Here is a 54,514-nt window from a genome sequence, read left to right as displayed (position 1 = left end):
GAGATCATCGCCGCTCAAAGCGGCCATTATCCCTTCGTCGAGGTGTATCAATTCCTCAGTGCCGACGGTGTATCAATTTACAGGTGCCGATGACACAAAGACGGCGGTGATGCCTGGAATGATCAATTGAATGAGTTGATTGGGCGTTATCTGAACGGACATTTAGCTCGTTCTCCGCTGCAGGCTACGACACCGACGTGCCTACGAGTTCGCGTTGCGAGTGTCGGATAGTATCAAGACTGCGGCATGGCAGGCACCGGGCGGCATCCCCTCTGGCGTCGATTTGCGCAACGTCTTACGAGCACAGAAGCGCGAAGCGACGCGGCAGAGCGCGGCGCTCGTTAAGCAGGCTGCTGCAGCGCATTTGCTGGACGAACAGGCGATCAGACTGAAAGATGCAGCCTCCGTGTTAAGGGTTACCTGTCCGGGGCCCGCAGTCGCAAGGGCGACGACGCGCGTAGAGGTCGAATTCTAAAGGCGCCGCAACCGTCGGGAGACATGCAAATGCGAAGGCAACCGTTCTATTCGTCGCCCCGCGGAGGGGCATAGCGGGGAATATCCGTCGATGCGGTCGACGGGACATGCACGATGCATCGATTGGTACCGGTTACGGTGAACGAAGGATGTTCTTCGCCATCCCGGGTCCCGGAGGAAACGCTCCGCTCGGATCTTAACTGTCCGCCGATGCAGCGACGCGGGAAGTGCATTTTCCCCGTACTTCGGGACAATCTCATAGAAGATTGATGACTCTTTCTGCGATGCAACTGCTGACCGATCAGCTTCCGCAGAGTGCAAAGCGCTGTGACGGCCTGAACGGGGGGTACACGACGACTACGCAGAACGTCGGCAGCGCGCTCACCACGGGCGGCAGCCTCACTACCGTTTCCGGGCATGACACAACGCTCGTCGATGCGACGGTGAAGGCGGGCGGAAATGTGACGATGCCGAGCGTGAACAACCTGCTGAGGAACGAGGGAGTCAGGCGGCGGCGAAGGTTACCTCTTTGCCGAATATGTCGCCGCAATTTCTTCCAGCCGATGTGACAGTTTCGTGAGCCACTCGCGTCGCTCTCTGTCGTAGTTATGCCGGTTATAGATACCGATGATTCCAGACTGGACATGGCCAAGCACGGCCTCGGCGATTTCGTTCGGACAACCAAGTGTAGCAAGGAGTGTGCGCGTAGTGCGTCGAAGATCGTGGGCTGACCAATGCGTCACAGGCAATCGCGGGCGATCATGGTTGGGTGCGATTTTGCAGTACGGCTGATGATAGTAGACGCCGTGCTGAACCACGGTCTGCTCCATCGCCTTCCCACGCGACGAAGGAAACAAGACAGTTCCCTTGGCCTGGTCGAGTCGTCGCCGCACAACCACTTCGGCGCGGCCCACGAGCGGCACACGCAGATCCGTTGCTCTTTCGTTATGAAGCCCCTTTGTCTTCTGTTTGGGAATCGTCCACCAAAGACCATCGCTTTCGTCCGCGATCTCGTTGCTCTCCATAGCGACAATCTCGCCCCCTCTCGTGCCAGTCCAGAGGTAGAGCGTCAATGCGTCAGCGACGGTCAGGCTGAAGTTCGGAAGCCATCGAATCAATGTGCCGAGTTCCTCTACCGAGAGCACCCTTTTCTGGGTTCCAGTATATTGGCCGTCGACCTTGCGCCCTTTGCTCTTCAATCGCCCTCTTAGAACTACCTTCCACCAGTTAGCGGTGTTTTCAGGAAGACGACCGGCATCGAGCGCGTAGTGCCAGGCACAGCCCAATTCCATGCGAAGGCGGGCTGCGAGCACTGGAGTGGACCGATATGATTCGAGCAGATCGAAAGCCTCGGCGCGCGTAATGGTAGTCGCAGCCCTATCCGCGATAGGCCCTAACATCGCTTTGAATATACGTGCGACCTCGACTGCACCTTTGGTCTTCCGGTTGACTTCTACATACCCTTCCAGATAGTCGCGGCACAACTGTCTGACGGTGTAATTGTCCGGTGATGGACGAGTAGCCTCTGCCTGCGTCATTCGGCGCAGTGCCGCAAGCTCGGCGCCCGAATCTCTCTCGACGCGGCTCTTCTCCCACGCAGCGATGGCTCCGGCAAACGACATTGCTGGCCATTCACCGAGCTTGACTTGCCGCATGCGGCTATCGACCGGTGACTTGTAGCGGTACGTCCACGATTTCCGGCTCGTAGACGCCTGCAGGCGTAGTCCGGGAAATCCATCGAAGGTCATGTGATCGCCGCTCGGCAGTCTGGCCGCGGCGCGTGCATCGAAGCGCATTCTTCCCTCGGCGTAGGTTTTTCTGAAGGAAGAATATCCGGCGTAGGTTTTCCTGGCAACGCCGAAAAAACCTACGCCAGCGTCGCAAGTGTAGACATGCGGAGACAAGTGCAGGTGACCCGACTAGAGTCCTCGATGCGGATAATTTTTATTTATTTTCAATCAGTTATGGACTACTTTGGCTCACCTTGGCCGACTGCGGACAGATATCAAATTGTCGCTATTCGTTCTCGTCGAAGTAATGCCCAAACTTCAACTGCTTCGTGCGGATATAGCGCTCGTTTTCCTCGCGCATCGGAATCGCGAGCGCGACGCGTTCGCACACCGGAATGCCGTGCTTGGACAGCGTGTCGAACTTCTCGGGATTGTTGCTCATCAGCCGGACCGAGGTGACTTTCAGCGTGCGTAAAATGCCCGCCGCCGAATCGTATTCGCGTGAGTCGTCCGGTAGGCCAAGATCGAGATTGGCCTCGACCGTGTCGCGCCCCTGCTCCTGCAGCGCATAAGCGCGAATCTTGTTCGAGAGGCCAATGCCGCGGCCTTCGTGGCCGCGCAGATAAAGCAGCACGCCGCAGCCTTCGGCGGCGATATAGCGCAGCGCGAGATCGAGTTGCTCGCCGCAATCGCAGCGATATGAGCCGAGCACGTCGCCCGTCAGGCATTCGGAGTGCAAACGGGTCAGCACCGACGACCTGTTCGCGACGTCGCCCATCACGAGCGCAAGATGTTCGGCGCCGCTGTCGACCACGCGAAACACATAAGAGGTGAACGTGCCGTAGCGCGTGGGAAGCGTGGCGGTGGCGTCGAGAACGACGCATTCGCCGTTGATTGCGCCGTCTGCCGCAGGCGACGGATCGTGAGACGTGAGCATGGCGTTAGACAGTGGTGCTGGACATGAACCCGATGAAACCGGGGATAAGGTACGGACAGGAGTTTACCGCTAATCGGCGCACCGCACCCGGATGCCCATGCATGGCGCACGGTTCTTGCACCACCAGAGCGCAAGCGCGAGACGCAACGCGCAATACGCTTCACGCGATCGCAAAGCGCGCGCAAAAGCGCGCGGCCGCCGCGCGCTACATGAATTGCGTGCGTTGCGCGCTCCAGGTATTCCCGGACACACTCGCTGGCGCGTCGCGCCTATACTGGAATCGCCTGTCACCGACAGCCCGCCGCGCCGGCGTGCTGCACTGCTGCACTGCGAAAGGGAGCCGCTCCATGACAACCGTTGCACAGCTGCTAAAAACCAAACCAAACACGACCGTTTATACGATCGGAGCCGACGACTCCGTCTATGAAGCGATCAGGCTGATGGCTGACAAAGGCATCGGCGCACTGGTCGTGACGGACGGCGACAGCATCGCGGGAATCATCACCGAACGCGACTATGCGCGCAAGGTCGTGCTGATGGACAGGTCGTCGAAGGCCACGCCGGTACGCGAGATCATGAGCAAGGCGGTGCGCTTCGTGCGCCCGGATCAAACCACCGACGACTGCATGGCGCTCATGACCGAGCGGCGCATGCGCCACTTGCCGGTGATCGAGAACGACAGGCTCATCGGCATGGTGTCGATTGGCGACCTCGTGAAGAACATCATCGCCGAGCAGCAGTTCACTATCCAGCAGCTCGAGTTCTACATCCACGGCGAGCGTCCCTGACGGGCCACGCTTCTCGCCTACCCGCCGGTTTTAGCCGCAAAAAAAGCCCAATCGCTGGACGGTTGGGCGAAGCTACCTTGCGGCAGCGGAGGTTCTCGCATTCTGGTCAGCCCATTTGAACAAGGGGCTATAGGGATCGTGTGTCTAGCGCCTGCTTCTGCAAGCGCCAAAGTACGCTCACGTATGCGCGCTGGGCGAACTGAGATCCGCATCGCTAGCTGCGGCGCGCCGCTTTTATCGCGGCGCGCTCGCTGCTATCGCAGATGACATTTCTACTGCCACCAGCGCAAACCAGCTACGAACTCAACTTCCGAAACTTAGTGGCCGAAACTTAGTTGCCGAAATACACCGACTTCGCGCCGGTCATCGACTCACGCACGCCGCCCGATTGCGACGAGCCGCTCGTCGTGCCGCCATAGCCGCTCGTGTCCGCGACCGGCAACTGCGTTTGCGCGACTGCCGGGTTTTGCTCCTGCACGCGGCGTTCCGCGGCCTGAATGTCGGCCGGATAGTACGGGTCGTTGCTGACCGACGGGTTGTAACCCGCGCGCTCCAACTGAATCAGTTCGTTGCGCACTTCGGCGCGCGTGACCGGTTGCTGGCTCGACTGCGCGAACGACGCGACCGGAGCGGCGAGAACGGCTGCAATGGCGACTGCCTTGATAAGCGATTTCATGATTATTACCTCCAGACCTGGTTTTATTTGCCGCGCTTGCCACACCATGTGGAAGCGAGTGATTCCAGTCTAGTCATCGATTCACCAAGGGAAAACACCTATTTGTGAGATACATAATTGTCGTCACTGAAAAAGTGCGGCGAAGTTTCCGGCGATAGCAATGCGCCGCGCATCGACCGCGTAATAATTGGGCAGCGCGTAGCCGCGTGTAGCCTTCGCTTTGGAACAAGCGCGCCGACGTGCAGACCTTGCCGCAACGGCTTTGCACGCGGTCAGATTTGCGGACCGTCGCCGAGGTCCGCGTGTGGCGCAACCAGCAGCTTGCGCGGTCCGCTCACGAACGCGCTGCCGGGCTCGAAAAAGCGCAACGGCCGATGCATCTCGCGCGACAGGCCAATGCGCGTCGTCACGCCGACCGGCACGTCGCCTGTCTCGATGACGCCGATCCACAAATCGCGGCCGGTGCACAAATCGCGGCCGTCGAACGACTGACCGATGCCGAGCGCCACAGTCAGCCGGCCGGGCCCGCGCGCGAGATCGCGCAGCGGCACGCCGGGACGGCGCGCTTCCATCAGCGGCAGACCTTCGAGCGGCTCGATCGCGCGGATCAGAATGCCGGCGCCTACGTCCTCCGCTTCGGCGGACATGTTGAGCATGTACGAGAGACCATAGGTGAGCCGGACGTACGCATAGCCGGGCGCGAGGAACATCGAGCCGTTGTGCGGACGCCGTCCGATAAACGCATGGCTCGTCGAATCGCCCACCGGATACGCCTCCGTCTCGACGATGCGGCCGCTCATGCGCCCTTCCGGCACGTCGTGAACGAGATACTTGCCGATCATGAAGCGCGCGAGTTGCGTCGCGCCGACGGGCAAATCGTCACGCGACAAGGGGATGATGGGAAGCGACGGTTTGCGCATGCATTGGGCCTTTGTCTTTGCGTCGGTTTTGGCGTCGAGTTTTACGTCGGAGGGTGCATCGGTGGGTGCGTTCATTTATGCCCCGATTCGCGCATCTTGCGCAAGCACCGGGCAGCAAGCTGCCATCTCAGAGCGCCAGACCGTGCAGTCACACATCGCGGCTCATCGTCGCGAGCGTTGTAGCGACGCCTCACTTCCAGGCAGCGGCAGCCTCATTCTGGAACCAATTGGAGTATCGTGTCCTTCGGCCCGCAGTGCGCCTCGCCGGCCGCGCGCTTCGGCCGCATCCGCAGCATCCAGCAGTCTCTGTCAACCTGAAGCATCCGCAAGACCCGCAGCAACGTCCTTTCCGTTCCATTGCGCTTTACCGTAGTCCAGCACACGTTCCCGCAAGGGGACGAATTATTCACGACAAGGAGAAATTCGCATGAAAGCATCCACGGCAATGAAGTTGGTCGGCGGCGCGCTGATCGTACTGGCATCGCTCAACGCATCCGCGCAAAGCAGCGACGCGGCGGCCGCACCGGCAGCGGCGGCATCATCGTCGGCGACAACCGGCAAGCAGGCCAAGGCCGCCAACCGCGCGCTCGGGCGCAAGGTGCGCAGCGCGCTCGCCAAGACCAAGGGCGTCAGCGTCGCGAACATCAACGTCCGTGCACGCGGCGGCGCTGTGACGCTGGCCGGCACGGTGCCGGACCAGTCGCAAGTCGACCTCGCCACGCAAGCGGCGCAAGGCGTGGCAGGCGTGACGTCGGTCAAGAACGCACTGACGGTTCGGCCGGTCGGGCAGTAAGGCTCGGGCCGGCGCGTGATCGCGCCGGCAGTCGCATGGTCGGATGCCCACGTCCGGTTGCAAGGACGTTGGCATCCGCCAGACCTGAAGCCTCGATTGCATCGCCCGCGTTTTTAGAATCGCATGCTGTTCCGCGGGCCGGGAACACTCACAGAAGTCACAGAAATCACCGAAGTCACAGACCAACCAGCCGATGACCATGTCCGCAACCGTCTTGCCCCGCTGGACTCTGGCCGTGCCGTTCGTCGCGTGGATCGTGCTCGGCGCGTCCTACGCGTTGCCGGGCAACGGGCTGCTGCTCGCGCTGGTGGGCATCGCGCTGTGCGCGGCGGTATTCGCGGCCGTGCATCACGCGGAAGTGGTCGCGCATCAGGTCGGCGAACCCTTCGGCACGCTGGTGCTCGCGATCGCGGTGACCGTGATCGAGGTCGCGCTGATCGTGTCGGTCATGCTGACAGCCGGTCCCGAGAAAGCGGGCCTCGCGCGCGATACGGTGTTCGCCGCCGTCATGATCGTATGCAACGGAATCGTCGGGATGTGCCTGCTGGTGGGCGGCATTCGCCATCGCGAGCAGGATTTTCAGATTCGCGGCGCGGCTGCGGCGCTCGCGGTGCTCGCGTCGTTATCGGTGCTGACGCTCGTCATGCCCAACTACACGACGACCAACGTCGGCCCCATGCTGTCGTCGTCGCAACTGGCGTTCGCGGGCGTGTCGTCGCTGGTGTTGTACGGCGTGTTCGTGTTCGTGCAGACGGTCCGGCATCGCGACTATTTTCTCGCCGACGTGTCCGACGAAGACGTGCATGCCGCGCCGCCTGGCGCACGGCTCGCGCTGACGAGCGGCGGCTTGCTGCTGGTGTGCCTCGTCGCCGTCGTGCTGCTCGCCAAAGTGCTGTCGCCGGTTGTCGAGACGGCCGTTGAAAACGCGGGCGCACCGGCGGCGGTGGTCGGCATCGTGATCGCCGCGCTGGTGCTGCTGCCCGAAGGTCTCGCCGCGGTGCGCGCGGCGCGCGCCGACCGCTTGCAGAACAGCCTGAATCTCGCGCTCGGCTCGGCGCTCGCCAGCATCGGCTTGACGATTCCGACGGTGGCCGCCGTGTTTCTGACGACGGGGCAACCGCTCGTGCTCGGCATCAACGGCAAGGAAACGGTATTGTTGGTGCTCACGCTGCTGGTCAGCACGCTGACGATCAGCACCGGCCGCACGACGATCCTGCAAGGCGCCGTGCATCTGTCGCTGTTCGCCGCCTACCTGTTTTTATCGTTCGCGCCCTGACACACGCCGTCGCGCGACGGCGCCCTCGCCTACTCTTCCCAATGCGCCGCGATCCAGTCGCGAAACAGACTCAGCTTGTGCTGATGCGCGACTGAATCCGGATAGACGAAGTAGTAGCGCCAGCCGGTCTTCAGCACCGTATCGAACGGCCGCACGAGACGCCGCGCGGCCACGTCCTCGTCGATCAGCGCGAGGTCACTGATCGCCACGCCGAAGCCTTGCAACGCCGCGTTGGTCGCCATGTCGAGCGTGTCGAAGCTCGGGCCGTGCTCGGCGTCGATCGCGCGCGCGTCGGCCGGGTCAGCTTCGGCGACCCGCGCAAGCCACATCTTCCAGTCGCGATGATCGCGCGTCGGATGCAGCAGCGTATGGCGCGCGAGATCCGCGACCGATGCCAGCGGCTTGTCCTTCAGCAGATCGGGCGCGCACACCGGCGTTAGACGCTCCTCGAAGAGCGGCACGGATTGCACGTCCGCACCCGGCGACGATCCGTAAATGATCGCCGCGTCGAACGGTTCGAGCTGGAAGTCGACGTCGTGCTGCCACGTCGTGGTGATCTGCACATGCAGGTCGGGATACTCGGTCTGAAAGCGCATGATCTTCGGCAGCATCCAGCGCATCACGCAGGTCGGCACCTTCAGCGCGAGGTCGGTGCGCTGCCGCGTGAGCCGCAGCGAAATCTCTTCGATACGCGCAAAGCTTTCCTTGACCGCGGGCAGCAGCAACTCGCCTTCGGCGGTGAGCGTGAGGCCCTTCGCGTGACGCTTGAACAGCGGAAACTTGTAGTAGTCCTCGAGCGCGATGATCTGCCGGCTCACCGCGCCCTGCGTGAGACACAGATGATCGGCCGCGCGCGTGAAGCTGCGATGGCGCGCGACGGTTTCGAAAATTTGCAGCGCGTTGAGCGGCGGAAGACGTCGCATCGACATATCGGGATCAGAAAAAGTCATTGAGGCGGCGCGGCGAACTGCTGTCGGGACACGCCTTCCAACCCCACAGGATACGCGATCGCGCGTCGCGCCACGAGTTGCGGCGGACCCTGGCTGCATGCACTGCGCTCATACGTCCAACGATTCATCGCGCCGCGCGCGTCGCCGCGCAACAGCCGGCGGGCGATGCGGCAAGCATGAGCTTACGTCATGGCCTCCATGCGCATATTTCGTTTGTTGAGGGATTTTGGCAAACCTAGAGTCCACTTCATCCTTCCACCTCATCCATCTCACTCCAATAAGCGTTTTTCGACAGAGGACACACCATGAACCAGCACCAGCCCGTTCAATCGACCGCCCGCCGCGTGTTCGCTACACTTGCCGCGGCTCTCGCGTTCACCGCCGCGGGCGCGCTCAGCGCGTTCTCGCCCGCCGCGCATGCCGATGCGCTCGACAACATCGCGAAGACAGGCACGGTGCGCATCGGCGTGTTCATGGACTATCCGCCGTTCGGCTCGATCGGTCCGGACATGAAGCCGATGGGGTACGACATCGACGTCGCCAATCTGATCGGCCGGGCGCTTAACGCCAAGGTCGAACTCGTGCAGGTGACGGGCGACAACCGCATGGCCTATCTCGCGGACCACAAGACCGACATGCTGCTGTCGGTCGGCCAGACGCCGGAACGCGAGAAGGTGATCGACTTCTCGAAGCCCTACGCGCCGTACTACCTGGCCGTGTTCGGCCCGAAAGCGCTGCCCGTGAAGAACGCCGCCGACCTCGCCGGCAAGTCGATTTCGGTCGCGCGCGGCACGCTGGAAGACCTGAGCGTGACGAAAATCGCGCCGCCCAGCGCGAACATCAAACGTTTCGACGATCCCAACGGAGCAATTTCGGCGTTTATTTCTGGTCAGGTACAGTTGATGGTGGTCGGCAACGACGTCGGCGCCACGATTCTCGCGCGTCATCCCGCGAACGATCCCGAGCAGAAGTTTTCGTTGTTCAGCTCGCCGGATCACGTCGGTTTGAACAAGAACGAGCCGCGTCTGAAGCAGAAAGTCGACGAAACCATCGCCAAGGCTCGCAGCGACGGCACCATGAACGCGATCTCGCAGAAATGGCTGCGCACGCCGCTGCCCGCCGATCTCTGAATTTACCGCCCGGAGTTTGACCTCACGATGAGCGCCACGCCATGACCTATGCGTTCGATTTCAGCGGCTTCGGCCTTTATGCGGGCATGCTCGCGCGCGGCGTCGCGGTCACCCTGGGGCTGACCGCGATCTCGACGTTGCTCGGCGCGCTCGTCGGCATCGCCGGCGCGAGCGTCGCGGTGGCCGGGCCGAAGTGGGCGCGCTGGGTCGTAGCGAGCTACGTCGAACTGATTCGCAACACACCGTTCATCGTGCAACTGTTTTTTGTGTTCTTCGGCCTGCCGACGCTCGGCATTCATATCGACGAAATGCAGGCCGCGATTCTGGCGATGACAGTGAACCTCGGCGCCTATGCGATCGAGATCGTGCGCGCGGGCATCGATTCGATCTCGCGCGGCCAGGTACAGGCGGCGCAGGCGCTCGGCCTGCATGGACGCCAGGTGTTTCGCTATATCGTGCTGCCGCAGGCGCTCGCCAATGTGTTCCCCGCGCTGCTGAGCCAGGTGCTGATCGTGATGCTCGGCTCGGCGGTCGTGTCGCAAATCTCCGTGCCGGACCTCACGTACGCGGCCAACTTTGTCCAGTCGCGCAACTTCCGCTCGTTCGAGAGCTACCTGATCATCACGGCGACGTATCTGCTGCTGTCAATCGTGCTGCGGCAAATCCTCAACCGGTTCGGACGCGGTCTGTTCGCGGGGCGCGCGGCGCGCGGCTCGGACAGCGCGCCTCGCGCCTGGCGCAGCCGCCTGATGTGGCGCGCCGCCCGCACTGTGCCGACGGAGCGCTGATCATGGTCGAATTCACGCTGTGGGACATCGCCCGTAATCTGCTGCTCGCCGCGCGCTGGACCGTGCTGCTCTCGCTGATCGCTTTCGTCGGCGGCGGCGTCTTCGGATTGATCCTGCTCGCGATGCGCGTGTCGCCGATCGCCTGGCTGCGCCGCATCGTCGTGCTGTATGTGGAAGTGTTCCAGGGCACGCCGCTGCTGATGCAACTGTTTCTCGCGTTCTTCGGCTTGCCGCTGGTGGGCGTGGACGTGTCGCCGTGGGTCGCGGCGACCGTCACGTTGACGCTGTACACGAGCGCGTATCTGGTCGACATCTGGCGTGGCTGCGTGGAAGCGGTGCCGCGCGGTCAATGGGCCGCGGGCGCGAGTCTCGGCATGACGTTCGCGCAGCAATTGCGCTATATCGTCTGGCCGCAAGCGCTCAAAATCGCAGTCGCGCCGACGGTCGGTTTTCTCGTGCAGGTGGTCAAGAGCACGGCGCTCGCGTCGATCATCGGCTTCACGGAATTGACGAAGACCGGCACGATGATCACGAACGCGGCGTTCCGACCGTTCCCAATCTACGGCATGGTGGCCATGATCTACTTCGCGATGTGTTTTCCGTTGACGTGGTATGCGCGTGTGCTCGAAAAGCGCAACAAGGTTGGTCAACACCGTTAGCCGCGTCTTTGCAAGCGACACAACAAAAAGCGTCAACCGCCGAAAGACGGTTGACGCTTTTTTCATGCTCGGCCGGTTTGAGTAACTACTGCTAGCGGGCCGCTTGAGTCGACTTGCGCAGCTTCGTGACATCGGCTGCGGTCACGGCCGGCGCGCCGTTGTTCCAGCCGGCGCGCACGAACGTCAACACGTCGGCGATCTGCTGGTCGGTCAGCACCGGTGCGTACTTCGGCATCGGATACGGCGCGGGAATGCCGCCGATCACGAGGTCTTCGGTGCCGTTCAGCGTCACGTTAATGAGCGACGACGCGTCCTTCTCCAGCACGTTCGGATTGCCGGCCAGCGGCGCGAGCATCGGCGCGAAACCGCGTCCGTCGACGCCGTGGCAATGCATGCAATACGCGGTGTAGACGCGCGCACCGGCGTCGTTCGCGGGACGGTTCAGCGACACCTTCGTCGCCTGCGGATCGTACGTGTAAGGCGGCGCGCCGTTGCCGCCCGCCGGCGGCAGCGATTTCAGATACGTCGTCATGGCCGCGATGTCGGTATCGTTCAACGCCTGCGTGCTGTTGTTGATCACGCTCGTCATCGAGCCGAACGCCGTAGCGTGACGATTCGCGCCGGTCTTCAGGAACGCCTGCAAGTCCTGATCGTTCCAGCGTCCCAGGCCGACGTTATGCTCGCCGGTCAGGTTGGTCGCGAACCAGCCGTCGAGCAGGCTGCCGGTGAGAAACGCGCTGCCGCTTTCGTCGAGCGCCTTCTCCTGGAACGCGATGCCGCGCGGCGTGTGACACGAGCCGCAGTGGCCGAGGCCCTGGATCAGATACGCGCCGCGATTCCATGCGACGTCCTTGCCCGGCTTGTTCTGATACACGCCTTTCTCGAGGAACACCATGTTCCAGAGCTTCAACGGCCAGCGCATGTTCATCGGCCATGCGATGTCGGCCTCGCGATTCGCCTGCTGCACTGGCGCAACACCGCTCATGAAGTACGCGTACAGCGCCTTCATGTCGTCGTCGTTGACCTTGGCATACGACGGATACGGCATCGCCGGATACAGGTTGTGCCCGTCTTTCGCGACGCCTTCGCGCATCGCCCGCGCAAAGTCCTGTTCCGTATAGCCGCCGATGCCGGTTTGCGAGTCCGGCGTGATGTTGGTCGTGTAGATCTGACCCATCGGCGTGTTCATCGGCAGGCCGCCCGCGAACGGCTTGCCCTTCGGCGCCGTGTGGCAGGCGGCGCAGTCGCCGGCCTTCGCGAGATAAGCGCCGCGCTGCACGAGCGCGGGATCGAAAGCGGATGATGTTGCCGCTGCTGCCGCCGATGCCTGCATCAGCAACGGCAGCGCCACGCTCAGTGCCGCGCCGAAACCCTTGAGTATGCTTTTCATGTCGGGCTCCCGTTAAGCGGTTTGCAACTGGCTGCCGACCGGCAAATGCCGCAACCGCTTGCCGGTGGCCGCGAAGATCGCGTTGGTCAGCGCCGGCGCGAGCGCCGCCGTGCCAGGCTCGCCGATGCCGCCGGGCGCCTCGCTGCTCTTCACGATATGCACGTCGATAGGCGGCGTCTGGTCGATCCGCAGCATCCGGTAGTCGGTGAAGTTGTTCTGCTGCACGCGGCCGTCCTTGATCGTGATCTCGCTGTAGAGCGCGCCCGTAATGCCGAAAATGATGCCGCCCTGCACCTGCGCCTCCACCGTGTTCGGATTGACGACCATGCCGCAATCGACCGCGCAAACCACGCGCTTGACCGCCACCTCGCCCTGCTCCACGGCGACATCGACGATGATCGCGAAGTAGCTGCCGAACGCATGCATGACCGACACGCCGCGCCCTTGCCCCTTCGGCACCGCGCTGCCCCAGTCGGCCGCCTGCGCCGCGACGTTGAGCACGTTCAGCGCGCGCGGCGTCTTGCCGAGCAGATCGCGCCGGTATTTGACGGGATCGACCTTCGCCTCGGCCGCGAGTTCGTCGATGAAACTCTCCACCACGAACGTGCTGCGGGTGGGACCGACGCCGCGCCAGAACGCGGTGGGAATAGCGTGCGGTTCCTGGCGCACGTAGTCGACGAGCTGGTTCGGCAAGTCGTACGGCAGGTCCGACGCGACCTCGACCGCGTCGGGGTCTAGCCCGTTCTTGAACGCGGGCGGCGCGAAACGCGCGAGGATCGACGAGCCGACGATCCGGTGCTGCCACGCGAGCGGCTTGCCGTTCGCGTCGAGACCGGCGGAGATCTTGTCGTAGTAATACGGGCGGTACATGTCGTGCTGAATGTCTTCTTCGCGCGTCCACAGCACCTTCACGGGTGTCGACACCTGCTTCGCGATCTTCACTGCCTGCGTGACCATGTCGAATTCGAGCCGCCGCCCGAAGCCGCCGCCGATCAGATGGTTATGCACGATGATCTTGTCGGCGGGCAAGCCGGTGACGGCCATCGCCGCGTCGCGCACGCGCGTCGGCACCTGCGAGCCAAGCCAGACTTCGCAACTGTCCGCGCGCACATGGACCGTGCAATTGATCGGCTCCATCGTCGCGTGCGCGAGAAACGGCTGCTGGTAGATCGCATCGACACGCGTCTTCGCGTTCGAAAACGCGTGCACCACGTCGCCGTCCTTGCGCGCGACCGCGCCATTGCGTTGCGACGCGTTGGCCAGATCGTCGACGATCTGCTTCATCGACAACTTCGCGTCCGCGCCTTCGTTCCACTTGATGTCGAGCGCCTGCAACCCGCGTTTGGCGGCCCACGTGTGATCGCCGATCACGGCCACCGCGTTGTCGATCTTCACCACCTGACGCACGCCGGGAATCTTCTTCGCGTTGGTATCGTCGACGCTTGCGAGCGTGCCGCCGAACACGGGACAGTTCGCGATGGCCGCGTAGACCATGTCGGGCACACGCACGTCGAGGCCGAACATCGCCGTGCCGTCCACTTTCTCCGGCGAATCGAGCCGCTTGACTGCCGTGCCGATGATCTTGAAGTCTTTCGGGTTCTTCAGCGGCACGTTCTGCGGCGCGGGCAGTTTGGCAGCCGCCTCGACCAGTTGACCATAGCCGATGCTGCGATTGCTCGCCGCGTGGATGACCTGGCCGGCCTGCGCATGACAGCTCGCGGCGTCGACCTGCCATTGCTGCGCGGCCGCGCTCACGAGCAGCGTGCGCGCGGTCGCGCCGGCGCGGCGCATCGGCTCCCATGCATAGCGGATCGACGTCGAACCGCCGGTGAGCTGGCCGCCGAGCAGCGGGTCCGTGAAAAGCTTTTCGTCCGGCGGCGCGTGGTCGAGCGTGACCGTGTCGAGCGGCACTTCGAGTTCTTCTGCGATCAGCATCGGAATCGACGTGTACACGCCCTGGCCCATCTCGACCTTTGGAATCACCAGCGTGACCTTGCCTGCCGTGTCGATCTGGATGAACGCGTTCGGTGCGAACACGCCGTTCTGCGGCGCTTCGTTTGCGTCGCCGCCGATCACCGACTTACCGGCCTTCTGATCCTGACTGACGGCCGGCAGACTGAAGCCGAGCAGCAGACCGCCGCCCGCCGCCGCGCCGACGCTCACGCCGAACTTGAGGAACGTGCGGCGCGACACGCCGCGCGCTTCATCGGCTTCGGCTTGCGGGCGCTTCGCGCCTTTGTATGCATCGAGCAATCCCTGGGACATGTCAGACTCCCTTCGCCGCGTGCTTGATCGCCGCGCGAATGCGGTTGTAGGTGCCGCAGCGGCAGATGTTGCCGGCCATCGCGGCGTCGATGTCCGCATCGCTCGGATTGGGATTGCTTGCGATCAGCGAGGCCGCCGACATCACCTGTCCCGACTGGCAATAACCGCATTGCACGACGTCCAGTTGACGCCATGCCTGCTGCACTTTCTGGCCGGCCGGCGTGTTGCCGACCGCTTCGATCGTCGTGATCTTCTTGTCGCCGACAGCCGCCGCGGGCAACACGCACGAACGCACCGCCACGCCGTCGAGATGAACCGTGCACGCGCCGCATTGAGCGATGCCGCAGCCGAACTTCGTCCCGGTCAGGCCGACGAGATCGCGCAGGACCCACAACAGAGGCATGTCAGGCGGCGCATCGACGGTATGCGTTTCGCCGTTGATATTGAACGTTGTCATGAGCGGTTCCTTGTCGAGTTATGTTTTATCAGCCTGTTTAGAACGGGACGCCGATCAAAACGCAACGACTTGCCGCGTTTATTCGAGAGCCCGGACTAATGCGCAATGCCGATGCGCGGCTTCGCCAATGCGTCGCCGCACGACTTCGGACCAGGCATTGCGCGAGTGTGCTGTGAGGGTCCGGCGATTGTAGCCGTGCATTAAGAAATTCGCCTGCACCCCGGCATGCGCCGTTGCGAAGGCGCCGAAGGCGGTTCGTCGCCCGCAATTTTGCTAGCATGACGCGACTGCACTGACTATCTGACTATCCGAAGGAGACGCATCATGAACGACCCGCAATGCACCCAATTCCTCTCGGACATCCGCAAGCCGCTGCTCGCGCTGCATAAGGCGATACTCGATCACGAACGCGCGGCCTATGAAAAAGAATTCGGCCCGGTCACGCCGGCGGCTTTTCTGCAGGTGCTGATCAACGGTTCCGGGTTTCGCTGGCTGACGCCGCTGTCCACCATCATTGCGAACGTGGACGAGATACTCGACGACAAGGAAGCCGATGCCGCCGACCGCCTCGCCGCGGTCGAAGCCGTCACCGGTCTCTTTTCCGCCGATCAGCCGAACAACAGTTTTCTGCCGCGTTATCTGCCGCTGCTGCAGGCCGATCCGGGCATCCTCCATCTGCATGGTCAGGTCTCGCAGGTGTTGCGCGGGGCGCAGACGAAGTAGGTCTGAGTCGAGCGCGCTGCGTTTGGGCTCCCGGATTTCCTCACCGTTAAATGTGGGTGAGTCTGCGGAATTTGCGGCGATGAGGCGTCGCGGTTTAGGCGCGACCTTGATTGCTGTATAGAGGATTACCAGGCTTTCTTCAATGTGCACGTGGAAAATCGCTGTATTTGAAGGTGATTCGTGCGCGATTCGTAAGGATCATCGACGCTGCGTGTTCGTATGAGCATGCGGCGTGAGCGCGTCGAAGCATGGCATCGGCTGAATTGCCTGGTTTTGCTGAACAAATCAATGGTGAGCTTTTGCGGGAGGTGACTGGGCGTTCCATTGTCCTTGGTGCGTCCTGCAGCCAATCACAAGCCCTGTTAAGGTAAGCGGACCTCGTCACCACCGATCACCGCCATGACCGACTGGCCGCTTCCCGAGACCTACACGTTCCGCGATCAAACCGTGCGCTTCAATGTGACGGGCACCGGGCCACCGCTCGTACTCGTGCACGGCACGCCGTTCTCATCGTACGTGTGGCATCGCATCGCGCCGCATCTGGCGCAGATTCGCACGGTGCACTATTACGATCTGCTCGGCTACGGTCAGTCGGAGATGCGTGACGGCCAGGACGTGTCGCTTGGCGTCCAGAACGCCTTGCTCGCCGCGTTGCTCGCGCATTGGCAATTGAAGAGCCCGGATGTGATCGCGCATGACTTCGGCGGAGCGACTTCGTTGCGCGCGCATCTTATCGACGGTTGCGACTATCGCAGCCTGACGCTGATCGATCCGGTCGCGCTGGCGCCGTGGGGCTCGCCGTTCGTGCAGCATGTGCGCCGTCACGGCGATGCGTTCGCCGGTTTGCCGCCGTATATTCACGAAGCCGTAGTGAACGCCTATGTGCGCGGCGCGATTGCACGCGACATCACGGATGAAGAACTCGCGCCGTACGTCACGCCGTGGCTCGGCGCGACGGGACAAGCCGCGTTCTACCGGCAGATCGCGCAAATGGATCAGCGCTATACCGATGAAGTCGAATCGCGCTATCCGCAAATGCGTTGTCCGACGCAGATTCTGTGGGGCGAAGAGGACCAGTGGATTCCGCTCGAGCGCGGCCGGCGTCTGGCCGCGCTGATTCCTCACGCGCGCTTTCAGGCGGTGCCGCGCGCGGGCCATTTGATGCAGGAAGACGCGCCCGAGGCGATCGTCGCGGCGGCGCTGCGGTGGCTCGACTGAGGCCACCCACAGCACAGCCGCGCGCTGCGTTTAGCCGCGTCCTTGCGGCAGATACGGCATCGGATCGACCGGTTTGCCGTCGCGGCGCAACTCGAAACCGACCGACACGCGCGAGTTGTTTTCGTCGCCCATCTCGGCGATCTGCTGGCCCTGTCGAACGATCTCGCCGGTTTTGACCAGCAGTTTGCGGTTATGCGAGTACGCGGTCAGGAAGTCCTTGTTGTGCTGCACGATGATAAGACTGCCGTAGCTGTTCAGGCCCGTGCCGGCATACATGACCTTGCCGTCGGCGGCCGCGCGAACCGGATCGCCCGCCTTGCCGCCAATCTCGATGCCGCGCGTCTCGCCCGGCTGGAAGGCTTCGACCACGCGGCCGCCCGCGGGCCATGCCAACGACAAGCCGTTTGCATGACGCATGCTTTGTTGCGCGACTTCGCGGGCTTCGGCGGCGCTGGGACCGGGCGAAGGCTGCGCGATAGCTGCCGATGGCGCCGACGCCTGCGCGCCAGACGCACTCGACGCCGCCGCAGCTTTTGCCGCAGCCGCATTAGCCGCATTAACCGCCTGCACGGTTTCCGGCGATGCAACGCGCAGCACCTGACCATTCTTCAATCGCGACGACGCCTTCAGGCCGTTCCATGCCTGCAACTGCTTGACGCTGCAATGATGGCTCTGCGCGATGCGCGCGAGCGTGTCGCCGCGCTTCACCCGATAAACGAGCGGCGGCGCCTTTTTGAGGGGCGCAGCCAGAGGCGTGTCGCCCGAAGCGGCCGCACTCGCCGACGCGGACATCCCCGCCGTGCCTTGCAGATTCGCCGCGCCTGCCGCGGACACACCCGAAGCGGCTGCTGCGCCGGTCTGCGCGCCCGGCTGCCCGACGCCGGCGCAACCGCTCATCGCGAGCGCGAGCCAGGCGCCGGCGATGCCTGCCATCACTGCCCTGTCGAAACCCTTTCCCATCATGTTCGGCTCCTGCTTGTTCTGTAGGCGGGCCGGACGCCGCCTTGCCGCCTGCACGCGCGCGTCGCGCTGACGCGCCGCCGTTCGCATCGCGGCCTGGCGAGCGTGCTGGCACCCTCACCGTTGTATTGCCGGCTGGCCTTGTTCGTTGCATCGCTCCGTACGTCGAATCTTCGCGCGGGCGACGGCGGATTCAGGCGCTTACACAGCCACTTTTCCGCGGACGGCCAGACTACGATTAAATTTCCAGCCGGATTGTAAAGTGCGATTAACAGAAAACGCGTGCGCCACACAGTCTGATACAAACGTTACCAACAGCGTCTGCGTGTCTCGTTGTGCGCACAACCACGCGGCAAAACCGGGCCGCATGGGCAGCGCCATCGACGCCATCTGCTTAACGGCACGCTGGCGCGAGAACTTGAATTGCCGGTTCGAAAAACGCGATGGTGCTCGCGCGGAACGCGCGGCGAGCCGCTAGCTGTAGTAATGCCCCGCGTATGACACGTAGCCCACGGGGTGATGAGTGAAGTGGAGCACGGGCAGTACAGGGTTGGAGTTGTCGTCGGTGGGATAGGCGCTTGCCTCGGGGATGTATTCGCCCTGCGCCTCGATGGGCTGCCCGGCTTGGAGTCCGGGGATTTCCTCGGCGAGCCCTTCGTTATCGCCGAAGCGCACCGCAATGAACACCTCGGTGCCGACGAGATTCTGCGTGCCGCCTTCAAACTTCAACACCTTGTCGATCTTCACGATCAGGTGCTGATGATTTGCGCCGTGGTGGTTGTCCGGGCTCGCGAACACCTTCGTGATCGTGCCTTGCACGCAGGCAAGCGGCGCACCGAGCGAATGAACATAGCGATGATGAGGAAGGATCTGCGTCGCGCGATTGCTCATGAAATCTCCGTGGAAGAAGCCAGGCTGAGACGGCGGAAGAACAGGCGCATGCGGGGCTGCTGCGCGATCGGTTTGAGCGGCTCGACGGGCGGGAGTTCAGGGCGCGTGCCGAAGCGATTGCAGCGGCCAACCTCTACGCGCGCACAACCGTCAGGCCCAGCGCTTCGAAAGGCGCGGTAAGCGTCTCGGCCGTGCCGCGTTCCACCACGATCGTGTTCGCCGCCGATACGTCCGCGATCCGGTACGCCGACGCCGCATTGAGCTTTTCCGCCGATGCGAGCACCACCGTCTCCGCCGCGTGCTCCGCGAGCGCGCGCTTCACGTGCGCTTCCTCGATGTCGCCGGTGCTGAGGCCGGCTTGCGGATGTACCCCGGTCACGCCCATGAAATACAGATCGGCGCGGATGTGGCTGAGCGCTTCGATGGCGGCCGCGCCGACATTGACCATTGAATGCCGGAAAAGCCGGCCTCCGATCATCACCACTTCCAGTTGCGCATGCCCGGCGAGTTCGACGGCGATGCTCGGGCTATGCGTGACGATCGTCGCACGCAAGTCACGCGGAAGGTGTCGCGCGAGTTGGACAGCAGTCGTGCCGCCGTCGACGAACGCGATTTGCCCCGGCGCGATCATGCCCGCCGCGGCGCGCCCGATGGCCGCCTTCGACGCCGATTCGATCCGCTCGCGCCCGGCGAGATCCACCGCTGCCGGCGACGCCGGCAAAGCGCCGCCGTGCACGCGCTGGAGCTGCCCTTCCGCCGCGAGTTCGCGCAGATCGCGGCGAATGGTGTCCTCGGACACGTCGAAATCCGCGCTAAGCGTCTTGGCGACGACCTGCCCGTCGCGCCTGAGCGCCTCGAGGATCAACTGTTTTCTCTGCGATGTAAGCACGCTCGTCTCCGGCAGACGGGTCGCGCGATCCGTCCATTGCACGAAATTTCTTGTTTTTGCACGATACTGCACGATACCATGATTCGCGTGTCGGCCTAACCACTACCAACCAATCAAAGGTACGAGCCATGAATGAAACCGCGGAACGAGTACGAATCGTGGACGTGAAAGTGCTCTCCGACGACTGGTATGTGCTGAAAAAGACCACCTTCGACTATCGCCGCGCCGACGGTTCCTGGCAGCGCCAAAGCCGCGAAACCTACGACCGCGGCAACGGCGCGACGCTGCTTCTGTACGAACCGCGCCGGCGCATGGTCGTGCTGACGCGGCAGTTCCGCTTGCCCGCGTTCGTCAACGGTCATCACGGGATGCTGATCGAGACACCTGCGGGTCTGCTGGAGTCCGCTTCACCGGAAGAGCGGATTCGGGCCGAAGTCGAGGAAGAAACCGGTTATCGCGTCCATGAAGTGCGCAAAGTGTTCGAAGCCTTCATGAGCCCCGGTTCGGTCACGGAGAAACTGCATTTTTTCGTCGCCGAATACGATGCGCTCGCGCGGGTCGGCGCAGGCGGCGGTCTCGAACACGAAGGCGAGGACATCGAGGTCTTGGAATTGCCAATCCGACAAGCGCTTGCGATGGTCGAGCGCGGCGAGATCGTCGACGGCAAGACGATCATGCTGTTGCAGTACGCACAGCTGAACCTGTTCGACGCTTGATCGCGTCGGGTCACGTCGCGCCACACTCGCTTTAGGAATTTTCCCAAGCCCGATTAGGAAACGGACGATAGGTTGAGGAACGCAAAAAAAATATTCTTACGTTGCTTTGACGTTGACCGGCGGCGCGCCACGCTCCCGCCGGAAAACTCAAACGGAACCCTTCCCTTCAGAATATTTTTGCTTCGTCAACCTGCATTCCGGGCGATGAAGAAGTCGAGGCTCAACGTGGATTCTCTTACATCGGCCAACCGTTTCATGGGCGGTTTTTTCTTTGGCGCTGTCGTCGCTACCGCGATCATGGTCGTGCTCTGCGTCAGCGGCGAATTTGTGCCTCTCATGGCGAAGCTGCATGCAATCCAGCAAGTGATTGCAACAGCGGTCATTTCAGTGCTCGTCGCCGGCACCAAGCCGCTTCTGTATAAAACCGTCTGGCGCGAGCGCCGCTGCAGTTTCATTCTCGACGAAGACCTGAGCGCGACGCTTCGCGGCAGAAGCTTTGGTATTCCCGCCGGCGTGATGGTCGGCATTCTGGTTCAAAACGTTTTGATGAATTGAACGCAGTTCAGGCACCCGGCATGAAACTCTAGAATTTATGCCGGATCGCAGCGCGCACCACAACCTGTTTCGACGTCGATGACGGCGCTTGCGCGCCTGGTATAAACGCCTCATCGAGTATCGAATACGTCGAGTCGCCAGTCACTTGCTGGTATTCACCCTGAATATAGACGTCGGTCCGCTTGGACAGGTTGTAATCCGCCATCAGTCCAAATGAGTGGATTTTCGGTTTGACGCCGCCACTCGACGCATCGAAGTTTTCAATCGTATAGACGTATTGCGCGCCGACAAACAGCATCGGCGAGATCTGATACTTGCCGTTCAATTCAAAGTTCTGATATTTCAACGAGTTCAGCAATACGCCGGGCGGCACGAGTGGCGTAATGCCGAGATAGCCATTGCCGGTCGGATTCAAATAGCTCGATTTGCTATACGCGAAACCCGCCGTGGCCGGACCGAAGTTATAAGTAATGCCGCCGCCGAACACGCGCATGCGAGCCGCGATAAAGCTTGCGTCGTTAGCCGTAATCGCACCATTCGCACCATTGCCCGGATTATTGGCCTGCAAATACGCGGCGCTCACCAGCAAGCCGCCATACGCATACTGCCCGCCCACGCTATAGGCGCGGTTATTGCCGAAATTCGTGTCGTTGCTAAAGCTGTACGTGCCGCCGAATTGAAAGCCGCTAATCGACGGGCTTGTGTATTTGACGGTGTTGTCGAGGCGAAACGAGTTATCGGTATTGTCGTTATCGTAGGGATGCGAGAAAAGCGAGCCGGCCCAATTGCCATTCGCGGTAGTTTGCGCCAGATAATCGACCACTGAATCGTATTGCCGCCCGAACGTCAATACGCCATAGCGCTCCGCGCTCAAGCCCACAAAAGCCTGTCGCCCGAACATCCGGCCGCCCTGATTCAGGCGCCCCGAACTGACGTCGAAACCGTTTTCGAGCTGGAAAATGGCTTTGAGGCCGCCGCCCAGTTCTTCCGCGCCCTTCAAGCCCCAGCGGCTGCCTTGCGCGTAGCCGCTTGCCAGCTCGTACACATGTCCTCGGCCCGCGTTATTCGTGTAGTTGATGCCTTCGTCGAGTACGCCGTACAGCGTGACGCTCGTCTGCGCCGAAGCCGGCGTGCTGAAGGCGGCGGACACAGCCGTGGAAACGGCCAGCGCGAACACTTGCTTGTTCATGACGATCCCCCTGCACTCGAGTAATCGGCCTAACTCGATCTGACGCGTTCTTCTTGACCCTACGACAACGCGCTTCTTCAAGTCCGACGCGCTTACGGGAAATCCTCACACGCCGGAACGCGTCCGTCCATTGGGTGTCGCCTGGATGTGTCGAAACGTTGCGAAATCTCCACTGTCTTTAAACGTCCATTCCGCCGAGGCTCCGCCAGCACTGCGTTTGCAATGTGCGCTGCCAAGCAGACTTGTCACAGAAAGAAATATAATTGGCGACTTTCGCGGCACCGAGGCGGAACTCCGCCGTGCTGTCAGGGTCATTTTTACTGCTTCATGCAAGCGCGTGCGCGCGCCGGCTTTGAGGCCGGTCCGTTACGGCGGCAACGCGCGGTTCAGCGCAGCAACGCCGCTGCAGCAACAGCATCAACCCACTATTCCAAAGCCTTGTGAGACGCCCGACGCGCTAAAGAGCGCGCCGTCGCACGGGGCTGCTTTGGGCATAAAAACAATGCAAGCTTCGCAATCGCGTTTAATCGAGCTCGACTTTTTCCGAGGACTCGTTCTGCTGATCATCGTGGTGGACCACATCGGCGGAAGCATCTTGTCGCGCGTCACGCTGCATGCGTACGCGCTGTGCGACGCCGCGGAGGTGTTCGTGTTTCTCGGCGGCTTCGCAACCGCGACGGCCTACGCGGCGCTCGCGGAGCGGCGTAGCGAATCGATCGCGCGCAACCGCTTCCTGCGGCGCTCGCTGGAAATCTACCGCGCCTTTCTCGTGACCGCCGGCCTCATGCTGCTCGTGAGCGCGGTCCTGAACGCGTTCAACGTCGAGGCGCCGAATCTCGCGATCACCGATCTCGACGACCTGATGGACACGCCCGTCGCCGCGTTGCGCGATATCCTGCTGTTCCGCCGTCAGCCTTATCTCGCGTCCGTGCTGCCGATGTACGCCTTCTTCGCGCTGCTCGTGCCGATGATCCTGCCGCTCGCGCGCAGCAAACCGTGGCTGCTGCTCACGGGCAGCGTCGCGCTGTGGGCCGGCGCGCCGGCCATCAACGCGTATCTGCCTGCCGCGCCGGACATGCACTGGGACTTCAACCCATTCGCCTGGCAGTTGCTGTTCGTGCTCGGCGCGCTCGTGCGTTGCCAGCCGGTCTATCAGCGCGTGAGTCAGCACCGTCTCGGCTGGCTGGTGACGCTCGCGGCCTGCTGTGTGGCGGCGGTCGCGGCGTACTACAAGCTCTTTGTCGAAGTCGAGCCGCTCGATCCGAGTTTCAAACAGAATCTGTCCTACTCGCGCGCGGTCAATTTCCTCGCGATCGCGTGGCTCGTGGCCAAGCTGATCGAGGCGGGCTGGGCAAGAAAGCTCGCGCAGTCTCTGCCGCTGATTGGGCTCATCGGGCGCAAGGGTCTGCTGTGCTTTATCGCCGGCGCGGTGATCTCGCTCGTGGTGGACTCGGTGCTGTATGCCGCCACCGACGGTTACCTGAACTATCCGCTAGGCTTGCTCGCCGACGCGTGCGCGATCACGGCGCTCGTTGCCGTCGCGTGTGGGACGGAGCCGCTCAAGCGGCTCGTGATGCGCATGGTAGGCACGCGGCTTCGGACGTCGCCGTAACATGTGTGGGTCAGCTCTGAGCTTTGAGCTATGACTCAGCGTTGGCCGCCGTCCGCCGTGACTGTTTCCACCTCGACATGCGCCTATTCCTACACCTTGCGCTGACTGTTCTGTGCGCCGCGTGCGGCACTTCGTCGTTCGCCAGCACGGTGACGACCCGCAGCTTCCATTCGTCCGCGCTCGGACGCGATTGGTCCTACACGCTTTATTTGCCGACCGGTTATCGCCCCGACGCCGCGCGCATTCCGGTGATCTATCTTCTGCACGGCAACAACGGCGATGCCAACGACTGGATCAGCCGCGGCCATCTGCAAAGCACCGTCGACGCGCTCATCGAACATCGCGATATTCCGCCGCTCGCCGTCGTGATGCCGCAAGGCGGCACTGACTGGTACGTGGACCGCAAGGAAAAAATGGAGACGGCGTTCTTCGACGATCTGCTGCCCGAAATCGAAACGCACTACGCGGTGTCGACGCAGCGCGCGGGGCGCATGATCGGCGGCGTGTCGATGGGCGGCTTCGGCGCACTGCGCTACGTGATGACGCAGCCCGAGCGCTTTTGCGGCGCGCTGCTGCTGAGCCCGGCCATCTACGCCGACGAACCGCCGCGCGGTTCGGCCGCGCGCCGCGTCGGCGTGTTCGGCGAACGTCAGTTCGATCCGCGGATCTGGCACGAGCTGAACTACCCGGCGCAGTGGGAGCGGTATATGAGCCGGCCGTATCGCGTGCCGGTCTTCATCGCTGCCGGCGACGACGACCTCGCGATCCAGGCCGATGCATCACTGCTTTATACGCAGCTTCGCCTGGCGGGCAATCCGGCGGCGCTGCGCATTATCGACGGCGGCCATACGTGGGACGTGTGGAGCGCCCTGCTGCCCGGCGCGCTGAAATACACGCTCGGTTGCACGAGGCTGCCGGCGCAGGAACATCCGTCGAACCAGCGGCCTTGAATCAGTAAAGCACTCGCGAAAATCGCGAATCGGACGACACCCGGCCGGGCTATTGCACGAGGTCGGTCCACAGCACCATCAAGACCGTCATCAGCGCGGGGCCGATGAAGAGGCCGAGCAGCCCGAAGGTCTCCGCGCCGCCCAGAATGCCGAACAGCACGAGCAGAAACGGCAGGCGCGTGGAATTGCCGATCAACACCGGCCGCACGAAATGCTCGGCGACGAAGACCACGATCGACCCGAACACCAGAAGACCGATCGCGCTCGCGACCGATCCCTGCGAGAACAGCCACAACGCGGCGAGGCTGAAGGTTATCGGCGCGCAGAAGGGCAACATCGCGGCAATCGCGGTGATCAGCGCAAGCAGCGCGACGTGCGGCAAGCCCGTCACGAAATAGGCGACGCCGAGCAACGCGCCCTCGCCGAGTCCGACCACGACCAGCCCCGACACGGTGCCCCGCACAGCCGTTGCCATCCGCTGGACGAGTTGCGCGCCGTCTTCGCCGAAACCGCGTTGCAGACCTCTCGCCAATGCGCCCGACAGACGCGGCCCCGCCTGGAAGATCACGAACAGCGTCACGAGCATGAACGCGAAGACGGTGACCGCATGCACGGCACGCGCCCCGAAATGGCGGCCAAGCGTGACGACCGTGGTGCTGTGCAAGCCCTTCATCGCCGCGGAGTCGCGCAACGGCGGCGTCAGATAGGCTTGCCACCACGCCTCGGCCTGGTGCGCGCCGAACGGCAAACGGTGGATGAAGTCCGGCATCGCGATGCCGTTCTCCTGCGCGGCCTTGAACCAGTCGGTGAGGTCATGCGCTTCGCGCAACGCCTGCGCGATGCCCACGCCCACCGGCAACACCACCAGCAACGCGATCGCCAGCGTCAGCACGGCAGCAATCAGCGTGGTGCGCCCGGTCAGCCAGCGGCTGCCTTCGACCTTGCGCAGAAGCGGCCATAGCGCGATCGCCAGCACGCCGGCCCAGCCGACCACCGGAAGAAAGTCGCGCACGACCCACAACGCGAGCAGCACGAGCCCGATGTACAGCGCGAGCGAAGCAGCCCTCTGTTTTTTGACGCGCTCGGGCGTCAACAGCGACTGAGTCGGATGCGACGAGCGCGGCGGGTGCGTCGATCTGGACGGGCCGACGGGGGGACGTGAATTCATGTGGTTCGTGTGTGGATGCCGGTATGCGCGCGAGCCGACCCGAAAAAAGCAAACCCGCTAAACTGCGGGACGCGCTCGCCCAATAAACAACGACATCTTAATGGAAGCGCGCAAGGCCCTTGCGGCCCGCTTTGGCTGTCTCGCCAGCTACAACACTGCGTTGCAAAAAGCGCTCTTATCTCATTTTTGGGCGACACGCCCTTCGCCAAGCCCCGCCAATTCGAGTGCCGTCGAAAGTCAAGTCGGATTGTTGCTAATTGGGGAACAGTGTTTCAACGTAGACACAATGGCTCTGCAGCCGTTGGGGGACTAAATTCGGGCACACCACAAATTCGGAGCCGACGATGATGACCCTGGAGTCCATCCCCCTTGACGGTACTAACGGCATACGCATCGAGATCCTCGAGCGCTCCGACACCACGCTGGTGATCCGCTGGGTCGAGCCCGGACGATGTCATTACGGCGAGCAGCGGTGGCGTCGCAGGTCGGCGCATACGTCGGGAACCTGCGCGGTATCGCGCCGCAAGATTCGCCGCGGCGATGCCGTCTTTAAACCGGCCGAGCGCCCGGCGCCGTCGAATGCCTCCGCGATGATCTGCGCGGAAATTCTCGGCGCGCTGCCCGCCGAAGCCTGATTTCGCCATCAATCCTGCCCACGCGCGCCGTCGCGCGTGCCGTCACGCGTGCCCTGCACCTGCCCGCTCGCGCTGACTCCGCCGTCGAGTCCCTAACGCCGCCGCGCGCATGAAAACCGCCCCGATTGCGGCCCTTCGTCGCGTGCGTTAAGGTGGACCTGCTTGCGTCAAATCACCCTGCCGGCCCGACGCCCGGCGGTAAAGTGACGCGCATCTCCACCCATCGCGCCGTGCGCGGCACGGCGCCGTTTGAGGGCACACCATGGCAGAAGACACGCCGCACACGTCGACCCGGCCGGAGACTCGCGCAGCCAGCGCGCCCCCTGCTCCGCTCATCGCTCCCCAGCAGTTTTCCACCGACGTCCTGCTCGAGAAATACGCCAAAGGCGACGAGCAATCCGCCGACGACGTCTTCAAGCGCGTCGCCCGCGGCGTCGCCGAGGCGGAACCGGAAGCGCTGCGCGAATCGGTCGAGGCGCTCTTCGTCGACAATCTGCGGCACGGTGCGCTCGGCGCGGGCCGCATCATGAGCGCAGCGGGCACCGGCATTGCCGCCACGCTGATCAACTGTTTCGTGCAGCCGGTCGGCGACGCGATTCAGGGCGTCGACGAACAAGGGCTGCCGGGCATCTACGTCGCGCTGCTGCAAGCCGCGGAAACCATGCGGCGCGGCGGCGGCGTCGGCTACAACTTCTCGGCGATCCGGCCGAAGGGCGCGCGGGTTCACACCACGAGTTCGTCGGCGTCCGGTCCGTGCAGTTATATGGATGTGTTCGACGCGTCGTGCCGCACGGTCGAAAGCGCCGGCTCGCGGCGCGGCGCGCAAATGGCCGTGCTCGACTGCAATCATCCCGACCTGCTCGAATTCATCGAGGCCAAACATTCGAAGGGACGCTGGAACAACTTCAACGTGTCCGTCGGCGTGACCGACGAATTCATGCGCGCCGTCGAAGAAGACCAGCCGTGGCAACTCGTGCATCGCGCGGAACCGTCGCCGGCGCTACGCGCGGCCGGCGACGTGCGGCAGCGCGACGACGGCCTGTGGGTCTACAGCGAGCGGCCGGCGCGCGAGATCTGGGATCGCATCATGCGCTCCACGTACGACGTCGCGGAACCGGGCATCGTGTTCATCTCGCGCATGAACGAGGACAACAACCTGCGTGCCGTCGAAACGATTCGCGCGACCAATCCGTGCGGCGAACAGCCGTTGCCGGCTTACGGCTGCTGCAATCTCGGGCCGCTCAATCTGACGCGTTTCGTGATCGACCCGTTCGCGCAACTCAAAGGCCGCGAGCCTTCGTTCGATTGGGACGGCCTCGCTCGACGCACGCGCACGCAAGTGCGCTTTCTCGACAACGTACTCGACGTCACGCTGTGGCCGCTGCCGCAGCAATACGACGAATCGCGCGCGAAGCGCCGCATCGGCGTGGGCTTTACGGGTCTCGGCGATACGCTCGTGATGCTCGGGCTGCGCTACAACTCGCAGGAAGGCCGCGACTTCGCGGTGCGCATTGCGCGGCTGATGCGCGACGAGGCGTATCGCGCGTCGGTGGAACTCGCGAAGGAGCGCGGCGCGTTTGCGCTTTTCGATGCCGCGCGCTACCTCGAAGCCGGCACCTTCGCGTCGCGGCTGCCCGAGGACATCAAGGAAGCGATTCGCCGCGACGGCATCCGCAACAGCCATCTTCTGTCGATCGCGCCGACCGGCACCGTGAGCCTCGCGTTCGCGGACAACGCGTCGAACGGCATCGAGCCGGCCTTCTCGTGGACCTACACGCGCATGAAGGTGATGGCCGACGGCGGCCGCGAATCGTTCGATGTCGAAGACTACGCGTACCGGCTTTATCGCGAGCTCGGCGGCGACGTGACCAGGCTGCCCGACTACTTCGTCAGCGCGCTGGAGATGTCCGCGCGCGATCATCTGGACATGATGGCGGCCGTGCAGCCTTACGTGGACACGTCGATCTCGAAGACCGTCAACGTACCCGCCGACTATCCGTTCGAAGCCTTCGAAAGCCTCTATTTCGATGCATGGAAAAGCGGCCTGAAAGGTCTCGCGACTTATCGCCCGAACGAAACGCTCGGCGCCGTGCTGAGCGTGAGTCCGGCGCAAGCCGACGACACGCTCGCCGAAAGCGATCTCGATCCATTGCGAATCGCAATCGATCATCGGCCGAAAGGCGAATTGCCGGCGATCATCGAAAAGGTCGAGTACCTGACGCAAGCCGGCAAAAAATCACTGTACGTGGCGGTGTCGTTCATTGAAGTGACCGGACGTCTCGGCGGTGAAGACGTGACGATCGAGCGGCCCATCGAGTTCTTCATTCCGACCGGTCAGCGCGACGAATCGCAGCAATGGATCACGGCGACCATGCGTTCGCTGTCGCTCGCCGCGCGTGGCGGTTTCGTCGCGCGTAATCTGCAGGACATGCGCAAGGTCTCGTGGGATCGCGGGCAAGTGCGGCTTGGTGAAGTGCAGCGTCTGGACGGTCATCGCACGCCGCGCTGGCACGATTCGGAAGTGGCCGCGCTCGCGTTTGCGATCCAGCAGATTCTGCATCGCCGCGGTTTTCTCGACGCCGAGGGCAATCAGGTTCCATCGCGTCTGCTCGCACGTTTGCCGCGCGGACAGATGAAAGCGGAAACGGCGCTGTCCGCGGACTTCGGCATCCGTCCCGCTCCCGGCGACGCGCACACAGCGGAATTGACGCAGCCCGGCGTGATGCCGGGATTGCATACGATGCTCGGTCGCAAATGCGGATCGTGCGGCGCGAACGCCGTGATCCGCAAGGACGGATGCGACTTCTGCACGGCCTGCGGCGAAGTGGGAGCGTGCGGGTGAATTAGCGTTAGCGGGTCTCTCGCCCCGCTATTGCACCTGTCGAAAGTGCTGACACTGGAAAGCTGGTTGTTTTTTAGACCGATGCGCAACCAGCCGTAGAATAGCCGCACTTTCCGCGACGAGACTCTCATGCTGGATATTTCGCCAGGCGTTACCAAGCCCGCTAACGACGATTCGAAAATGTTCGATCTCGCGCCCGTCTCGCTGTGGGTCGAGGACTTTAGCGGCGTGCGCGATCTGTTCGATACCTGGCGCGCCGAGGGCGTGAGCGATCTGCGCGCGTACTTCGCCAAAGCGCCCGAACAGGTCGCCGAATGCGCGCGCAGCATTCGCGTGGTGAAGGTCAATCAGAAGACGCTGACGCAGTTCGAGGCCGCGGACTTCGACACGCTCAACGGCAACCTCGCCGCTGTGTTCCGCGACGACATGCTCAAGACGCATCTCGAGGAACTCTGCCAGTTGTGGGCCGGGCAATCGCATTTCACGAGCCAGACGGTCAACTACACGCTCGCTGGACGGCGACTCGATGTGCTGCTCAAAGGCTCTATTCTGCCGGGCCACGAAGAACGCTGGGACCGCGTGCTGGTGTCGGTGGAAGACATCACCGAACTGGAAAGCGCGCGGCATCGTATGACGCTCGCCGAGGAATACGCGCGCGGTCTCTTCGAACATTCTCCGGTGTCGCTATGGGTCGAAGACTTCAGCGCGGTCAAGCAACTGCTCGATCAGGCGCGCGCGGCAGGCATTAGCGATTTTCGCGTGTTCACCGACGTGCACCCCGAGTTCGTCGAGCGCTGCATGCAGGAGATTCACGTACTCGACGTGAATCAGCACACGCTTGAGATGTTCGCCGCGCCCGATAAAAAAACGCTGCTCGCGCATCTGCCCGATGTGTTCCGCGACGACATGCGTCCGCATTTCCGCGAGCAGTTGCTCGACCTGTGGGAAGGCAAACTGTTCCAGCAGCGCGAAGTACTCAACTATTCGCTCGACGGCAACGAGGTGCATGTGCACCTGCAATTTTCGGTGCTGCCGGGGCACGAGAACAACTGGGACCTGGTGCTGGTCGCATTGACCGACATCACCGCCCGCAAGAAGGCGGAGGCGTACCTGGAGTTTCTCGGCAAGCACGACGTGCTGACGAAGCTGCGCAACCGCTCGTTCTATGTCGACGAATTGAATCGGCTCGAACGCAAGGGGCCGTGGCCTGTCACGATCATCATCGCCGATCTGAATGGACTGAAGCGCGTGAACGATCAGCTCGGCCACGCCGCCGGCGATGCGCTGCTGCGCCGTGCGGGCGAAGTGCTGGCCAAAGCGATGGAGCCGCCGTTTCAGGCGGCGCGCATCGGCGGCGACGAATTCGCGATTCTGATGCCGGGCACCGACGAGCGCGGCGGCGCGGCGATGATCGATGCGGTCGGCAAACTCGTCGAAATGAACAACCAGTTCTATCCGGGTTCGCCGCTCAGCTTTTCGATGGGCATGGCGACGTGCCAACGCGGCGACCGTCTTGAAGCCGGCGTGCAACGCGCCGATCTGCAGATGTACGACGAAAAGCGCTCGCATTACGCCAATCAGGCGGATGCGAAAATTAGCGGTGGTTAATGAACGCGAAGCGCTTTCTCTACACCGCCGTCACATAGCGCGCAACGGGCTTCACGATGCGCGGCGGCGGTGAGTCGTAAATTGCGCGCATGCGCTTCACTTCGTCGACAGGACTCAGGCCGAAAAGACGCTTGAATTCGCGGCTGAATTGCGACGCGCTTTCATAACCGACTCTTGCGGCCGCGGCGCCCGCGTTTAAACCATCCTGCACCATCAGCAAACGCGCGTGATGCAAACGCGTGGTCTTCACGTATTGCATCGGCGAGGTCGCCGTGACGGCCTTGAATTGCGCGTGAAAAACCGCGAGGCTCATGCCGGCTTCGGCGGCGAGCGTATCGACGTCGAGCGCGCCGTAATAGTCGGCGTGAATGCGGCGCAGCGCCTTGGCAACGCGTCCAAAATGATTCTGATGCGTAAGCGCCGCGCGAATCGCATCGCCCTGCTCGCCGGTCAACACGCGATAGCAGATTTCGCGCACGATGCCCGGCGCGAGAATGCGCGCGTCGAGCGGCGACACCAATGCGTCCAGCAGACGCTGCACCGCGTTGCTCAATGCCGGATCGAGCGGCGTCGAATAAATGCCGAGCGGTTCGTTGCGCGCCGCGCCCTGCGTTTCGTTGAGCGCCATCAGCAACTCGGCAACCATCGTCAGATCGACTCGAATGGAGATGCCGAGGAACGGCTCGTCCGGGGTCGCCTCAGTCTCGCATTCGAACGGCAGCGGCACGGACAGCACGAGGTACTGCTGCGCGTCGTACTGGAACACCTGGTCGCCGAGATAGCCGCGCTTGCGCCCCTGGCACACGATCACAATGCTCGGCTCGTACATCACCGGCATGCGCGGCAACGGACTATTCGCGCGCATCAGATTGACGCCTTCAAGACTCGAGCGCGTCATGCCCGGCTTGGGCGCGAGTGCGTCGAATACTTCGATCAGGCGTTGCTGCGCAGCATGAGCGGCGTGCGCGACTGGAAGTTCGGCGGAAGACAACGACGGTTGCGATAGGTGCGGCGACATGACGAAATAGTGACGTACAAGAGAATAGTGCTTGAAATTTAGCATCAAACTGCCTGGCGCGCTTCGTCCCAGGAGTTTTAGGCAAATCTTCAAGACATTCAGGTATTCACTGGCTCGCCGTCGGCTTCTACTATGGGAGCCCTGTCGGATGAGCTTTGCTGCGCGACGTTTGTTGGACGACCTTCATTCGCGCTTTCATCACGCGCCGCGACCCGAACCGTGCGGTTAGGCGCATGCGCGACATGCGTTGTCCGTTGCCGATTGCCATTACCGTCGCCCGTCGCCGATTGCCCATTGCCGGCGCCTTCTGACATCACCCATCTTTTGCTGGAGAACTATCCATGAGCACGACTTATGCCTATGCCGCGACCGACGCCAGCGCGCCGCTCGCCCCGTTCGAAATCCAGCGCCGCGAACTGCGCGCTCATGATGTGCAAATGGAAGTGCTGTTTTGCGGCGTGTGCCATTCCGACCTGCATCAGGCTCGCAACGAATGGAAGAACACGATGTATCCGGTGGTGCCGGGTCATGAAATCGTCGGCCGTGTGACCGCGGTGGGCCCGGACGTGACAAAGTACAAGGCGGGCGATCTGGTGGGCGTCGGCTGCCTCGTCGATTCGTGCCGTACGTGCGCGAGCTGCGCGGAAGGCCTCGAGCAGTACTGCGAGAACGGCTTCGTCGGCACGTATAACGGCGTGGACCGCGTCGACGGGCAAGTGACCTACGGCGGTTATTCGACGCAACTCGTCGTCGACGAGGAATTCACGCTGCGTGTGCCGCAAAACCTCGACCCTGCCGGCGTCGCTCCGTTGCTGTGCGCGGGCATCACCACGTACTCGCCGCTGCGCACGTGGGGCGCGGGTCCTGGCAAGAAGGTCGGCATTGTCGGCCTGGGCGGCCTCGGCCACATGGGCGTGAAGCTGGCGCGCGCAATGGGCGCGCATGTGGTGCTGTTCACGACATCGCCGTCGAAGATCGAGGACGCCAAGCGGCTTGGCGCACACGAGGTGGTGATTTCGAAGAACGCGGAAGAACTGGAAGCGCATGCGAACAGTTTCGATCTGATCGTGAATACGGTGGCTGCGCCGCACGACCTGAATCCGTTCTTGAACCTGCTAAAGCGTGATGGAACGATGACGCTGGTGGGCGCGCCCGAGCACGATCATCCGTCGCCGCAAGTGTTCAACCTGATTTTCAAGCGCCGCCGGCTGGCCGGTTCGCTGATCGGCGGGATTGCCGAAACGCAGGAGATGCTGGATTTCTGCGGCGAGCATGGGATTACTTCGGATGTCGAAATTATTCCGATGCAGAAGATTAATGATGCTTATGAGCGGATGTTGAAGAGTGATGTGAAGTATCGGTTTGTTATTGATCTGGATTCCATGCGGAAGTGATTTTGGTTTTTTTTGCCGTGCGGCGGGCTTCTTTTGGTTGGGTCTTTTGGCCTTTCCTTGAATTCGCTGTGGTCTATTTGCGTTGCCCCTGTGCGGGGCGGCACCTACTTTCTTTGCCGCCGCAAAGAAAGTAGGCAAAGAAAGCGGGCTCACACCGCCAGCTTTTAAGTGGGTCCCTCGGTTCGGAGCGGGTAGTGGTGCGTTTGACATCCGTGTTCTCGCACATTCCGCGCTCGTGACAAAGCAGTCATTCTTCCGGCGGCGCTTCGCGCGCCGTGCGGTCGTTCTGCAACCCATCGCACATTCGGCGGGGGCCTGCGTCGCGAATCGTTGCGGCATCTCACGCGCTTCTGCGTTCCGCCGCCACCTGTTTAAAAGCGCGATTGGAACGCAGGCATTAAGGTTTTCGACAAGCAAAGCGATCGCCCCAACAGCGCCACGCCGAGGCGCAGCCGACGGCCCCCGCCGCGCGAAAACGCGAGCGGATGGTGTAAGCCAACCTTTCCGGCGAGCACGTAGTGCGAGGCGGGAAGCATGACTGCCTTGTCACGAGTGCCGAATGCGCGAGGGCACGGATGTTAAACGCACCACTCCGTTCTCCGAACCGAGGGACCCACTTATAAGCTGGCGGTGTGAGCCCGCTTTCTTTGCCTACTTTCTTTGCGGCGGCAAAGAAAGTAGGTGCCGCCCCGCACAGGGGCAACGCAAATAGACCACAACGAATTCAAGAAAAGGCCAAAAACAAAAGCCAAAAAAAAACGAACCCCAAAAAAGCCCCGCCGCAGGCAAAAAACCCAACCCCGAGAGGCCCAAATGCTAGACCGAATAACAGCAATGCGCACCTTCCTAAGAATCGTGGACACGAACAGCTTCACCCGCGCAGCGGAATCCCTGAACATTCCGCGCGCGACGGCGACCACCATTGTCCAGAACCTGGAAGCCCTACTCGGCACGCAACTGCTCGCACGCACCACTCGGCGCATCAGCGTGACGCCCGAAGGCGCCGCCTACTACGAACGTTGCGCGCAAATTCTCGCGGACATCGACGAGATGGAAGCCAGCATCCGTCACGCCACCGATAACCTCACAGGCCGCCTGCGCATCGAAATGCCGGGCTCGGTGGCGAGCGCAATCGTGCTGCCCGCTCTCGACGACTTTCACGCGCGCTATCCGAATCTCGATCTCGCTATCGGCGTCAGCAACCGCACCGTCGATCTGGTTGCCGAAGGAATCGATTGCAGCATCCAGCTCGGTGAACTGCCCGATTCGAATCTGGTCGCGCGCCAACTCGGCACGCTCGAACATGTGACCTGCGCGAGTCCGGACTATCTCGCGCGCTACGGCACGCCGACCGACCTCGACGATTTGCGCGGACATGTGGCCGTCAATTGCATGTCGCCAAATAGCGGCCGCGAAGTGGCGTTCGATTTCGAAGTCGACGGCGAAGCGCAAAGCGTCAAGGTGAACGGCTTTATCAAAGTGAGCGACGAGCAGGCGTATCTCACCTGCGGACTGCAAGGCCACGGGCTCATTCAACCCGCGCGAATTGCCGCGCAACCGTACCTCGACTCAGGACAATTGCGCGAAGTACTGCCGCAATGGAAACCCGTGCCGATGCCGGTTTCCGTCGCTTATCTGAAGAATCGACGTGTGTCGCCGCGCGTGCGTGCTTTCGTCGACTGGCTTGCGGAGCTGTTCGAAAAGACCGAGCACGTCGATCAGGATCTCTCGCGCGTGCGCCAGTTGTTGCGCGGCCTGCATCCCGCCTGAAGCGGATTCGATGCAGGCTCGCAGCACGTTCAACGCATCAATCAATCAATCAATCGATCAGCCCGGCACCGGCACTGGCCGCGTCAGCAAGTCCACATAGAAATTGAAGAAGTTCTGATTGTCGAAGCGCTTGATGATCGTCATCTTCTGCAGACCAGCCGGCGGCGAACTCGTATAGCCGGTCGCTTTTCCATCATTCGCGCCGAAGCTCATATCGACATCGACCCACTCGTCGACCGTTTGCGTCGCGAACGAAGGATGCATCAAATAGCCGAGAGTCAGCGTGTCCCAGATGTTCGTGGTGTAGTTCGGGTTCGTCTCGAAACCGTTCTTGCCGTCGAAGCCATAACCGTTCAACGTCTTGAACAACTGCGTAATGATGGTCTGCTTCGACGGGTCATGCGCGATCCGGTCATAGAGCGCCTTATCCATCTTCACGGTGTCGGTCACATCGAGCGGAACGACAACCTGCTTGATCGGCAGACGCAACACCTCTTTCGCGGCTTGCGGATCGAACCACCAGTTGAACTCGGCGGTTGGCGTCGTATTGCCCGGCACGTCAATCGCGCCGCCCATATAAATGATCTGCTTGATCAACGGCACGATCTCGGGATGCCGACGCGCGGCAAGCGCAATGTTCGTCAACGGTCCGATGGCAAGAATCGTCACCTCGCCGGGATTCTGCTTCACCGAGTCGACGATGAAATCCACCGCGCTTTTGCTTTGCACTTTCGTATGCGTTGCGAAGCCGTCAGGCGGCGCGACGAGGTCGCTATCGGACTTCGGTTCGGGTGTTCCCCACGCGCCGAGATAACCGTCGCCACCGGGGAATTGGGCCATTTCAGCCTGGATCGTGGCGAAATCGTGCGACAACGCATAGTTCGCACCGGCATAGACGCCGATCTGCTTTTCGACGCCTAGCCGTTCGACGGATTTCAATGCATCGGCGACGCCCTGCTTCAACCACTGATTGCCCGACACGACCGTAATGCCGAGTACTTTCAACGATCCCTGCGCCTGCAATTGCGCGGCCATGACGCCAAGCTGGCCGTCGTCGCTCAGCGTGTTGTAGTCGCTGTCGATAATGACTTTCGGGGGATTGGTTGCGTTCAGATTGTCGCCGCCGCAAGCCGCGATTGCGAGAGCAGTCACGACGCTTGCTACATAGCTCAATGCCACGAGAAACCGCTTCATTGATGTCTCCTGTTCTATCGCATCGGTGTGCGACTAAGGAGAGTCATCATAAACGCAACGGCGGCCAAATCAAACATGCGTCAAACGTGTGCGTCGACGAGGCTCGCAAACAACACGAGCCTCACGATCCGTCTTTCGAGTAAACCGCCCGCGCGGCGAACGTCAGGGCTGACGCGCTTGCGGCGTCGAGCCGGGGCATGCGGGGTCTTTGCCCCAATGACCATCGCACACACGCCAGCGGCACAACTGGTCCTGGAAAAAGCCTCGCTGCCCACATTCTTTGACGCGCTCGGCGAGCTTCGCATTGCCGGGCGCTGCCGAGGTTGCTACCTTCGTCGCCGGATTGCCGGTACTTGTCTTGCTATCGGCGGGCTTCGTGCGTGCGACGAGCGCGGCCAATAGATCGGCGTCCGAATCATCTTTCGACGCTGCGTCCGGCTTTGCTTTCTTCGATTGCGCGGCGGCAGTCGTCGTACTCGAACGATGACTGCTCGCACTTGCCGTGGCACTTTCTTTCTTGCCGTGCGCGCCGGCTTCGTGCTTGCTCTTGCTCGCGATTGCCGGACTCTTGTCGTGCTTCGCCGTCGATGCAACGCGCGCCGACGAGGCCGAAGCACCGGAAGCAACCGAAGCAACCGGCACGGAAGCGCCGCTCGGCTCCGCACCATCGGCCAACGCGCGCGACAAACGGCTTTCCGCCGCGCCCGCCGATGCAGACGACGCAGTTGCCGCTTTACTGTCACTGTCATCGGCGATGATCGTCGCGGCTTGCGACGAAGCAGGCGCCGGCGCTTGCGCATTCGCGGCGACCTGCACCGCGCCGTTCACCGCCGATGCCGGCACCGCCGCCTTGCCGATGTTCACCGCGCTCGCCGGCGCGGCCGCAGCCAGTGACTCGTTTTGCCCGCGTTGCTGCATGTGCCACGCGCCCCAACCGCCCGCCGCTATCACGAGCAATGCGACAAGCGCAAGCGGCGTTCGGGACCGGCGTGGTTTATCGGCAGGCGGCGCGACGCGGCCTTCCAGATTCGCGAGAATTCGCGAACCATTGCCGTCGGCGCCTTTAGCCTTATCGGATAACAGGCTTGGCGGGGCTTTGGAATTTGAATTTTCCGGCGCACTCATTCACTGTCTCATTGAATCCTGGATTATTTCGCCGTGATAATACCGCTCCGGCTCCTCTCCGAGCAGGCCTGATTCTAAGAGCAAGCATTACAAAATACAATTGTTTCCAATTTCCGGGGTCTCCATTGATTGCCGTAGTACTTCTTGCCTATTTCGCCGTCGCAGTGCTCATCGCCGCAATGCTGCTTTTGCCGGCGGTGCGCGCTTCTTTATTAGGCGCCGCGCAGACAATTCATGGCCGGGTTATGCGCGGGGCATCGCGCCGTGCATCGCATGCGCGCGATCAATTAGCACGCTCGGCAAGAATTTCGCAATCTACCGTAGTGGATATGAAAAAATTACTGGCGCGCCGGCGCTTGCTGATTTTTACCACCACAGGTATTCTTGCGACGCCGCCATTGGTGGCATTGGGATTACGGGGTCGTCAGTTATTCCAATTCGACGAAACCGCGCGGGTGCCGGACGAGAAAATTGCCGCATTATTGAACGGCGAACAGCTCGTGCCCCCGCCGCCGCTGCCGCCGGAGGTATTCGCCACGCGGGAAGTCGAGCAGATCCGGCCAGCGCTAAAAGACGCAAGCCGCGACTGGAATTTGCTCGATGCGGATTTCCGAACCCGTCTATTGCTCGTCTACAAAATCATGCACGAGCAGTACGGCTACGAAATGGCCCTGCTGGAAGGTTATCGCAGTCCGGAGCGGCAAAACCGGCTCGCGCAAATTGGGAGCAATGTCACCAATGCCGCTGCGTTTCAAAGCTATCACCAATACGGCCTCGCGGCGGACAATGCGTTTCTGCGCGACGGCAAGCTCGTCATTTCAGAAAAAGATCCCTGGGCCATGCGAGGCTATCAGTTATATGGACAAACAGCCGAGCAGGTCGGCCTGACATGGGGCGGCCGCTGGAAAATGATGGATCTCGGGCACGTTGAATATCACAAACCCGGCTTCGTTCTCGGGCGGGGTCATTAAGCGCGGCGGCACAAGAGGTTGGAAAATGGGGCGTTCAATCAATATTTCTGGCAAAAAGCGGCAATACCAACCGCAATCCGGCATACAGCGTCGCATTCGTCCGCACGCTTTTGCAGCGCCGGCAATCGCGGATTTAACAATTCGGCCGTTTTACCGTTCCGCGTGAATCGGCTTTCGATTTCTTTCGCTCCATTTTCAAACGCCGCACGCGCGTGACGCCGTTTGCCGCAGCACGCGCCACAACACATATCACCAAGACCTGAACGGCTTATGCGACGCTTTCTCAACGTGTTGACCCATCCACGCACGCTCTCGATCATCGGCCTGCTCGCGCTCGCTGCTGTGTTGTTCGTCGGCGCCGATACCTTGCAGATCGACCTGATGTGGCCGGCCATCGCGCTCGGCGCGGTCGTCGCGTTATGGCTGCTGGTATGGGCGGTGCGCCGCCTGCGCGCGCGTCGCGCGAATAACAAACTCGGCGAAATGCTCGAGCAGCAGGCTGAAAAACAAAGCGTCGAAGCGGGGCCTGCGCCTACGCCGGCGCGTCAGGCGGAACTCGACGTGCTGCGCACACGCCTCGTCGATGCAGTGAAGACGATCAAGACTTCGAAGATCGGCCAGGTGTCGGGCGGCTCCGCGTTGTATGAGTTGCCGTGGTACATCGTGATCGGCAATCCCGCAGCGGGCAAGAGCAGCGCCGTGCTCAATTCGGGCTTGCAATTCCCCTTCGCCGACAAGAACAGCGCTGTGATTCACGGCATTGGCGGCACGCGCAATTGTGACTGGTTCTTCACGACGGAAGGCATTCTGCTCGACACAGCAGGCCGCTATTCGGTGCATGAGGAAGACCGCACCGAATGGCTCGGCTTTCTCGGCCTGCTTAAGCGCTTCAGGCCCAAAGCGCCGATCAACGGCATCATCGTGACCGCGAGCATCGCGGAACTCACCAGCAGCAAGCCCGAGTTTGCGATCAATCTCGCGAAGAACCTGCGCCAGCGCGTGCAGGAATTGACCGAGAAGCTGGAAGTCTTTGCGCCCGTCTACGTGATGTTCACGAAGGCCGATCTGATTACCGGCTTCACCGAGTTCTTCAGCGGCAGCGAGCGTCACGAATACGACCGCGTATGGGGCGCCACCCTGCCCTACGAGCCGGACGAGAAGCGCGACGTGGTCGGCCTTTTCGATGAACATTTCGAGGAGCTCTACGACGGCCTGAAAGAAATCAGCGTCGCGCAGATGTCGATCAACCGCGGCAATAAGCTCTCGCCAGGTCAACTGAGTTTCCCGCTCGAGTTCTCGACGATCAAGCCCGCACTCCGCGCATTTCTCGCCACGCTGTTTGAAACGAACCCGTTCCAGTACAAGCCGATTTTCCGCGGCTTCTATTTCACGAGTGCATTGCAGGAAGGCGAAACCAATAGCGCCGCGGCCACGCGCATCGCGAACCGCTTCGGTTTGAGCGCGGACAGCATGCCGAAACCGCACAGCGCGTTTTCGAAGAACGGCTTCTTCCTGCGCGATCTGTTTTCCAAAGTCATCTTCGCCGACCGGCAAACGGTCAGGCAATTCGCCAGTCCCGCGAAAACGCGTATGCGTTACGCGACCTTCTTCGGCTTCGTCGCCGTGCTCGCGCTCGCGTTGGGCGGCTGGACGTGGTCGACCATTAACAATCAGCAACTGGCAGAGAACGTCAAAGCCGATCTGGACAACGTCGTGCGTTTGCAGCAGAACCGCAACGATCTGCAATCGCGCCTGCAGGCCATGGATGTTCTCGAAGACCGCATCGACCAGCTCGAACAGTTCCGCCGCGATAAGCCGCTCGCTGTGTCGTTCGGTCTTTATCAGGGCGATCGTCTGGAGCAGCGTCTTCTCACCGAGTACTACAACGGCGTGCGCCAGATCCTGCTCGATCCGGTTTCGCAAAACCTCGCGTCGTTCCTGAAGGACGTCAACGCGCATCCCGATCAGCTCACGCCGCTCAATCGCACGCCGGATGCGGCCGCGATTCCGGTCTCCGCGCACAACGCAATGGCGGCGAATAGCCAGGGCGGGCTCTACAGCGACGCATCGCCGACCAATGTGGAAGACGCGTACAACGCGCTCAAGACGTATCTGATGCTAAGCGACAAGCGTCATGTGGAAACGGCGCATCTGACGGATCAGGTGGCGCGCTTCTGGCGCGGCTGGCTCGAAACGAATCGCGGCAACATGCCTCGCGACGAGATGATCCGCAGCGCCGAGCGCATGATTACTTTCTACCTGGCGCGCGTATCCGACGACGACTGGCCGATGATCGACCAGAACCTCGGCCTCGTCGATCAAACGCGTGAGAACCTGCGCCGTGTCGTGCGCGGCATGCCGGCGCGTCAGCGTGTTTATGAAGAGATCAAGGCACGCGCGTCGACCCGCTTCGCGCCGATGACGATCGCGCGCATCGTCGGAGAAAACAATACCGCGCTGGTGGCGGGCAGCTATGCAATTCCCGGCACGTTCACGCGCGAAGCGTGGTTCCAGTACGTGCAGCCCGCGATCCGCGAGGCCGCAACAAAAGAACTCCAGGCGAAGGACTGGGTGCTCAATACGTCCGCGCACGACGACCTGACGCTCGAAGGCAGTCCCGAACAGATACAGAAAGCACTGGTCACGATGTACAAGACCGACTATGCAATGCACTGGCAGAAGTTCATGCAAGGCATTGCGGTGCAGAGCTTCGGCAGCTTCGGTCAGGCAGTGGATGCCATGAACCGTCTCGGCGATCCGCAAGATTCGCCGATTCGCAAAGTACTCGAAACCGCGTATGACCAGACCTCGTGGGATAACCCGTCGCTCTTCAATGCAAACCTGAAGCGCGCGCAAAGCGGCGTGACGAGCTGGTTCAAGCAATGGTTCTCGCGCGCGCCGACGGGTCAGTTGAACGCGAACATCGACATCAACGGCAATCCGGTCGAAATGCCGATGGGACCGATTGGCCAGGAGTTCTCCGCGCTCGGCCGCATGGTTCAGACCGGCGATAACGGCTCGATGCTGAAGGGTTATATGGACACGCTGTCGAAAGTCCGTACGCGCTTTAACGTGATCAAGAATCAGGGCGATCCTGGACCGGGCGCGCGTCAGCTCATGCAGCAGACGCTCGACGGCAGCGGCTCCGAACTTGCCGATTCGCTGAAGTACGTCGATGAGCAGATGCTGACGGGCCTCACCGATTCGCAACGCAAAGCCCTGCGTCCGCTGCTCGTGCGTCCGCTGATGGCCGCGTATGCGGTCGTGATCCAGCCGGCCAGCGTCGAAGTCAACAAGGTGTGGAACGCGCAGGTGTACCAGACGTTCCAGAACTCGCTCGCCAACAAATATCCCTTTGCCGGCGATGCGAAAGTCGAAGCGGGCGCCGGTGAAATCGCGCAGGTGTTCGGACCGGACGGCTCGATTGCGAAGTTCGTCGGCACCACGCTCGGACCGCTTGCAGTGCGCCGCGGCGACACCCTCACCGCTCGCACGTGGGGCGACATGGGGCTCGCGCTCACGCCTGACTTCACCAGCGGATTCGCGCGCTGGGTCGCGCCGCTCGCCGGTGGCGCAGCGGGCGCGTCGGCAGGCCAGGGCTCCGCGGAACCGCAGACCGTGTTCCAGATCCTGCCGCAACCGAGCAGCGGCACGACCGAGTACACGCTTGCGATCGACGGTCAGCAGATGCGCTATCGCAACACGCCGCCGCAATGGACCAACTTCGTGTGGCCGAATCCGTCGGGCTCGCCAGGCGCGACGTTGAACGCCACGACTTTCGACGGCCGCACGCTGCAGCTCGTCAACGAGCCGGGCCGCTACGGTCTCGAGAAGCTGATCAATTCGGCGCAGCGCAAGCGCCGGCCTGACGGCACGTTCGACCTGTCGTGGACGCAAGGCAACATCACGGTGGCGGTCAGCATGCGCATCATCAGCACGTCGCAAGCATCGGGCGGCAGCAGCGACGCGCCGCAGCAGCAGAGCCTGCGCGGCTTGCGCTTGCCTTCGTCGGTGGCCGACGTCAGCGCGGCGGCGAATTCGGTCACGGCCACGGCCGCGAACGCAACGCCCGCGGCAACGGCGGCAACGGCGGCAACAGCGGCGCGACCGGCGACGACCGCGGTTTCGAACACAGGAGGTGCGCAATGACGCAGACCGTGCAGGCGCAAATCGCGTACTTCGGCAAGATTCCGTCGCGCGGCGACTTCGTGAAAAGCGCGCATAACCCGCAGTTGCTTGCGACGCTCGACCGCTGGATCGCCGAAGCAATGGAACTGCTCACCGACGACCCGCGCTGGAAGATCGTCTACGAAAACGCGAAGCCGATGCATTTCGCGTTTCTCGGTTCGCGCAGCAAGCTCGCGATTGCGGGGCACATGGTCGCGAGTCACGATCAGTCGTCGCGACGCTTTCCGTTTCTCGCCGCGACCGCGCTCGAAGTCGAAAAGCCGCTCACGTTCCTCGCGCACAGTCCGCTTGCGTTCGCGCGTTTGTGGTCGCGCGTGTCGGCGCAAATGAAGCCCTTGCTTGGCGTGAGCGAGCCGGCCGGCGCATTGCAGGCGCTCGGCGAAACGCAGGTGCCGATCGAAATCGGCGGCGGTCCGGGCAATCCGCATGACGGCACGTTCAACGACTTCGTCGAACATCAGACGCTCGCCGGACTCGAACAGATGCTGCTCGCAAGCGGGCATCCGGTGCGCTTGCGCGGCGCGATGCTCGCGCTCGGTTCGCTGCTGCGCCCGGTGATGCAAAGCGGTTCGTCGCATCTCGAACGCGGGCTCACGCTGCCGTTGCCGAACGATCCGTTCTATCGCAGCCTCGTCGCCGCATTCTGGCTCGAACTGATCGCGCCGTTCGTCGCGCAAGCGGATTTCGAACTGGCGATTTTTATCGGCACGATCGCGGAGCGCGAGCGGCTCATCATCGGCTTTAACGGTGCGTCCGCGAAAACGCTGCACAGTGTGGTCGATCCGCAAGCATACGCAGCCCATAACATCGATATCGACGACCCCGAGTGGATCGACGAACACGCACAGAACGATCATGGCATCAGCAAGCTCGTCAGTTACCTCGACCAACCGCAACTGTCCTTGCGCGTCAGCATCGACACGTTCCGCGAAGCCTTTACGGGAGCGTGACGCGATGACTTATTCACGCACCGCGATCAGCGCGCTGCTCGCGAGCCTGCTGGTTAGCGGCCTGTTCAGCACGCTCGCTCACGCCGACAACGACGGCCCCGCACGCGTCACGCCGGTCGACAACAGCGGCATTTCGATTCGCACGACGGCGCTCCCCTCGCCTTCGTCCACTACGGCAGGCAGTGCGGGTCCCGCAGTGAATACGGCGGGCCTCGCAAGCGGCACGACCGGCGCCGGCACCGGCGCGGTCACGGCTTCGCCTCCGCCCGCGAACGCGGCGCCGGGCCAGGTCGTGGTCGGCGGAAAAGTACCGGACGAGGCGACCAAAGCCGCAGTGCTCGCGCGTCTTCGCGACACGTATGGCTCGGCCAACGTAGTGGATCAGATCGAAGTCGCCGACGTCGCGACGCCGCCGAACTGGTCCGCCAATGTACAAAAACTGATTGGCCCGCAACTCAAGCAGATCAGTAAAGGACAGTTGAAGATCGACGGCACGCAGATCGACGTGAAAGGCGAGGTGCGCAACGAGTCGCAGCGTCAGCAACTCGCAAGCGACATGGCGAATGCGCTGAATCCGACGTATACGATTAAGAATGGCCTGCGCGTCAGTGCATCCGAACAGGGCCTGCTTGATCAGACGCTAGCGAATCGCACGATCGAATTCGAAACCGGCAGTGCAACGCTCACGCCGCAAGGCCGCGCGATTCTCGATCAGATGGCGGCAGCAATGCTGAAGATGACGACTAAGACAGTCGCGATCATCGGTCACACCGACAACTCGGGTAATCGCACGTCGAATATCGCGCTGAGCCAGGCACGCGCAGATGCCGTGAAGGGCTATCTCGTCGCCAAGGGCATCCCGCCGCAACAGATGAGCACCACTGGAGTCGGGCCCGATCAGCCGATTGCATCGAACGATACGGCCGATGGCCGCGCACGCAACCGGCGCATCGAGTTCCGCGCCGGATCTTAAACACATCGTGCTTGCTGCAAGGCACGCATGAAGCATGAAAAAAGCCTGGCCTGGGTTCTCTCGACCCAGGCCAGGCTTTTTAATTTCGACGCGGACGTCTAGCTGTTTTCTTCAGGCTTCACACCTAGCAACTCGCGAATGTGCGCGAGCGAACCGTCGTCTTTCACCACCGTCGACAGCCATTGATGCAACGGCATGTCCGCCGCTTCCGCAGCCTTCTCGGCAAAGTACGCAGCCGGATTGTGCGGCTCCGTACTGCGAAAGAAACGGGCCACCGCGCGCAACTGCGCGACGGCTTGCGCGCGGCTCTGGATTCCTGCGACTGCGTGGGTCGGCGTGGTCGTCAACACAGGTTCCTCGCGTTGCGGTGAGGTCTTGAAAGTGGGCTCGGCGCGTTCGTGTTCGTGCGCGTGTTCATGATTTGCCGAAGCACTCGATCCACTACCGGGCGTCTGCTGCGCTTGTGCGGTCACACCGAGTTCGCGCGCAAAGCGTTCGGCGAGACGATAGACGCTTTCGTAGGCGTCTTTCGCCTGACGGAAACTTGGCGCAAAGTCCGCAGCGCGACGATCCAGTTCCTGTTCGAGCGCGAGCATCGCCGTTTCGAATGCCTTGAGATCGGCCAGCAGCGTCGAATAGAACGCGGGCAGCGTCGCACGTTTCGACGCGTCGATCTGCTCGATGGACGGCTTGCCGCGCGCGATGTCGTCGGCATGATCGGGATCGCGCTTTACCGCTTGCGCGACATGCGTGGCGACGTCCCAATCGATCGTGCTGTACGCATTCGCTTGCGACGACGTGAGCGGCATTGCACGCAGCAGATCGCCGGTTCGCCCGACGAGCCACACGACATTGCCAAGGCGATATTCGGTGTCGTCGCCTTCCGGCAGCGGATGGACAGTGTCCCAGTACTTCTCGCACAGCGCCGTGAGCAGCGTATAGCCCTGCGTGAGACCGCCCACGCCTTCTTCAATCGCGAGCGCTTCGGTGAGCCACACGGCAAGGCGCAAGTCTTTCGTTTGCGTCTGCAGTAACGCACTGGAGCGCTCGATCACCAGCGGCCAGTCGGCTTCCTTGATTTCGGTGACCCATTCGCCCTGGTCGAGCGACGGGTCTTCGAAACGCCGGGCGTGCTGGATTGCATCGAAGTCGGCGGAGAACAGAAGATCTTCGCCACAGGGCGCGGCTTCACTGATTGGAGCAAGCAGCGTATTCAGATCGATCGGCATGGCATGGAGCTTTCAAGTTTCATTCATCAAACCGCTTATACGACGGCGTAGTCGAACTCGCCCGCCTCGGTCGCACGCACCGAAATGCGCTCGATGGCCGCGCCGTTGGCAATGCGCTCGAGTACCTGCTGCGCGACTTCGGGCAGCAGCGTGCCGTTCAGAATATGGTCGACATTGCGCGCGCCCGAATCCACTTCGGTGCAGCGCGCGAGCACCGCATCGATCAGCGACTCGTCCCACTCGAACACCGCCTTGTGATTCGATTCGATGCGGCGGCGAATTCTTTCCAGCTTCAACTCGATGATTTCAGCGAGCACGTCGTCGGAAATCGGATAGTACGGCACTACTTTCATGCGGCCGAGAAAAGCCGGCTTAAACGCTTTATACAGTTGCGGACGCAAGGTTTCGGCGAGCGCGTCGGCGTCGGGCAATTCGTCGGCACCTTTATTCAGGCAAGCCTGCATGATCGCTTGCGAACCGACATTCGACGTGAGAATGATGAGCGTATTGCGGAAGTCGATCTCGCGGCCTTCGGCGTCGTCCATCGTGCCCTTGTCGAACACCTGGAAGAACATTTCGAGTACATCGGGATGCGCCTTTTCGACTTCATCGAGCAGCACCACCGAATACGGATTGCGGCGCACCGCTTCGGTTAGTACGCCGCCCTCGCCATAACCGACGTAACCGGGCGGCGAGCCTTTCAGGCCCGAAACGCTATGCGCTTCCTGATACTCGCTCATGTTGATCGTCACCATCTTGCGCTCGCCGCCGTACAGCACATCGGCGAGTGCGAGCGCCGTTTCGGTCTTGCCGACACCCGAAGGCCCGACGAACATGAACACACCGCGCGGCTTATTCGGATCTTCGAGATTCGCGCTGGCCGTGCGCACTCGCTGCGCGATGGCTTCAAGCGCATGATCCTGACCGATCACGCGCGCGGCAAGGAGCGGCTGCAGATTCAGCACCGTCTGGATCTCATCCTTCACCATGCGGCCCAGCGGAATGCCCGTCCACGACGCAACGATTTCGGCGACGACGTGTCCGTCCACCTGCAACGGCACCATCGGCTGAGTACCTTGCAATGCATGCAATTCGGCCACGCGCAGCGCGAGCGTTTCGCGCGCTTGCGCCGCTTTCTGCGCCTGCTCCGCGTCCGCACTGCTCACGCGAGCCGCGTCGATGTCCGAACGCAAGCCGACGATCTCGGTCACCAGCGCACGCTCCTTGTCGTAGCGCGCTTCGTCGGCGGCGAGATGCTTCAGATCTTCTTCGCGCAGTTCGCGCAATTGCGCGAGCCGTTCGTCGTGCTGCGCCCCGCTCGCGACCTCGCGTTCGAGCGCGGCGATTTCCGCGTCGATGCGTTCCAGGCGCTTTTTCGTATCGTCGATTGCGGCCGGTGTCGAGCTATGCGCGAGCGCCACTTTCGCGCAAGCGGTGTCGAGCACGCTGATCGCCTTGTCGGGCAATTGCCGCCCGCTAATATAGCGATGCGACAGGCGCACCGCTTCCGTGATCGCGTCATCGAGCACGCGCACGTTGAAGTGCTTTTCCATTAACGACGCCATGCCGCGCAACATCGCCGCGGCAAGCGCTTCGCTCGGCTCTTCGATCTTCACAACCTGGAAGCGGCGCGCGAGCGCCGCGTCTTTCTCGAAGTACTTCTTGTACTCGCTCCATGTCGTCGCCGCGATGGTGCGCAGTTCGCCGCGAGCCAACGCGGGCTTCAGCAGATTGGCCGCATCGTTCTGCCCGGCCTGGCCGCCCGCGCCGATGATCGTGTGCGCTTCGTCGATGAAGAGAATGATCGGATGCGGGCTCTTCTTCACTTCGTCGATCACGTTCTTCAGGCGGTTCTCGAACTCGCCCTTCACACTCGCACCCGCTTGCAAGAGGCCCATGTCGAGCACATGCAGTGCGACGCCTTTGAGCGGCGCGGGCACGTCGTCGGCGGCAATGCGCAGCGCGAGTCCTTCGACCACGGCCGTCTTGCCGACGCCCGCCTCGCCCGTCATGATCGGATTGTTCTGGCGGCGCCGCATCAGAATGTCGATAGTCTGGCGAATCTCGCCTTCGCGTCCGATCACCGGATCAATCTTGCCTTCACGCGCGCGCTGCGTGAGATTGCTCGTGTACGTATCGAGTGCGGGCGTTTTTGACGGCGCGCCAGGCACCGATTCGGAACCCGCTATATCGCTCGCATCATGTTCCGTGTTTTGCGCGTCATTAGCGCGCTCGACTTCGCGCGAGCCCGCGGTCAACTCGTCGAAGTTATGCTTCAACTCGGTCGCAGGTACATCGCGCAGCAGCGGCGACATGCGTTCTGCGAATTGCGCGAGATCAGGCGCACTCAGCAACGCAAGCAGCAAATGCCCGGAACGGATGCGCCCAATCTGCGAATCGAGCGATGCGATCAACCACGCCTGCTCGAGCAGATCGATCAGATGCTTGGAGAACACCGGCGTGCGCGTATTGCCGCTTTTCAGGCGCTGCAATTCGCGCTCGATGTCCGCGCGCAACGCATGCGGATCGATTCTGCTCGCACGCAGAACGAGCGCAACATCGCTTGCCGGCTCGTCGAGCAGCGCAAGCAGCAGATGCTCGAGATCGACCTCGTAATGACCGCGCGCGAGACAGTTGTTCGCCGCCAGCAACGCTGCTTGCCGGCAGGTCGGATTGAGTTTCGCGATCAGGGTGTTGAGGGACGTGCTCATGTCGTGCGATCCGGTCAGGTTCTATCGTTATGGTCAGTGAATCACATGCAGTTCGTAGCGGGCATCCGCGCGATCGCGGTCGGCATCGCGCGTGCAGAGGAATGCGTCCCAGCCGAGGCGCGCGCCGTTGCTCAGGAGCGCCGGCCCAACCGCCTCGCGGCGCAGTACCAGCGACACTTCGTACTCCAGCGTAATACCGGCGAGCAGCGTCAGCATGCGTTCGAGTGCAACGGCGCGATCCGCCCCCGGCAGGAATGCTTCGTAATCGGCTTTACCAAGCGGGCCGATCACGAGCCGCGCCCGCATGTCGCGCTGCCAGACGCGCTCGCCCGCCAGCGCAGTGGCGCCGAGCGTCGCGTTGACGCTGCCGAGTACCGTCAATTGATCGCGCGGTACGTCGTACCACTTGCCGACAAACTGTTCGACGCGCACAGGAACCTTGAAGTAGTCCGACAGCGTGCGTTGTAAATAAGCTGCCGACACGGGTCTGTGCCGCGCGGGCAATGCGTAACCGGCAATCGCTTCGTCGAATAGCGCGCCGTCGCCGCTTTGCAGGCTGCTGCGCGTGTCGTTGTCGGCCACGCCCGCAAGCGCGAGCAGCAATGGAAAATAGCGCTCGTCGCGATCCAGTTCGTAATGAAACGGCAAACGGTACTTCTTCCACGCCGCATAAAAGAGCGCGGTGGCGCGATTCGAAAATACATCGAAGAACTCGCGCGCGGCGCGGTCTCGCTTGATCTGCTCTCGCGCGATGATCTGCTCGGTGTAATGCAGCGGCAACGCACCTTGCCCGCCGAGCAAACCGAAAAACGCGGGGGTAATATCGACTTTATCGAGTGAGCCCGCCTCGAGCGCCGTGGTGCGCTGCGCTTTTTCTTTTAGCGGCAAGCCTTCGTCGTCGTAGGATTGCGCGCCGTGAATTTCGCTCGGCGGAAACGACAGGGACAGCGAATTGCGAAAGGAAATGCGCTGCGCGACGATGTCGCCCGAACGCCCGACTGTAGATGGCGATTGCTGTGCGAACCACTTCTCGAGCAGACGCACCGCCTGAAAAAATTCAAAGCGGTGCGGCTCGTCGAGAAACTGCTCGACTACGCCAGGATCGATTCGCCGCTGCGCGGTTTGCATCGCAAGATCTCCTCGCCCGTGCGCTTCGACACGACGACCAGTTGCACAAAGCTGTTCAGATGCACGTACAGCCCGAAGAATGTGTCGATCACCCGCACGAACGACGCGAGACTCGTGCCGACGAAATGTTCTTCGTCGATCGTCAGGCGAATTTCTATGCCGCGCACGAAAGTGGCGAACGGTTTGCCCGGCAGCCATTGCACGGCTGCGCGCTGCTCGATTCCGACGAGCCCGTCGATATGCCGCGCCGATACCGCCGTGCGCCGCAAATCGTAGAGCACCAGCATTTCCTTCAACGCGGAAAGACCGCTATTCGCGAGCGACACGTGATTCAGCGCGAGATGCGAAATGAGCCGCCAGTGCGCCGCGCGCCCACGTTCGAAACGCACAGTCGGCGTGGGCCGGCGCAGCATCGTAATGTTGCCGGTCAGCGAGCCGCCTTCGAGAAACAGATCGCCGCCTTCCAGACCCACCGCGAGACCGGCGGGCAAATCGCGATTCGTACACGTCAGGTCGAGACTCAGCGTGTCGGTTTGCGGCGCGGCCGGTTCAAAGTCGATATCGACAATGGAGATTTCCGTCTCATAGCCGGGGCTTTTTTGCGCGACCCAATCGTTGCGCCGTGCGAACCAGTAGTGTCCGGCGCGGGCCGCTTCACCGTGATGCAGCGAATAAAATGGCCGGAATTCAGTCACCGATTCCTGATGCGCCTGTTGCCTGACGAGCTTCACCGAATCGATCGAATAGACTTCGTAAGCGAATGCGCGGCGCGCTTCGGCGATCACCGGATAGGAGATCGCCTGATGATTCACGCGAATGGGTTCGCCGTGCTGTTCGAACAGATTGACCACCGGCGTGCAAAAGAGCCGCAGGTGATGTGCGGACAACGCATCGAGAAGCCGCGCGACATGCGAATCGCTGCGTACTTCCTTGAGCACGACGTGCAGTGTCAGACGCTGGCAGCGGCCCGCCGCACGCGTCATTGCCGCGAGATCGAAGTCGGCGAAATTGAATTTTTCCGGGAACGCAAAGTACTCGGTGAGAAGCCGGTAAGCCGGGTGCGATTTGGCCGGATAGTCGATTAGCGCGTCGTCTTCGTCAAAGCCTGCTTGCGCGAGCGGCGACGTGCGCAATGGCGTCCATACGCCGCGCCGGTCGGCTTCCACATACGTGGCCATTGCATTGACGAACAGGCAATCGGCGAGCGCCGCAATGAACGACTGCTCGCCGTGCAGATGCGCGCGCAAGGTACTGACTTTCAATGCAGACAGATCGAGTTGCGCAGCGGTCGATTCGAAAGTGATCGACACAATGGCGGTTGCATTGCCGGGCAATACCGTCGCGCTCGGCGCCATCGCCACTGACGTGTACTTTGCCTCGGAAATGCGAACCGGCGCGAGCGTGACGTCGTACGCGGTACGGAAACGGCATTGCACGCCGCGAATGGGCCGCGATTTGAGTTCCGTGCCTCGCTCTATCGTAACGGGCTCGGTCAGATGACTCAGTGCCGCGGACGTGCCCAGTTGCGCGATCGAGCATGAAGGAAATGGCCGCAGATAGTGCGGATACAGCACTTCCAGCAGCGCTTCGGTGAATTCGGGGTAATCGTCGTCGAGCTTCTTGTTGATGCGCGCGCCGAGCAATGCGAACGATTCGATCATCCGCTCGACGTGTGGATCTTCGCAATGCTCGCCGGACATCGCCAGACGCGCCGCGATCTTCGGATAGCGCTCCGCGAAATCGCGCGAATAGCGCCGCAGAAATGACAGTTCGCGCTCGTAATACGGCAGCAATTCTTCCATCGATCTATCCCCGAACCCGAACCCTCTACGCCTGAACTAACGCCGCCGTTGCGCGTCGCGGCGGCGCTCAGGCGGTATTGAAGCCAAGCGTATTAAACAAAACAGCGTCTACAGTTTCGCGCGTGCGCGCGTCACCGAGTATTGCAATGTGGACGGCTGCAACATCGCATCGAAACTGACCGGTTCTTCTGCCGGATGAACGACCAGCAACGCCTGAATCGCGAAATAAAGCGCGTTGGTCGATTGTTCGTTCAGTTCGAGTGTGACCGATACCTGCTGCAAGCGCGGCTCATGCCGTGCAATGGCCTGCTGAATCGATTTGCAAATGAACGTGCGGTCATAGTGACTCGCGAGACTCAAACCCGCGAAGTCGTTCAGACCATAGGTCAGCACCGAGCGCTGACATTCGGGCAAGGCCGCGAGTTCATGCTCGGTCAGCGCAATTCGCGTGTTGAGAATCGCCTCGACGTCGCGCGCGACGGTGGCCTTCAGTTCCTCCAACGACAATTGCCGCATCGCCGGTGAAGCCGGCAGATGCGGTTCGTCGTCGAACAGCTTGTCGAGAAAGCTGGGCTCGAAGCGTTTCATCGGCGTCCGAAGAAGCGGTTCATGACAGGCGCACGCCGCGCGCGCCAACCTTTTCAGGCAATGCGCGCCGCGGCGTGCGCCCGTGCATTACACCGCGTACGTCTTGTCGTTCTTCGTCAGGCTCCACGCGCCTTGCGCATTGCCGCCCTGATTGCCGCCGATCTTCTGCTGCGTGTACTTCCACTGCACCGCGGCGTACTTCAGCGAGAACTGCTCGCTCGGCAATCCTTCGCCGACGACGCTCGGCGTCACGCTCGAAATGATCACGTACTTCAGCTTCACTTCCAGGTACTTGATGCGATTGCCTTCGCCGTCCGAACGCATGAAGTCGATGGTGACTTCGTCGAACGTCGTGCCGCCCGATGCATGCTGATAAATCAGCGGGCTCACCACGTCGATGTCTTTCGTGAACTGCATGTCGGCGTGTTCGCAACGCTCGGACGTATGACCGCCCGCCGTCGAAGCCGTCGCCGAACGCGGTTGCGTGATGGAGTGGCTCCACGAATCGATCTCGATCCAGCCAGCGTGATCTTTATCGGCAGACTCGCCTTTGATCGCCGGATTGCCGAATTTTAAATAGATGTCCTTCATAACTCATCGACTCCCCAAAGAGGTGGTTTTAACAGCTACCCCGGGCGGCCCGCCCGGGTATTCTGACTTCGTTTATGAATTGGCCGGTTTCGGCAGATCGGCGACGAGCCGCAAGGAAATGGACAGTTCGTCGAGCTGGAAATGTGGGCGCAGGAACGCCACGGACCGATAAACACCCGGCTTGCCAGGAATCTCCGAGACCTGGATCGATGCTTCACGCAGCGGGAACTGCGCTTTCTGCTCCTGAGTTGCGTTGTCATCCAGCAGCACGTACTGCGAGATCCAGCGGTTCAGGAAAACTTCCACGTTCTGCGCGGATGCAAAACTGCCGATCTTGTCGCGCATCATCGCCTTCAGGTAATGCGCGACGCGCGATACCGAGAAGATGTACTGCAATTGCGCAGAGAGAACCGCATTGGCGTTCGCGCTGTCGGTGCTGTATTTCTTGGGTTTCTGCACCGATTGCGCGGCGAAGAACGCGGCATAGTCGGAGTTCTTGCAATGCACGAGCGGAATAAAACCGAGGTCGCTCAGTTCTTTTTCGCGGCGGTCCGTAATGGCGATTTCGGTCGGGCACTTCAGCGCGATTTCGCCGTCGTCGGTCTTGAACGTGTGTGTCGGCAGATCTTCGACAAGACCGCCGCCTTCCACGCCGCGAATGGCGGCGCACCAGCCGAAGTCGTCGAATGCGGCCGTGAGACGTGCGGCGAATGCCCATGCCGCGTTACACCACAGGTACTTGCTGTGATCCGTGCCGTCCACGTCCTCGACGAAATTGAAGCCTTCCGCGGTGGCGCCGTCTTTCGGATTGAACGGCAAGCGGCCGAGAAAACGCGGCAGCGTGAGGCCGACGTAGCGCGAGTCTTCCGAGTCGCGGAACGACTTCCATTTTGCGTATTCGACGGTATCGAATACCTTGCCGAGATCGCGCGGCTTGCCGAGATCGGCAAACGTTTCAAGGCCGAGCAATTCAGGCGACGCCGATGCGATAAACGGCGCATGCGCGGCTGCCGCAACATGCGACATCTGCTCGATGAAGTACACGTCTTCCGGCTGACGCGTGACTTCGAAGTCGCCGATGATCGCGCCGAACGGCGAGCCGCCGAACGTGCCGAACTCTTCTTCGTAAATCTTCTTGAAGAGCGCGCTCTGGTCGAATTCGATCGCGGTCTTGAAGTCGCGCACGAGGTCGCGCTTGGGCGCATGCAGCGCCTTGATCTTGACCGTCGAACCGGTGTTGCTCTCCTTGCACAGATAGTCGAGCCCGCGCCACGTGCTTTCCATGCGCTGAAATTCCGGCGCGTGCATCACCGCGCTCAATTGCGCGGAAATCAGCCGGTCGAGTTCGGCAACGCGCGCGTCGATCGTGGCCGACAGATTGTCGGAGACCACCACCGTGCCGTCGAGCACCTCGCGCACGAGTTCGCCGATCAGGTCTTTCGCGCGAGCATGCTCGGAATCGGACTTCGCCACGCGGCTTTTCTCGACGATCTCGTCGAGCAGCGTGGATTCCGTACCGCTTTGCGCGGTAGCGAGTTGGGCTGCCGCCGTTTGCTGGTTCATCTCACACCCCGTGCTTATTCGCCTTGCTTGTCTTGATCCGGCGCGCCGCCGTCCCGGTTCGCCGCATTGCTCTGGTCTTTCGCCAGCGTCTGCAACTGCTGCGTGTTGTTCAATACTTCGGACAGCAGAT

Annotated in this window: 45 protein-coding genes (1 of these 45 cut by a window edge); 21 read left to right on the top strand and 24 right to left on the bottom strand. The window is 61.9% G+C overall.

Going from position 1 to position 54,514, the window contains the following annotated elements; translation table 11 throughout:
* Positions 1-995: 995 nt before the first annotated feature.
* Both C8K18_RS26685 and ribA read right to left on the bottom strand, forming a co-directional pair.
* Complete coding sequence (locus C8K18_RS26685) at positions 996-2,270, bottom strand: tyrosine-type recombinase/integrase (RefSeq protein ID WP_107710325.1); 1,275 nt, start codon at positions 2,268-2,270, stop codon at positions 996-998.
* 220 nt (positions 2,271-2,490) lie between these two features.
* On the bottom strand, positions 2,491-3,141 hold the full coding sequence (ribA, locus tag C8K18_RS26680; protein ID WP_053860284.1) for a GTP cyclohydrolase II: 651 nt from the start codon (positions 3,139-3,141) through the stop codon (positions 2,491-2,493).
* A gap of 347 nt (positions 3,142-3,488) precedes the next feature.
* Between ribA and C8K18_RS26675 the strand changes: the two genes are divergently transcribed.
* The gene (locus C8K18_RS26675; protein ID WP_006053012.1) at positions 3,489-3,929 is read left to right on the top strand and encodes a CBS domain-containing protein; all 441 of its coding nucleotides are present in this window, start codon (positions 3,489-3,491) and stop codon (positions 3,927-3,929) included.
* A gap of 331 nt (positions 3,930-4,260) precedes the next feature.
* On the opposite strand, the gene C8K18_RS26670 is transcribed toward C8K18_RS26675, so the two are convergent.
* Positions 4,261-4,605 (bottom strand): DUF4148 domain-containing protein, encoded by a 345-nt coding sequence (locus C8K18_RS26670; RefSeq protein ID WP_006053013.1) that lies wholly within the window; start codon positions 4,603-4,605, stop codon positions 4,261-4,263.
* Between the two features lie 272 nt (positions 4,606-4,877).
* The gene (locus C8K18_RS26665; protein WP_029968764.1) at positions 4,878-5,525 is read right to left on the bottom strand and encodes a DNA-3-methyladenine glycosylase; all 648 of its coding nucleotides are present in this window, start codon (positions 5,523-5,525) and stop codon (positions 4,878-4,880) included.
* 427 nt (positions 5,526-5,952) lie between these two features.
* Here C8K18_RS26665 and C8K18_RS26660 point away from each other — a divergent pair, with 427 nt between their 5' ends.
* Together C8K18_RS26660 and C8K18_RS26655 are read left to right on the top strand one after the other, a co-directional pair.
* A complete protein-coding gene (locus C8K18_RS26660) occupies positions 5,953-6,318 on the top strand; it encodes a BON domain-containing protein (protein ID WP_107710327.1) in 366 nt (121 codons plus the stop codon).
* A 193-nt stretch (positions 6,319-6,511) separates the two neighbouring features.
* Entirely contained in the window at positions 6,512-7,594 is a 1,083-nt protein-coding gene (locus C8K18_RS26655) for a calcium:proton antiporter (protein ID WP_006053016.1), read from the top strand.
* A gap of 29 nt (positions 7,595-7,623) precedes the next feature.
* Here the strand turns inward: C8K18_RS26655 and C8K18_RS26650 are convergent, their stop codons facing one another.
* Positions 7,624-8,517 (bottom strand): LysR substrate-binding domain-containing protein, encoded by an 894-nt coding sequence (locus C8K18_RS26650; RefSeq protein WP_029968760.1) that lies wholly within the window; start codon positions 8,515-8,517, stop codon positions 7,624-7,626.
* 332 nt (positions 8,518-8,849) lie between these two features.
* On the opposite strand from C8K18_RS26650, the gene C8K18_RS26645 reads away from it, so the two are divergent.
* The 3 genes from C8K18_RS26645 to C8K18_RS26635 are packed head-to-tail and all read left to right on the top strand — an operon-like array spanning position 8,850 to position 11,121.
* Positions 8,850-9,674 (top strand): transporter substrate-binding domain-containing protein, encoded by an 825-nt coding sequence (locus C8K18_RS26645; protein ID WP_107710329.1) that lies wholly within the window; start codon positions 8,850-8,852, stop codon positions 9,672-9,674.
* A 41-nt stretch (positions 9,675-9,715) separates the two neighbouring features.
* Positions 9,716-10,462: an amino acid ABC transporter permease gene (locus C8K18_RS26640; protein WP_029968756.1), complete on the top strand. Its 747-nt coding sequence runs from the start codon at positions 9,716-9,718 to the stop codon at positions 10,460-10,462.
* Positions 10,463-10,464: 2 nt separating this feature from the next.
* Positions 10,465-11,121 (top strand): amino acid ABC transporter permease, encoded by a 657-nt coding sequence (locus C8K18_RS26635; RefSeq protein ID WP_006053020.1) that lies wholly within the window; start codon positions 10,465-10,467, stop codon positions 11,119-11,121.
* 91 nt (positions 11,122-11,212) lie between these two features.
* On the opposite strand, the gene C8K18_RS26630 is transcribed toward C8K18_RS26635, so the two are convergent.
* From C8K18_RS26630 to C8K18_RS26620, 3 genes are read right to left on the bottom strand one after another with little or no spacing between them, the layout of a single operon-like run.
* Positions 11,213-12,511 (bottom strand): cytochrome c, encoded by a 1,299-nt coding sequence (locus C8K18_RS26630; protein ID WP_006053021.1) that lies wholly within the window; start codon positions 12,509-12,511, stop codon positions 11,213-11,215.
* Positions 12,512-12,523: 12 nt separating this feature from the next.
* Positions 12,524-14,776, bottom strand: coding sequence for a xanthine dehydrogenase family protein molybdopterin-binding subunit (locus C8K18_RS26625; RefSeq protein WP_107710331.1), 2,253 nt, complete (start codon positions 14,774-14,776; stop codon positions 12,524-12,526).
* Position 14,777: 1 nt separating this feature from the next.
* Entirely contained in the window at positions 14,778-15,233 is a 456-nt protein-coding gene (locus C8K18_RS26620) for a (2Fe-2S)-binding protein (protein WP_006053023.1), read from the bottom strand.
* Between the two features lie 324 nt (positions 15,234-15,557).
* Between C8K18_RS26620 and C8K18_RS26615 the strand changes: the two genes are divergently transcribed.
* Positions 15,558-15,956, top strand: a complete 399-nt coding sequence (locus C8K18_RS26615; RefSeq protein ID WP_006053024.1) for a hypothetical protein — start codon at positions 15,558-15,560, stop codon at positions 15,954-15,956.
* A 399-nt stretch (positions 15,957-16,355) separates the two neighbouring features.
* Positions 16,356-17,174, top strand: coding sequence for an alpha/beta fold hydrolase (locus C8K18_RS26610; RefSeq protein WP_107710334.1), 819 nt, complete (start codon positions 16,356-16,358; stop codon positions 17,172-17,174).
* 30 nt (positions 17,175-17,204) lie between these two features.
* Here the strand turns inward: C8K18_RS26610 and C8K18_RS26605 are convergent, their stop codons facing one another.
* The 3 genes from C8K18_RS26605 to C8K18_RS26595 all read right to left on the bottom strand — a co-directional run bounded on the left by C8K18_RS26605 (position 17,205) and on the right by C8K18_RS26595 (position 19,914).
* A complete protein-coding gene (locus C8K18_RS26605; RefSeq protein WP_375135820.1) occupies positions 17,205-18,137 on the bottom strand; it encodes a peptidoglycan DD-metalloendopeptidase family protein in 933 nt (310 codons plus the stop codon).
* Between the two features lie 471 nt (positions 18,138-18,608).
* On the bottom strand, positions 18,609-19,025 hold the full coding sequence (locus C8K18_RS26600) for a hypothetical protein (protein WP_029968743.1): 417 nt from the start codon (positions 19,023-19,025) through the stop codon (positions 18,609-18,611).
* Between the two features lie 133 nt (positions 19,026-19,158).
* Positions 19,159-19,914: a DeoR/GlpR family DNA-binding transcription regulator gene (locus C8K18_RS26595; protein WP_107710424.1), complete on the bottom strand. Its 756-nt coding sequence runs from the start codon at positions 19,912-19,914 to the stop codon at positions 19,159-19,161.
* 128 nt (positions 19,915-20,042) lie between these two features.
* Here C8K18_RS26595 and C8K18_RS26590 point away from each other — a divergent pair, with 128 nt between their 5' ends.
* Together C8K18_RS26590 and C8K18_RS26585 are read left to right on the top strand one after the other, a co-directional pair.
* Positions 20,043-20,630: an NUDIX domain-containing protein gene (locus tag C8K18_RS26590; protein ID WP_107710336.1), complete on the top strand. Its 588-nt coding sequence runs from the start codon at positions 20,043-20,045 to the stop codon at positions 20,628-20,630.
* A gap of 72 nt (positions 20,631-20,702) precedes the next feature.
* Entirely contained in the window at positions 20,703-21,185 is a 483-nt protein-coding gene (locus C8K18_RS26585) for a hypothetical protein (protein WP_244231025.1), read from the top strand.
* 28 nt (positions 21,186-21,213) lie between these two features.
* On the opposite strand, the gene C8K18_RS26580 is transcribed toward C8K18_RS26585, so the two are convergent.
* Complete coding sequence (locus C8K18_RS26580) at positions 21,214-22,374, bottom strand: porin (protein WP_053860276.1); 1,161 nt, start codon at positions 22,372-22,374, stop codon at positions 21,214-21,216.
* A gap of 502 nt (positions 22,375-22,876) precedes the next feature.
* On the opposite strand from C8K18_RS26580, the gene C8K18_RS26575 reads away from it, so the two are divergent.
* Both C8K18_RS26575 and C8K18_RS26570 read left to right on the top strand, forming a co-directional pair.
* A complete protein-coding gene (locus C8K18_RS26575; protein WP_107710338.1) occupies positions 22,877-23,986 on the top strand; it encodes an OpgC domain-containing protein in 1,110 nt (369 codons plus the stop codon).
* Positions 23,987-24,063: 77 nt separating this feature from the next.
* Positions 24,064-24,936, top strand: coding sequence for an esterase family protein (locus C8K18_RS26570; protein ID WP_053860274.1), 873 nt, complete (start codon positions 24,064-24,066; stop codon positions 24,934-24,936).
* Between the two features lie 49 nt (positions 24,937-24,985).
* Here C8K18_RS26570 and C8K18_RS26565 read toward each other — a convergent pair whose 3' ends face one another.
* Positions 24,986-26,104 carry an AI-2E family transporter gene (locus C8K18_RS26565; protein ID WP_107710340.1) on the bottom strand — a complete coding sequence of 373 codons (1,119 nt, stop codon included), beginning with the start codon at positions 26,102-26,104 and terminating at the stop codon, positions 24,986-24,988.
* 347 nt (positions 26,105-26,451) lie between these two features.
* Between C8K18_RS26565 and C8K18_RS26560 the strand changes: the two genes are divergently transcribed.
* The 3 genes from C8K18_RS26560 to C8K18_RS26550 all read left to right on the top strand — a co-directional run bounded on the left by C8K18_RS26560 (position 26,452) and on the right by C8K18_RS26550 (position 31,189).
* The gene (locus C8K18_RS26560; RefSeq protein ID WP_029968727.1) at positions 26,452-26,739 is read left to right on the top strand and encodes a DUF3331 domain-containing protein; all 288 of its coding nucleotides are present in this window, start codon (positions 26,452-26,454) and stop codon (positions 26,737-26,739) included.
* Positions 26,740-27,001: 262 nt separating this feature from the next.
* On the top strand, positions 27,002-29,581 hold the full coding sequence (locus C8K18_RS26555) for an adenosylcobalamin-dependent ribonucleoside-diphosphate reductase (protein ID WP_107710342.1): 2,580 nt from the start codon (positions 27,002-27,004) through the stop codon (positions 29,579-29,581).
* A 129-nt stretch (positions 29,582-29,710) separates the two neighbouring features.
* Positions 29,711-31,189 carry a diguanylate cyclase domain-containing protein gene (locus C8K18_RS26550; RefSeq protein ID WP_053860272.1) on the top strand — a complete coding sequence of 493 codons (1,479 nt, stop codon included), beginning with the start codon at positions 29,711-29,713 and terminating at the stop codon, positions 31,187-31,189.
* A gap of 19 nt (positions 31,190-31,208) precedes the next feature.
* Here C8K18_RS26550 and C8K18_RS26545 read toward each other — a convergent pair whose 3' ends face one another.
* On the bottom strand, positions 31,209-32,207 hold the full coding sequence (locus tag C8K18_RS26545; RefSeq protein ID WP_107710425.1) for an AraC family transcriptional regulator: 999 nt from the start codon (positions 32,205-32,207) through the stop codon (positions 31,209-31,211).
* Between the two features lie 341 nt (positions 32,208-32,548).
* On the opposite strand from C8K18_RS26545, the gene C8K18_RS26540 reads away from it, so the two are divergent.
* Both C8K18_RS26540 and C8K18_RS26530 read left to right on the top strand, forming a co-directional pair.
* The gene (locus C8K18_RS26540; protein WP_006052910.1) at positions 32,549-33,601 is read left to right on the top strand and encodes an NAD(P)-dependent alcohol dehydrogenase; all 1,053 of its coding nucleotides are present in this window, start codon (positions 32,549-32,551) and stop codon (positions 33,599-33,601) included.
* A gap of 813 nt (positions 33,602-34,414) precedes the next feature.
* Complete coding sequence (locus C8K18_RS26530; RefSeq protein ID WP_006052911.1) at positions 34,415-35,371, top strand: LysR family transcriptional regulator; 957 nt, start codon at positions 34,415-34,417, stop codon at positions 35,369-35,371.
* Positions 35,372-35,428: 57 nt separating this feature from the next.
* On the opposite strand, the gene C8K18_RS26525 is transcribed toward C8K18_RS26530, so the two are convergent.
* Positions 35,429-36,565, bottom strand: coding sequence for a nucleoside hydrolase (locus C8K18_RS26525; RefSeq protein ID WP_006052912.1), 1,137 nt, complete (start codon positions 36,563-36,565; stop codon positions 35,429-35,431).
* 162 nt (positions 36,566-36,727) lie between these two features.
* The gene (locus tag C8K18_RS26520) at positions 36,728-37,690 is read right to left on the bottom strand and encodes a hypothetical protein (RefSeq protein ID WP_107710345.1); all 963 of its coding nucleotides are present in this window, start codon (positions 37,688-37,690) and stop codon (positions 36,728-36,730) included.
* Between the two features lie 125 nt (positions 37,691-37,815).
* Between C8K18_RS26520 and C8K18_RS26515 the strand changes: the two genes are divergently transcribed.
* The 4 genes from C8K18_RS26515 (at position 37,816) to C8K18_RS26500 (ending at position 44,772) form a co-directional block, all read left to right on the top strand.
* Positions 37,816-38,661 (top strand): M15 family metallopeptidase, encoded by an 846-nt coding sequence (locus tag C8K18_RS26515; protein WP_165919861.1) that lies wholly within the window; start codon positions 37,816-37,818, stop codon positions 38,659-38,661.
* A 270-nt stretch (positions 38,662-38,931) separates the two neighbouring features.
* On the top strand, positions 38,932-42,810 hold the full coding sequence (gene tssM / locus C8K18_RS26510; RefSeq protein ID WP_006052915.1) for a type VI secretion system membrane subunit TssM: 3,879 nt from the start codon (positions 38,932-38,934) through the stop codon (positions 42,808-42,810).
* Positions 42,807-43,799, top strand: coding sequence for a type VI secretion system-associated protein TagF (tagF, locus tag C8K18_RS26505; protein ID WP_006052916.1), 993 nt, complete (start codon positions 42,807-42,809; stop codon positions 43,797-43,799). Before tssM ends, tagF begins: the two co-directional genes overlap by 4 nt.
* Positions 43,800-43,803: 4 nt before the next feature.
* Complete coding sequence (locus C8K18_RS26500) at positions 43,804-44,772, top strand: OmpA family protein (RefSeq protein WP_107710349.1); 969 nt, start codon at positions 43,804-43,806, stop codon at positions 44,770-44,772.
* A 98-nt stretch (positions 44,773-44,870) separates the two neighbouring features.
* On the opposite strand, the gene tssA is transcribed toward C8K18_RS26500, so the two are convergent.
* From tssA to tssB, 8 genes are all read right to left on the bottom strand, one after another.
* On the bottom strand, positions 44,871-46,001 hold the full coding sequence (gene tssA / locus C8K18_RS26495; protein WP_107710351.1) for a type VI secretion system protein TssA: 1,131 nt from the start codon (positions 45,999-46,001) through the stop codon (positions 44,871-44,873).
* Between the two features lie 35 nt (positions 46,002-46,036).
* Positions 46,037-48,712: a type VI secretion system ATPase TssH gene (tssH, locus tag C8K18_RS26490; protein WP_107710353.1), complete on the bottom strand. Its 2,676-nt coding sequence runs from the start codon at positions 48,710-48,712 to the stop codon at positions 46,037-46,039.
* A gap of 33 nt (positions 48,713-48,745) precedes the next feature.
* Positions 48,746-49,840: a type VI secretion system baseplate subunit TssG gene (tssG, locus tag C8K18_RS26485; protein WP_107710355.1), complete on the bottom strand. Its 1,095-nt coding sequence runs from the start codon at positions 49,838-49,840 to the stop codon at positions 48,746-48,748.
* Complete coding sequence (tssF, locus tag C8K18_RS26480) at positions 49,804-51,642, bottom strand: type VI secretion system baseplate subunit TssF (RefSeq protein WP_107710357.1); 1,839 nt, start codon at positions 51,640-51,642, stop codon at positions 49,804-49,806. Before tssF ends, tssG begins: the two co-directional genes overlap by 37 nt.
* A gap of 108 nt (positions 51,643-51,750) precedes the next feature.
* Positions 51,751-52,230: a type VI secretion system baseplate subunit TssE gene (gene tssE, locus C8K18_RS26475; RefSeq protein WP_006052922.1), complete on the bottom strand. Its 480-nt coding sequence runs from the start codon at positions 52,228-52,230 to the stop codon at positions 51,751-51,753.
* Between the two features lie 87 nt (positions 52,231-52,317).
* The gene (locus C8K18_RS26470; protein WP_006052923.1) at positions 52,318-52,821 is read right to left on the bottom strand and encodes a type VI secretion system tube protein Hcp; all 504 of its coding nucleotides are present in this window, start codon (positions 52,819-52,821) and stop codon (positions 52,318-52,320) included.
* Between the two features lie 72 nt (positions 52,822-52,893).
* A complete protein-coding gene (gene tssC / locus C8K18_RS26465) occupies positions 52,894-54,384 on the bottom strand; it encodes a type VI secretion system contractile sheath large subunit (RefSeq protein WP_006052924.1) in 1,491 nt (496 codons plus the stop codon).
* Between the two features lie 14 nt (positions 54,385-54,398).
* Positions 54,399-54,514, bottom strand: the end of a protein-coding gene (gene tssB, locus C8K18_RS26460) for a type VI secretion system contractile sheath small subunit (protein WP_006052925.1). The gene runs 433 nt beyond the window's last position; only the last 116 of its 549 coding nucleotides appear in the window; the start codon falls outside the window, past its right edge; its stop codon occupies positions 54,399-54,401.

It is taken from the genome of Paraburkholderia sp. GV068 (assembly GCF_003058125.1).
GTDB classification, from domain to species: domain Bacteria; phylum Pseudomonadota; class Gammaproteobacteria; order Burkholderiales; family Burkholderiaceae; genus Paraburkholderia; species Paraburkholderia graminis.
This window is presented reverse-complemented; position numbering and strand designations above follow the sequence as displayed.

What these genes read in the sequence shown, in the direction of transcription:
- C8K18_RS26685 (WP_107710325.1), bottom strand. Translation starts at nt 2,270, where the DNA reads ATGCGCTTCGATGCACGCGCCGCGGCCAGACTGCCGAGCGGCGATCAC.
- ribA (WP_053860284.1), bottom strand. Translation starts at nt 3,141, where the DNA reads ATGCTCACGTCTCACGATCCGTCGCCTGCGGCAGACGGCGCAATCAAC.
- C8K18_RS26675 (WP_006053012.1), top strand. Translation starts at nt 3,489, where the DNA reads ATGACAACCGTTGCACAGCTGCTAAAAACCAAACCAAACACGACCGTT.
- C8K18_RS26670 (WP_006053013.1), bottom strand. Translation starts at nt 4,605, where the DNA reads ATGAAATCGCTTATCAAGGCAGTCGCCATTGCAGCCGTTCTCGCCGCT.
- C8K18_RS26665 (WP_029968764.1), bottom strand. Translation starts at nt 5,525, where the DNA reads ATGCGCAAACCGTCGCTTCCCATCATCCCCTTGTCGCGTGACGATTTG.
- C8K18_RS26660 (WP_107710327.1), top strand. Translation starts at nt 5,953, where the DNA reads ATGAAAGCATCCACGGCAATGAAGTTGGTCGGCGGCGCGCTGATCGTA.
- C8K18_RS26655 (WP_006053016.1), top strand. Translation starts at nt 6,512, where the DNA reads ATGACCATGTCCGCAACCGTCTTGCCCCGCTGGACTCTGGCCGTGCCG.
- C8K18_RS26650 (WP_029968760.1), bottom strand. Translation starts at nt 8,517, where the DNA reads ATGCGACGTCTTCCGCCGCTCAACGCGCTGCAAATTTTCGAAACCGTC.
- C8K18_RS26645 (WP_107710329.1), top strand. Translation starts at nt 8,850, where the DNA reads ATGAACCAGCACCAGCCCGTTCAATCGACCGCCCGCCGCGTGTTCGCT.
- C8K18_RS26640 (WP_029968756.1), top strand. Translation starts at nt 9,716, where the DNA reads ATGACCTATGCGTTCGATTTCAGCGGCTTCGGCCTTTATGCGGGCATG.
- C8K18_RS26635 (WP_006053020.1), top strand. Translation starts at nt 10,465, where the DNA reads ATGGTCGAATTCACGCTGTGGGACATCGCCCGTAATCTGCTGCTCGCC.
- C8K18_RS26630 (WP_006053021.1), bottom strand. Translation starts at nt 12,511, where the DNA reads ATGAAAAGCATACTCAAGGGTTTCGGCGCGGCACTGAGCGTGGCGCTG.
- C8K18_RS26625 (WP_107710331.1), bottom strand. Translation starts at nt 14,776, where the DNA reads ATGTCCCAGGGATTGCTCGATGCATACAAAGGCGCGAAGCGCCCGCAA.
- C8K18_RS26620 (WP_006053023.1), bottom strand. Translation starts at nt 15,233, where the DNA reads ATGACAACGTTCAATATCAACGGCGAAACGCATACCGTCGATGCGCCG.
- C8K18_RS26615 (WP_006053024.1), top strand. Translation starts at nt 15,558, where the DNA reads ATGAACGACCCGCAATGCACCCAATTCCTCTCGGACATCCGCAAGCCG.
- C8K18_RS26610 (WP_107710334.1), top strand. Translation starts at nt 16,356, where the DNA reads ATGACCGACTGGCCGCTTCCCGAGACCTACACGTTCCGCGATCAAACC.
- C8K18_RS26605 (WP_375135820.1), bottom strand. Translation starts at nt 18,137, where the DNA reads ATGATGGGAAAGGGTTTCGACAGGGCAGTGATGGCAGGCATCGCCGGC.
- C8K18_RS26600 (WP_029968743.1), bottom strand. Translation starts at nt 19,025, where the DNA reads ATGAGCAATCGCGCGACGCAGATCCTTCCTCATCATCGCTATGTTCAT.
- C8K18_RS26590 (WP_107710336.1), top strand. Translation starts at nt 20,043, where the DNA reads ATGAATGAAACCGCGGAACGAGTACGAATCGTGGACGTGAAAGTGCTC.
- C8K18_RS26580 (WP_053860276.1), bottom strand. Translation starts at nt 22,374, where the DNA reads ATGAACAAGCAAGTGTTCGCGCTGGCCGTTTCCACGGCTGTGTCCGCC.
- C8K18_RS26575 (WP_107710338.1), top strand. Translation starts at nt 22,877, where the DNA reads ATGCAAGCTTCGCAATCGCGTTTAATCGAGCTCGACTTTTTCCGAGGA.
- C8K18_RS26570 (WP_053860274.1), top strand. Translation starts at nt 24,064, where the DNA reads ATGCGCCTATTCCTACACCTTGCGCTGACTGTTCTGTGCGCCGCGTGC.
- C8K18_RS26565 (WP_107710340.1), bottom strand. Translation starts at nt 26,104, where the DNA reads ATGAATTCACGTCCCCCCGTCGGCCCGTCCAGATCGACGCACCCGCCG.
- C8K18_RS26560 (WP_029968727.1), top strand. Translation starts at nt 26,452, where the DNA reads ATGACCCTGGAGTCCATCCCCCTTGACGGTACTAACGGCATACGCATC.
- C8K18_RS26555 (WP_107710342.1), top strand. Translation starts at nt 27,002, where the DNA reads ATGGCAGAAGACACGCCGCACACGTCGACCCGGCCGGAGACTCGCGCA.
- C8K18_RS26550 (WP_053860272.1), top strand. Translation starts at nt 29,711, where the DNA reads ATGCTGGATATTTCGCCAGGCGTTACCAAGCCCGCTAACGACGATTCG.
- C8K18_RS26545 (WP_107710425.1), bottom strand. Translation starts at nt 32,207, where the DNA reads ATGTCGCCGCACCTATCGCAACCGTCGTTGTCTTCCGCCGAACTTCCA.
- C8K18_RS26540 (WP_006052910.1), top strand. Translation starts at nt 32,549, where the DNA reads ATGAGCACGACTTATGCCTATGCCGCGACCGACGCCAGCGCGCCGCTC.
- C8K18_RS26530 (WP_006052911.1), top strand. Translation starts at nt 34,415, where the DNA reads ATGCTAGACCGAATAACAGCAATGCGCACCTTCCTAAGAATCGTGGAC.
- C8K18_RS26525 (WP_006052912.1), bottom strand. Translation starts at nt 36,565, where the DNA reads ATGAAGCGGTTTCTCGTGGCATTGAGCTATGTAGCAAGCGTCGTGACT.
- C8K18_RS26520 (WP_107710345.1), bottom strand. Translation starts at nt 37,690, where the DNA reads ATGAGTGCGCCGGAAAATTCAAATTCCAAAGCCCCGCCAAGCCTGTTA.
- tssM (WP_006052915.1), top strand. Translation starts at nt 38,932, where the DNA reads ATGCGACGCTTTCTCAACGTGTTGACCCATCCACGCACGCTCTCGATC.
- tagF (WP_006052916.1), top strand. Translation starts at nt 42,807, where the DNA reads ATGACGCAGACCGTGCAGGCGCAAATCGCGTACTTCGGCAAGATTCCG.
- C8K18_RS26500 (WP_107710349.1), top strand. Translation starts at nt 43,804, where the DNA reads ATGACTTATTCACGCACCGCGATCAGCGCGCTGCTCGCGAGCCTGCTG.
- tssA (WP_107710351.1), bottom strand. Translation starts at nt 46,001, where the DNA reads ATGCCGATCGATCTGAATACGCTGCTTGCTCCAATCAGTGAAGCCGCG.
- tssH (WP_107710353.1), bottom strand. Translation starts at nt 48,712, where the DNA reads ATGAGCACGTCCCTCAACACCCTGATCGCGAAACTCAATCCGACCTGC.
- tssG (WP_107710355.1), bottom strand. Translation starts at nt 49,840, where the DNA reads ATGCAAACCGCGCAGCGGCGAATCGATCCTGGCGTAGTCGAGCAGTTT.
- tssF (WP_107710357.1), bottom strand. Translation starts at nt 51,642, where the DNA reads ATGGAAGAATTGCTGCCGTATTACGAGCGCGAACTGTCATTTCTGCGG.
- tssE (WP_006052922.1), bottom strand. Translation starts at nt 52,230, where the DNA reads ATGAAACGCTTCGAGCCCAGCTTTCTCGACAAGCTGTTCGACGACGAA.
- C8K18_RS26470 (WP_006052923.1), bottom strand. Translation starts at nt 52,821, where the DNA reads ATGAAGGACATCTATTTAAAATTCGGCAATCCGGCGATCAAAGGCGAG.
- tssC (WP_006052924.1), bottom strand. Translation starts at nt 54,384, where the DNA reads ATGAACCAGCAAACGGCGGCAGCCCAACTCGCTACCGCGCAAAGCGGT.